This window comes from Micromonospora arida (assembly GCF_042873195.1).
Classification (GTDB): domain Bacteria; phylum Actinomycetota; class Actinomycetes; order Mycobacteriales; family Micromonosporaceae; genus Micromonospora; species Micromonospora arida.
This window is the reverse complement of the sequence record NZ_JBIALC010000002.1, coordinates 891,137-944,822: the sequence shown is the minus strand read 5'-3', so window position 1 is coordinate 944,822 and position 53,686 is coordinate 891,137. Positions and strand designations below refer to the sequence as shown.

Here is a 53,686-nt window from a genome sequence, read left to right as displayed (position 1 = left end):
GGCGGCAGCTTTGTCGCCTCCGACCGGTTTGCGACGGCGATCGCCGGGAAGTCGGTACTCGTGCGAGCAATTTTGACGAAAGTTGAGCAGGACTCCCGGCTGGACCGCGCGGGTGACCGGTTGCAGAAGGTCGTCCTTGGGACGCTGCGTCCACGCCGGTTGCGCGACCTGCTGCACGGGGTGACCCTCGGGCATCCGCTGCACCCGGCGATGGTGCAGGTGCCGGTCGGGGCGTGGATCAGCGCCGCGGTGCTGGACCTCATGCCCGGGCAGCGCCGGCCCGCCACCGTGCTGGTCGGTCTGGGCACTGTCAGCGCGCTGCCGGCGGCGGTCGCCGGTCTGAACGACTGGGCGGCACTCGCCCGGGACCAGCGCCGGGTCGGCCTGGTACACGCCGCCGCCAACACCGTCGGCATGACGCTCTACGCCGGCTCGTTGGCCGCCCGGCTGTCCGGCCGCCACGGCATGGGTCGCGCCCTCGGCTTCCTCGGGCTCTCCACCGTGAGCCTTGGCGCGTACATCGGGGGTCACCTGGCGTACAAGCAGGGGGCGCAGGTCAACCAGAGCATCTCCGAGCTGCACCGGATGACCGATGGCTGGCACTCGCTGGCCGACATGGCCACGCTGCCGCAACGCACCCTGATCACCCGAGAGGTGGACGACGACATCTCGGTGATCCTCTACCGGCACGGTGACGAGGTGACCGTGATGTTGGAGCGCTGCCCGCATCAGAGCGGGCCGCTCGGCGAGGGTGAGGTGCAGGAGATCGACGGCCACGCCTGCGTGGTCTGCCCGTGGCACGGCAGCGCCTTCCGGCTCAACGGCGGTGAGGTAGTGCAGGGGCCGTCCGGCAACGACCAGCAGATTCTGCCCACCCGAATCCAGAACGGCGTGCTCCAGACCCGCCTGCCCTGACCCGAACCGCCCTGACCCGATCCGCGCTGACCCGATCCGCGCCCCAGGGCAGTAACTCCTTCGACGCTGATGTCTGTGGGTCATCATGATGACTCACAGACATATCGCTCTCCGAGACATCGCCCCGGCCGTCCCCGCCAGGGCGGCGTGACCAGACCGCCTCGGGCGCGATCGGCGCGACGTGGAGGAATCAGTCCAGCGTTTGGTGGCCAGTCGCCTCGCAGGCGCGGCGTGGCGTGCGGGCCGCTCAGGTGCGTCGGTGTCGGCCGACCGGCGGACCGTCCGGCACGGAGTCCAGGCCGTGCCCGCCGTCGAACAGCCCACCCTCGCCACCAGCGCCGGCCCAGCCCTCGTCACCACCCCAGCCCGCAGGGCCGGCGGCCGTCATTCCGCCGCCGTGGGGTGCCGTGCCGCCGGAGAGTGCCATCCCGCTGCCCGGGAACGCCGTGCTGCCGGGGTAAGCCATTCCGCTGCCGGCGGGCATCGTCCCACTGCCGGTAGACGCGACCCCGCTAATGGCGGGCGTCACCCCACTGCTGGGCGTCACCCCACTGCCGAGAGGTGCGAACCCACTGCCGGTAGGCGTTGTCCCGTCGCCGCGAGGTGCGAAGTCGCTCCCGCTCGGTGCCGCGCCGCCGTGTGGTGTCGCCGGGCCTTCGATGGCCGCGGCCGCCCGGCTGGCAGCCCAGGCGGCACCGCTCCCGGCCGCCCCACCACCGCCATGCCGGCCCGCGCCACTGCCACCCTGGCCCGCGCCACTGCCACCCTGGCCCGAGCCACTGCCACCCTGGCCCGAGCCACTGCTTCGGCCCGAGCCACCGTTTTGGCCCGAGCCACTGCTTCGGCCCGTGCCTGCACCGCTTCGGCCCGCACTGCGGCGTGATGTGCGGGAGGACGCGGCCAGTCGGGGAGCCGCCCCGGCGGTGGCTGGACGGCGGCGCAGCCCCAGGACTGCGCCGATCTGGGCACCGACGATGCTCGCCACCGCCAGTACGGCGGAGACCGCCAGCGGGCGGTTCACCCGATCGGCGGCACCAGCTCGGGCTGCACCGACCGTCATCGCTGGTGGTTGGCCCGCTGACTCCGTACCACTGGGTGGTGCCGGGTCCACCCGCGGCGGCGCGGCCCGCTCGGGCGCCGGCCGGGGCGCGGGCGGCTTCGGCGCCGCGGGCCGGCCGACGAGCCGGCCCGTGGCGTGCTGCCGGGCCCCCTGGTCGGCGGCCTCCGTTGGCAGTCGGAGCAGTTGGCCGGGGCGGATCCGGTCCGGGTCGTCGAGCTTGTTCAGCTTGGCGAGCTGTCGGTAGTCCCCGAACTCGTCCAGGTACCGCTCGGCCACCTCCCCGAGGTAGTCGCCCCGCGCCACCCGGTACACCGGCGCAGCCGTGTCCGATGTCGTCGCGGCGCGGGTCGGCGCGGCCAGGGTGGTGACGGCCGTTGCGCTCGGACTCGCGTACACCGGGGTTCCGTAGATCGCCGCGGCGCTGGCGGCGGCCGGGCTGGCGACCAGGATCAACGCGACCGAGCCGACCAGCGCGGCGGCTGCCTTCTGCTGGCGGCCCATCCCGGGCAGCTTCGGCGCCGGCCGGCGCAGGGTCTGTGCACCCAACTCGACGAGGACGGAGAAGGCGAACGTGGCCCAGCCGAACCAGCCGGCCACTGCCAGCGCCCGCAGGAAGAGCTGACCGTCGTCCCGGCTGGTCAGCGCGGTGCCCACCTCGCTGATCGTGGGGAGGTGATCGGGCAGGGGGTTACCGGCGAAGGCGAGCAGCGCGATCGGCGCGCCGACCAGCAGCACCAGGAGCACGGCCAGCGCGCCGATGCCGGTGAGGATCCGTCCGGTCCGCCGTACGACGGACCCACCCGATACGGGCATGGCTGCCTTCCTTCCTACGGTGTTGCGGTGATGGCACGCGCGGTCGCCTCGCCGGTGACGGTGACCGCCTTCTCCTGGACGAAGGGTCCGATCATCGAGCGGTGGTAGGTGATGGAGACGGTCACCCGGATCAGGATTTCCCCGTCGACCTCGGGGAAGTTCACTGTGTGGCTGGCGGTGTTCACGGCGTCCAGGTAGTCGGCGACCGCATCGCGCGCCTCCGGCTCATTGATCCGCTTCGGCCCTCCCTCGATGGCGGTGGCCCGGTCGATGGCCTGACCGCCGGCCCGGGCCGCCTCGGCAGCCAGGTTCTGGGCGCGTTGCAGAGTGCGGAGCTGCCCGGCGGCGTCGAAGGAGAGGCCGATGATGGCCAGGACGCCGACCATCGTCACCGCGAGGAAGATGCTCACCCGGCCGTGCTCACCTGCCCCCGAGGGCCGGGCAGCCGACGTGGTGGCCGTCATTGCCGACTCCGGTAACGGTCCAGCGGGGAGGTGAACTGCCCGGTGATCAGCCGTTCACTCGTCATCCCGGGCAGGATGTCGAGGGTGATGTCCCGGAAGGACACCCGGCAGCTGATCGTCACCGTCACCGTGGCGTCCGTACCGACCGAACTGCTGAAGGCGTCGTCGAACCCGGAGTCCTTGCCGGCAATCGAGCCGCTGAACGTCGGGTCCAGGTCGTTGGCGCAGGCGAGGCCGTGCCAGTCCAGCTGTTTCCGGGCGGCCTCCAACGCCTCCTTCTTGGCGGTGTCGGAATTCCGGGAGATCGAGGCCGCCCGGGCGGCGTCGTGCGCGGCCGCGTCAAGCGCCTCCGCCGCCACCGCGCTGCGCCCGACCACGCCGGCCAGCACCATCAGCGCGATGAACGCGGGCGCCAGCACCGCCACCTCGATGGAGACCGAGCCCCGCTCGGCGGCCCGGGTCATGGCGGGGTCACCCTCTCCACCGTCCCGTGGGCAGTTTGCTGTATTGCGAAGTCCACGCCCGGCACCACGGACAGGGACCGGCCGCTCACCGTGCAGGTCACGTCGGTCGTGGTGGTCTCGCAGGTCGGCCCGGCCTTCTCCCAGCCCACCAGCCAGCCGCCGGCGGCCTTCAGGAAGCGGGAGGCGCTGTCCACCCCGGCACCGTTGCCCGCCTGGTACGTCCGCTGCGCGTTGACGCCACTCTGCGCGGCGTTCAAAGCCGTGGAGCGGGCGAGGAAGACGGCCGCGACCTGGATCGAGGCGAAGAGCAGCACCAGGATCAGCGGCATCATCACGGCCAGTTCCACCGGGTTGGCACCCCGCTCGCGGTCGCCGGCCGCGAGGTGGCGCCGGGCGGCGGTGACCGCTCGGCTCCACCTCGGGTACGCGGCTCGACGCATCCCGCTTATTTCGGGTTCGTGTGGTTCGGGATGCCGGTCATCCAGTTGTTGGCCTTGGTCAGGGCCAGGGCGGTGACGGCCATGGCGACAGCGACCAGGCCGGCGATGATCACCGCGGTGGGCACCGGGCTGTCGCCGCGCTCACTGTCACGGCGCAGCTCGGTGAGGCGCGTCGTCACGACGACGTGCAGATAGCTGAGGATGGACATGACGTTCTCCTTCAGGGGGCGGGGTCAGACACGGGCGATGAACGGATAGAGGACGAACCCGAGCAGCACGAAGACGAGCAGCGCGCCCGGGATGTCGAGCTTGCTGGTGATCCCCTCGGCGCGGGCGAGGTTGTCGGTGCGGATCTGGTCGCGCAGCGAGTCGGCCCGGCTGCGCAGCGTTTCGTGCACCTGCGCGCCCTCGCTGCCGGAGGAGCGCATGATCGCGCCGACGTCGCCCAACTCCGGAATGCCGATCTTGTCGGCGAGGTCGCGCAGTTCGTCCCAGGGCGCGTGCATCTGCATCTGGGCGATCCGCAGCGACTCCTGGAGTCGGTCGAACACCCAACCGTCGCAGACCGCCGCCGCCCGCTCCAGCGACTGCACCGGCCCGTGCGCGGCGGAGAGCTGCAACGCCACCAGGTCGAGGTAGGTGCAGACGGCCTGGCGAAACTCGTCGCGGGCGGCGTTGGCCTTGGTCAGCACGGCGCGGTGCGCCAGCAGGCCGGCCAGCAGCGCCAGGCCGAGGCTGCCCAGCACCGGCACGACCAGGGGGAACGGTATGCCGAGCACCCACAGCGCCACCCCGAGCACTGTCGGCGTGGCCAACCCGATCAGCGCGGAGAGCAGCACCGACAACGCGTACTGCTCGGAGGTCTGACCGATCAGGGCGAGCTGCATCTGCGGCGGCCGCAACCAGCGGGACATCCCGGTCAGCCAGTCGAGCCGCCGGGACGCGGCCGTGGCCACCCGGCCGGTGCCCGGCGGCTGATGCAGTCGGCGCAGCGCAGGCCCGAGCGCCGGTGTCGCCGGCACCAGCTCCCGGACGACCAGGAAGACACCCAGACCGATCCCGGCGCCACCGCAGACCGCGAGGGCAAACTGCCAGTTCACGATCATGGGAGCCGCCTGTCGTTCGCGACTGCGGGGCTCCGCTGCGCTGCGCTCACGCGATCACCTCGCTCGGGTTGGGCGCCGGCAGGAACCGGGCCGGCCGTTGCGGCTGGCTCATCGACCGCACCCAGGCCAGCAGGCCGATGAAGGCGGCACCGAGGGCGGCCATCACCAGCTGACCCACCGGTGTGCCGTACGGCCTGATGTACTCGGTGTTGATCAGCCCGTACGCCAGGGTCGCCAGCGTCATCCCGGTGAGGAAGCGGACCGCGAACCGGGGCTGGGTGCGCTTGGCCTCGATCTCCCGACGGGTCGCCACCTCCGCGGACGCCGCGCCGGCGATCGAACCGAGCACGTCACCCAGCCGTTCACCCCTGTCGGACAGGTGCAGGATCAGCGCCGCGACCACCTGGTCGCAGACCGGGTCGGCGATCTCGTCGGCGAACGCCAGCAGCGCGGAGCGGGCCATCCAGCCGGCCTGGAGACGGGCCGCGAGCAGCCGTACCTCGTCCTCGACGCCGGGTGGCACGCTGCCGATCGTGCCGATGATCGCCTGCTGGAGGCCCTGCCCGGTGCCGGAGACGTCCTTGAGTCGGCGGGTCCACTCGCCGACCGCCTCGATCCGGGCGATCGCCCGCTGTTCGGCCTTGCCCACCCCGAACAGCCACGGGGTGCCGGGCACCGCCACCGCCACCAGCAGGCCCACCACCGGCAACCCGGTCAACAGGAACGCCAATGCACCAGCTACCAGCGCGGCCACCAGCAGCGCTTGATACGCCCGGTGCTCGGCCGGAGTGCTGCCCGGCCCGCGCCACAGTCGGCTCAGCCCCGGCCCGCTGCCCGGCTGCGGTCCCGGGGGTCGACGGGTGCCGACCAGGGCCACCACGGCCAGCAGCAGCCCGGCCACACAGGCGGCACCGGAGACCACCGCGATCAACTCCAGGCTGTCGAGCATCAGATCACCGCCGGGCCAGTCGGGTCTGCCGAGGCCGCCGCCAGGCACCGGCACCGGCCTCGACCCACCGGGTCAGCAGCCGCGCGTCGTAACCCACACGCAGCAACTGGTCGCGGACCCGCTCCGGCAGGTGCCGGGGGACCGCACGACCGTCCGGGCCCGGCCCGAAGACCGTGGTGGTGGTGATCCGACCGGCTTCGCCGGCCCCGATCACCTCCTCCACATGCGAGACGAACCGGTGCTTCCGCCCGCCGATCGCGGTCTCGTCCTCGATGGTGACGTAGACGATCAGGTCGAGCGCGTTGCCGGCCATCCGGCGGGCCTGGTCGACGGTCATCTCGCGGCCGTGGGCCAGGGCCAGCTCGACGATCCGTTCACCCACACCGGCGGCGGTACGGGCGTGGATGGTGCACATCGATCCCCGGCTGGTGGTCATCGCCTGAAGCATCGGCACGATCTCCCGGGACCGCACCTCGCCCACGATGATCCGCAGGACCCCCATCCGCAGCGACAGCGGGATCAGGTCGGCGATGGTCACCTCACCGGCTGGGCGGCCGTCGAAGCCGCGCTCGCCGTGACCCTCCCGGGCCTCGAAGCTCATCACCGCCCGGTGCCGCTCCCGGCGGCGGGCCGGGAGCAGCTCCCGGCTCTCCTCCAGCAACACGTACGGCTCGTCGGGCGGGATCTCGTTCATCAGCGCCCGGATGACAGTGGTCTTTCCGGCGCCGGCCAACCCGGCGACCATGATGTTCAAACCGGCGCGCATCGCCGCGCGGAGGAAGTCGCGCAGCAGCGGATCGATCATCTCGTCCAGGTCACCTCGGGCGCCGGCAAGGTCGTCGAGGCTCACGTCCAGGGTGTTGTGCTTGCGGATCACCGCGTACGGGCGGTGGCTGACCAGGAACACCGCTGCCAGCCGGCTGCCATCGGGCAGTTGCAGGTCGAGGGTCGGCTTCACGGTGGAGAGGGACCGCTCGGTCGCACCCGCCCGACGGGCCGCCGCCTGAAGGATCTCCACCAACTCGGCGTCGCTGTCGGCGATCGGCTCGGCCCAGTCCACTCCACCGCCGTGCCGGGTGATGCGCACCTGGTCGCAGCCGAGGATGTGCACCTCCTCGATGGTGTCGTCGACCAGCAGCGTCTGTAGCCGCCCGAGCCCGACCAGCTCGGCGGTCACCTGGTCGAGCAGCAGGCGTTCATCGCCGGCGGCCATCGGCGTGCCGGCCCGGCGCACCGAGTCCGCGTACGCGGAGACCACAGTGACGGCGAGTCGGGCCCGTTCGGTGTCCTCCTCGTCGACGGTGAACTCCCGGCCGCGCTGCCAGAGGGTGAGCCGTTCGGTGAGTTCCCGGCGCAGCTCCCGGACCACCTGGAAGTCCATCCGGGCCCGGGGCGGCGACTCCGGCGGCGGGGTGGCCGCGGGCGTCGACTGCGGCTGCGGCCCGGACTGGTGATGCCGGCCGTTCGGCACGGCCAGGGGCGGCGCGGTGGAGGTCACGGCCGGTGGCTGCTGGCGCGGATCGGTGGAGACCGGCTCAAACCGCATCCGGCACCCCCTGCTGCACGGGCCACGCCAACCGGGCCCGTCGCCGCTCCAGGAGCGCCCCGATCGGGACCTCCAGCGCGGCCGCCGCGCGCATCAACGGCCGACCGGCCCGCACGGTCCCGCCCAGGGCGAGCACCCCGGCGGTACGCGGATCGTGCGGCAGCCGTGCGATGACCGGCAGTTTCAGGGCACGACTGATCTCGGCCCGCCCGTGCCCATCGCCGACCAGCAGCAACCGCAGGGTGCCCGGGGGCACCCGGTGCTCGGCGAAGTCCCGTTCGATCGCGGTGACCACCGCGCGGGTGCCGGAAAGGTCCGGCAGGTTCGCCCGGGTCACCAACAGCACCACCGAGGCGGCCCGCAGCACCGGCCACGGAGGCCCGGTCACGTGCAGCCGGCCACAGTCGACCAGGACGTCGTAGCCGGGGGTGCCGCGGTCCAGGGCGTCGAAGTAGTCGGCGAAGCGCTGCCAGAGCGGGGTGACGCTGCCGCTCTGGGCCGGGTCGACGAGGCCGGGCAGCAGCAGCCGTTCCCGGCGGGGGGCGTCCAGGTCGACCAACTGGGACCAGAACGCGGTCTCCAGGTTGCCGTCGCGCAACTCGCCGACGGCCAGCTCTCCGATGCCGCGCGGGCCGTCCAGTTGGCCGCCGAGGTATCCGGCGAGGATCGAGCCGCCGGCCGGGTCACATTCGGCGACCACCAGCCGCCGGTGCCAGGCCAGCGCGCAGGCCAGCGCCGAGGTGGTGACGCCGGGCGAACCCTTCGCGGACACCAGCGCGATGATCGCCATCCTCAGGCCGCCTCGGTCAGTACGACGGCGAGCCGCTCCTGTGCGGCGAGCGCCACCACCGCGGGCACGTCACGGGTCAGTAGCGCCAGGTACAGGACCTTGTCGTCGTTGGCCGGGCTGACCATGTCGATGACGGTGGCCGCGAACCGGGTGCCGGCGGCGGCCGTGTCTGCGTCGGCATCGTTGTCCGGAGTGCTGACCAGCAGAACCTTGTCGCCGGGGTGCAGTTCGCGGGCCGGCACCTGGGCGGTCTTCAGGCCGAGTGCGATCTGCTGCTGTCCGGGGCCGAGCAGCGGGTCGTCGGTGACCTGTCCCAGGGTGAGCAGCGTGCCCGGAAGTAGCGCGACCGCGGCCCGTTTGCCGACCACCTCGTCGAGTCGTGCGGCGGGCACCGGGCGCAACCCCTGGCCGCCGGCGACCTGCACGGTGACAAGGTCGGCTGCGCTGATCTCCCGGCCCACCTCCACCGGCCGGGCCACCGCCAGATAGCTGCCGGTGGCCCGTACCGAGGTGACCGCGAAGGCCGCGCCCAGCCCGCCCAGCGCGATCAGGAGGACGGCGAGACCGAGCAGCCCGGGACGGACCCGGCGCTGGCGGACCACTGTGGGCGGGTTGACGGGAGCGTCCACCGACGGGGTCCCGTTGCGCGTTGCGAGGCTCATCTGGTGACCACCTGGAGTTCGTTGATCCTGATCTGCACGATGCCGCTTCTCCGGGTCTGCGGGATCACCCGCCTTGTGGCGTCACTGTTGGTCCACCAGCTCACCGTCCAGTGCGTGGTCGCGGTGACGTCGTAGGTGTCTGCTTTCGGGTAGCCCTCGTCGTAGCCACAGTCCGGGGAGGTGGCACCCGCCCGCGTTCCCGTGGCCTTGTACTCGGTGCCGGCGCCGTAGCAGGGGACCTTCTCGCCGTTGCCCATGTCCCAGACGATCCGGTCGACCTTCGCTTCGATGTAGACGGTCAAACCCCGGTCGGACTCGTCGGCGTACATCGGGCCGAAGTAGTTTTTCCCCGGCGTGGCCCACATCCACACGGGCAGGCCGACCAGGCCGGGGCCGATGTTCTTGCGGGGGGCGACCTTCAGGCGCGCCGGCAACAGCTTGATCGACGCCAGGGCGCGACGGGCCAGCTCCTCGGGGTCTGGCGGCGCACCGAAGCCGGCCGGCGGATCGGCCAGCGACACCACCTCCTGGGCACCCAGGTCGCCGCCGTTGCAGGTTCGCAGGTACCACTGGTGACCCTCGGGCGCCTCGACCGGCCCCTCGGTCAGCTTGTAGTAGCACCCGTTGCCGTTGTTGAACCAGCCCAGGTCCTCGTCGTAGCAGGGGATGGTCCGCCCGTTCCACTGGCAGACGCCACCGCCACCGCCGCCGTCGTCCCCGCCGCCGCCGTTGTCCCCACCGCCCCCAGGATCACCGGGATTGCCGGGCTCGTCGTCCCAGACGCTGCAGTCGGGTTGGTCGGGTGGGCAGCCCGCACCCGGGTCGGCCCGTAGAGCGGCGGCGGCCGGCAGGGTCGCGCCGGCCATCAGCAGGAGCGTGAGGCCGAGTCCGGCGAGCGCCCGTCGGGTCGTCGCGGCCCGGCTCAGCACGGCTGGTCCCGGTGCGTCGCACCGTAGTTGATCAGCCAGCGCCCGTCGGGATAGCGGGTCGCGGTGGCGGTGGAGAGGTGTCTGCCGCCACCGCTGCCCGGGACCGAGCGCTTGTCCTTGGCGTAGACCAGCCGGTAGCCGGTCGTGTCCAGGCAGTCCTGGATCTCCACGGTGGCCGGCTTCGCGTCCAGGCTGACGGCGGTCACGGACGGGTCGGACTTGAACGTCCCGGTGCGCATGGCGCCGTGCTCCTTAGCCTCGCGAATGGACACCCGCACTCGGGTCAAAAGTGGATCACCGAGGAACCGGGACAGTTCCGGCAAGCGCGGATCACTGCGTAGGCCCGCCGTGCGCGAGGCCGCGAGATATCCGGAGTACGCGTCAAGTGCCGCCTTTTCGGCAGCGCTTCGTTCGACGTCGGAATCGGTCCGGGGTCCGTTGTCGCGGGCTTCCGTCGGCCGTTCGACCGTTTCCCGTCCGCTGGCGCAGGCGGTGACCGGCATCGCCGCCACGCCCACCAGCAGGCAGATTGCCGCTCTTCTGAGCTGCCGTCCGCGCACCGTCGAGCCTCCTCGTGGTCGCCTGGGGCGGTGACGGTTCACCGCCGCCGGGCATGCGGAAGCGCGCCCGGATCAGCACATCCGGAGCCGTTCATTGCGCTTCTGCATTCACCGTTACGGATCTTTTACAAATTCGGGGTCCTGTGTCGTCCGATGGTGAAGGTGAGGCTTGCGTCACACCCAAGGGGCGAGCATAGGCTGACGCTCGCCGATGCAACAGAGGCAATTCAAGTGAACACTCAGCGTGATGACAGGTGGTGGTGGCCGGTGTCCAAACTGCGCCCCGGGCAATGGGCGAGCGAACTGTCGTTGTTGATGGGGCGTCGCCGGGCCGGATGGGTTGACCGGAGTCGCGCCACCGGTCGCGGGAGTGGGACATCGCGGTCTCATCCCGGCATTCGACCGACGTGGGCACCCTGTCGGAGGGTTGTTCCGCCCAACGGCACGCCTGCCTCGGAAACGGTCGAAAGCACCCGCGCAGGCTCCAGTCGGCAGGTCGCTTTCTGCGCCATCCGCTACACCACGGCGAGCGCTCAATCACGATCCGTGTTCACCATCGGGGGGAAGTGTCTGGCCGCTACGGAGGCGACATGGCGCTGACCGGCCCTCCGGCGGCCGTCCCCGGTCGGGAAGACCCACCCGATCGGAGCCTGGCACCCCCGCCGCCCGGTGCTGTGACGAAACCCGCAAGCCAGACAACACCCGCTCCGCCGCGTGAACGACCGGCGGGCCTCGCCTCGGCCTTGGGACGCACCCGGGTCTCGACAGTGTTCGCGATCCTCGCGATCAGCCCGCTGATGCGGTTGGCCGCGCTGCGTTACGCCGTACCGCCGGGTCTGCCCAGCCGGACCGGCTGCGACGCCTGCGGCGCGCCGGTCAGCCTGACCCGCCCCTGGCCGGCGCTGGGGCCGGCGGCCCGGTGCGGTCACTGCCGCGCCCGGGTCGGCCCACCGCCGGCCACCGTCGAGCTGGCCGTGCTCGCGGCGGCGGTGCTGCTGGCGCTCGCTGGTCCGCCGGGCGGGGCGCTGCCGGCGCTGATCTGGTGGCTCGGCTGGACCATCCCGGCGATCCTCGTCGACCTGGCCGTGCACCGGTTGCCGGATCGGCTCACAGTGCCCGCGGCGGCCGGCACCTGGCTGCTGCTCGGCGTGGCCGCGCTCGACGCCGACCCGGAGCACTGGCTGCGCGCCGTCATCGGTGGCGCCGGGCTGGCGTTCTTCTTCGCCAGCACCGCGGTGCTGCTCGGCCGCCGCGGCTTCGGGCTTGGTGACGCCAAGCTGGCGCTCAGCGTCGGCGCGCTGCTCGGCTGGTACGGCTGGCCGGTGCTGGTGTTCGGGCTGGTACTCACCTTCGGGCTCTCCGCCCTGGTGAGTCTGGGTCTGCTGGCCACCCGCCGCGCCAACTGGAGCACCCACCTGCCGTTCGGACCGTTCCTGCTGCTCGGCACAACGGCCGCCCTCCTACTGGCGACCTGACCCGCCTTCGCCGCTTCGGCCCACCAAGATCGCGCTCGATCCAGGATCTGGTGGTGTCGGTCGCGGCGGAGGCCACTACAACCAGGATCGAGCGCGATCTTGTCGGCGGGGCGCGCGGCGAGAGGGCGTCGGTGGTCAGGGGCGCGAGCGGCTGGCCAGTTTGGGGCCCGGGCTGTTGGGGCGGTTGGCCCGGCGGCGGAGCACCTCGCTGGTCGGGCGGGCCAGCAACGGGGTGGCCACCACGGCGACCAGGGCACCGAACAGCACGCCCGCGATCACGTCGTGCGGGTAGTGCACGCCCACGAAGACCCGGGAGAAGGCACCGAGCGCGGCCAGGGGCAGCGCGATCAGGCCGAGTCGGCGGGAGAGCAGCAACGTGGTGACCGCCAGCGCGCCAGCGATGGTGGCGTGGTTGCTGGGGAACGACCAGTCGCCGGGGGGTGGGCAGGCACCCGCGATGATCTCCCGGCCGATGGTTCGGCACGGGCGGTCCTCGTCCACCACGGTCTTGAAGAACTCACTGCCCAGGTACGCCAGGAGGGCCGGCACCGGCGCGATCAGGGCGAGTGCCCGGTCGTGCGGGCTGCCGGACCAGCGGCTCAGCGCGGCCATCACCAGCAGCGCGCCGAGCAGCAGGATCACCCCCTCGGTGGCGTGTCCGACGAACCACTGCACCGGCTCTGGGCTGCTGGCGGCGGCGTCGACGACGTCGCGGTACCACTCGGCGCTGATCTCCGGAACGTCCGTGCTGCCGTTGTCGAGCATGCATCACCTCACTTCACGTTCATACCCCGTTCACCCTGGGAACACCCTAGGAACCCGCCAGAGGGCACTGCTCCTGTCGAAGGTCGGGTGGGCTGCACGACCTTCGTCCAGGATTCGCACAGCCAGCTCTGGTTGCCTTGTCGCAGGAGGACGTCGACATTCACAGGAGGCTTCGTGCAGACCGGTTCGGCCACCGAACAACCGCAGTCCACCGCCGCAGCGGCCGGCGAGACCTGGCGGATCCGGCGGACCGAGGCCGACCTGGACCGGCTCGGCGAGACCGAGTCGATCTTCGCGTTGGGCAACGGGTGGATCGGCTGGCGCGGGGTGCTCGACGAGGGTGCCCCGTGCGGGATGCCGGGCAGTTACGTCAGTGGCTTCCACGAGCGGCGCGAGCTGAGCTATCCCGAGGAGGGATACGCGTTCCCACCGGCGAGCGACACCGTCATCAGCGCACCGAACGCCGCACTGATCCGGCTCTGGGTCGACGACGAGCCGTTGGATCTCCGGACCGGGACGGTACGCAGCCACGATCGGGTGCTCGACCTGCGTACCGGCGTGCTGCGCCGGGAGACCGAGTGGATTTCACCGGCCGGGCGGGGCGTACGCATCCGCAGCACCCGGTTGGTGTCCCTGCCGCGTCGCCCGGTGGCCGCCGTCCGGTACGAGGTCGAGCCGTTGGACACCCCCGTCGAGCTGCGGGTCTGCTCGGATCTGTTGGCCAATGAGAAGGTGCCGGAGCGTTCGGACGACCCTCGGGCCGCCTCGGTGCCCACCGACCCGCTGACTGCCGAGACGTACCGTGCGACAGGCCTCGACGGGGTGCTGGTGCACCGCACCGAGCGAAGCGGCCAGCGCGTCGCGGCTGCGGTCAGTCACCTGTTGGAGGGGCCGGGCACGGTGACGACCGGTGGTGACTGCACCCCGGACCGGGTACGGCTGACCGTGACGGGTCGCCTGCACCCGGGGGAGCGGTTGCGGCTGACGAAGTTCGCCGCCTACGAGTGGGCGGCGGTCGACGCGACGCCCGCCGACGAGTTGGCCGCCCTGGTCGCCGCCGAGGCGGACGCGGCGCGCGCGGACGGCTTCGACGCCCTGCTCACCGACCAGCGCGCCGCCCTGGACGCGGCCTGGCAGGTCGCCGACGTGCAGCTCGACGGCGATCCGGAGCTTCAGCAGGCCGTTCGGTTCGCGATGTTCCACCTGATCCAGGCCGGTCGTCCGGACTCCGACCGGACCATCTCGGCCAAGGGGTTGACCGGCAACGGTTACGACGGGCATGTCCTCTGGGACACCGAGAGTTACGTCCTGCCGGTGCTCACCTACCTGGCCCCGGCGGTGGCCCGATCGGCGCTGAGGTGGCGGCACGCCCACCTGCCCGAGGCGCAGGAACGGGCCGCCGAGCTGCGGTTGACCGGCGCGACCTTCCCGTGGCGCACCATCGGCGGCCGGGAAAGCTCCGGCTACTGGCCGGCGGGCACCGCCGCGCTGCACGTCAACGCCGACATCGCCGACGCGGTGCTGCGCTACCTGGCGGCCACCGACGACCAGCGGTTCCTGGCCGAGGCGGGGCTGGAACTGCTGGTCGAGACCGCCCGGCTCTGGCACGACTTCGGCCACTGGTCGGACGAGGGCGACTTCCACCTGCACGGGGTGACCGGCCCGGACGAGTACGCCGCGCTGGTCGACGACAACGTCTTCACCAACCTGATGGCGAAGCGCAATCTGCGCGGCGCGGCGGATGCCGCCGAGGGGCATCCCGAGCTGGCCGACCGGCTCGGCGTGGACCGCGACGAGGTGGCCGGCTGGCGGGCCGCCGCCGACGCGATGGCCATCCCGTACGACCGCGAGCGTGGGGTGCACCAGCAGGCCGCCGGCTTCACCGAACAGCCCGAGTGGGACTTCGCGAACACCGGCGACGACGACTACCCGCTGCTGCTGCACTTCCCGTACCTGGAGCTGTACCGCAAGCAGGTGGTGAAGCAGGCCGATCTGGTGCTGGCCATGCAGCTCTGCCCTGGTGAGTTCACCGCCGACGAGAAGGCCCGCAACCTGGCCTACTACGAGGCCCGCACGGTCCGCGACTCGTCGCTGTCGGCGGCACCGCAGGCCGTGCTGGCCGCCGAGGTCGGGCACCTGGATCTGGCGTACGACCTGTTCGCCGAGTCGGTCCTTCAGGACCTGGCCGACCTGGGCGACAAGACCGCCGACGGGCTGCACCTGGCCTCGCTGGCCGGCGCGTGGCTGGCGCTGGTGCAGGGCTTCGGTGGGCTGCGCGACGACCGGGGGGTGCTTTCCTTCGACCCCCGGCTTCCGCGCCGGATCGACCGGCTGGCGTTCAGCCTGCGCTGGCGCGGCCACCGGCTGCGGGTCACGTTGACTCCGGCCGAGGCCCGCTACGAGCTGCCCGACGCTGCCGCGGATGCCGAGGTCGAGCTGTGGCACCACGGCGAGTCGCTGCGGGTCACCGGCGCCGAACCGGTCACCCGGCCGATGCCGCCGGTGCCCGACCCCGGCCCGGAGCCGGCCTCCCCGCCCGGCCGCCGCCCCACCCGCCGCTCAGCCGACTGAGCCGCCCCGCCCGGCTCAGGGGCCGCCACGGCTCCGGCTCAGGTCGGCGCGGGACCGCCGGCTCAGGTCGAGGCGGGACCGCCGGCTCAGGTCGGCGCGGGACCGCCGGCCATCCGCTCGCGGACGGCCTCGAGCGCCTCGAAGGCGTACGCCCAGTTGTGGCACTTGAAGCTGCGCAGACCGTCGATCGCGGTGTGACAGTCGGAGCAGCGCACCCCGGCGATGGCATCCGGGATCTCGGTGTTGACGTACTTGCGCTCGCCCAGGATGACCGTGGCGATCATGACCTTGTCGTGCAGGCCGGAGAGCGCCGACGAGACGATGTCGTACCAGGTGATCCGCCGGCGGCACTTAGGGCAGTCGGGTTCGTCGCCGCTGACCCAGAGCGGGGCGCCGATGCTGCGCGCCGGCATGCCGAGTAGTTTCTCCAGCCGCCGGACGTCCGACTCGGGGGTGGTCCAGCGGTGTCGGCCGGGCAGTGATGCGGGCGAGTCGTACACGGCGCGGAACAGGTCGTGGTCGACCTGCACGGTTTCGCGCTGAGCCGTCATCGGTGTCCCTCCTCGTTGAGTCGGTGCCCCCACCGTGGTCAGCGGTGACCATGGGCGCAGCCGGATCAACGACACGAGGGGTCAGCGGGTCGTCGCCGCGGGTGCTGGACATCGAGTTCCGCGCCTGCGGCTGACCCTGCTTTCGGCTCCGGTGGCCGGCCTCGGGTGGTACGACGGACGCAGAGGCGTGCGCCAGCGGGAGGAGCGCCGATGGCGAGCAGACCCGAACGGCTGCTGCGGGGCGGTGACTCGCCGCTGAGCGCGTCGTTCCTGGAGCTGTTCTTCGATCTGGCGTTCGTGCTCGCCCTCAGTCAGCTGGCCACGCACCTGCTGCACGACCTCACCCTGGCCGGCGCGCTGCGGACCGCCGTGCTGTTGACCGGAGTCTGGTGGATCTGGGTGCCCACCACCTGGTTCGCCGACTGGTACGACCCGGAGAGCCCGGCGGTGCGGTGGCTGTTGGTGGGTTCCGCGCTGGGCAGCCTGCTGATCGGGGTGGCGATCCCGCAGGCGCTGGACGGGCGGGGCCTGCTTTTCGCCGGCGCGTACGTCTCGGTGCACATCGCCCGGGGCGTGGTCACCGCCGTCGGGCTGCGAGGTCATCCGCGGCAGATCCGGACGCTGCGCATCCTCTGCTGGTTCAGCGTCTCCGCCGTACCGTGGCTCGCCGGTGGGTTTCTGCCGCAGTGGCGGGTGCCGCTCTGGCTGCTGGCCCTCGCCCTCGACCTCACCGGTCCGCGACTCCGTTGGCCCACGCCGGGGATGGGCCGGACCAGGCGGGAGGAGTTGCACCTGGCCGGTGAGCACTTCGCCGAGCGGTACCAGCAGATCATGATCATTGCGCTCGGCGAACTCGTTCTGGTCGCCGGCCTCTCGTACGCCGGCACCGACCTTCACTTCCCGCAGACTGTCGCGTTCCTGCTGGTCTTCGCCACCGCGGTGCTGATCGGTCTGCTCTACGTCACGCCCGCCGGCCAGCGCCTCGGCCCGGCCATCGAGCGCGCCGACCCGGCCCGGCTCGGCGTCATCACCGGATACCTGCACCTGGTGATGATCGCCGGGCTGGTGGTCACCGCCGTCGGGGCCGAGTTGAGCATCGCCCACCCCATGGAGACCGGTGACACGACCGCGGTCCTGGTCATCCTGAGCGGGCCGACGCTGTTCCTCGCCGGGCGGATCCTCTTCTCGGCGGCGATCCACCGGCGACTTTCCTGGCCCCGGGTCGCCGCCCTGTTCGTGCTGGCCGCTGCGGCGGCCGTGCTGCGGCTGCCGCTGTTGGTGGTCAGCGCGGTCGCCACCGGGGTGGCGCTCCTGGTGGTCGTCCTGGACCACGCCGGGATCGGGTCCTACCGCCACCGATCTGGTGCGTAGGCAAGAAGCCTGACTAAAGTCAGGTATATGGACTCGGCTCTCATCGCCGCGGTGCGGCGGTTCAACCGGACGGTCACCCAACGGGTGGGTGCGCTCGACGACGAGTACATGGCCCAGGGGCGCCCCCTGGGCCAGGCTCGGTTGCTCTGGGAAATCGGCCCCGCCGGTGCCGAGGTCGCCGCGCTGCGGGCCCGGCTCGGCCTGGACTCCGGATACCTCAGCCGACTCCTGCGCACCCTGGAGAACGACGGCCTCATCGCCGTGGGGCCAGTCGACCAGACCGGCGCCGACGGCCGGGTACGCGTCGCCACGCTCACCGAGGCCGGCCGGACCCAGTGGGCCGACCTCGACCAGCGGTCGGACGATCTCGCCGCCTCGATCCTCGAACCACTCACCGAACACCGCCGCGAACGACTCGTCACCGCCATGGCCGAGGTCGAACGGCTGCTCATCGGCTCGATGGTCGTCATCGAGCCGTGCCCGCCGAGCGACCCGCGAGCCCGCGCGTGCCTGCGGGCCTACGCCCGCGACATCGCGCGACGATTCGACGACGGGTTCGACCCCGCACTGAGCAACCCGGTCCACGACGAAGCGCTCGTCCCGCCCAACGGGGTGCTCCTGCTCGCCACCCTCAACAGCGAACCGATCGGCTGCGGCGCGGTCAAACTCCACCCCGACGCGCCCGCCGAGATCAAACGCGTGTGGGTGGCCGACACCGTACGTGGGCTCGGCGTCGGGCGGCGGCTGCTGGGCGAGTTGGAACGGTACGCCGCCGAGCGCGGTGCGACAGCGGTCCGGCTGGACACCAACCGCAACCTCACCGAGGCGATCGCCCTGTACCGGGCGACCGGTTACCGGGAGATCGAGGCGTACAACACCGAGCGCTACGCCCACCACTGGTTCGAGAAGCGGTTGGGGCACTGACAGCCCCAACCGTCCGGTGATCGGGCGCCGTCCACGCGGCGGCTACAGCCGCTCGAAGCTCTCCATGCCGGCGAGTTTCAGCACCTCGGTCCGGGTCGCCGGGCATTCCTTGCGGGTCTGGTCGTCGATCTCACGGCCGTTGGGCACCGGGCCCTGCTTCTCGTACCAGGAATAGAGGTTCACGGTGAGGTTCGCCATCGCGCCCGTCTCGGACCCGATCCCCTTGAGCGTCGGCACCTGGCCGTCCAGGTAGGCGCACACTTCCTTCGCCGACACCGGAGAGCCGTCGGCCGGGACGGATCCGGCCGCGCTGGTCGGTCCTGTCGTGTCTGGCACCGCGGCGGGCTCGGCCTCGGTGCACGCCGTCAGGGCGAGCACGAGGCAGAGGGCTGGTGCGAGCGGTCGGAACGTACTCATCGGATCTTGTCCTCACGGGGTTCGTGGTGGGTAGGGGTTCCAGCGGCGTTCGCGGCGACGAGCCAGAGGCCGGTGGGCAGCCGGTAGCCGACGCCGGGCTCACGGAAACGGCCGAGCAGCCGGGCGACCCCCGCCCGGGCCGAGGCCTGACCAGCCGGCGGAGCCGCCCGGTACGCGGCACCGGCCGGGCCGACCTCGATGAGCCATTCGGCCACCGCGTCGGCGTCGTCCGGAGTTTCCAGGGCGACATCGCGCGGTGTGATCGTGACGGCGGTGAAGCCGGCGGTGGTGAGGATCCGGAGGAGCCGCGCCGGGTCGGCGAACGCGAACGGGCCGGGCTCGTCACCCACTGGGAGCGGTGGTAACGGTCCGAGATGCGGTGCGGCGCCGAGCATCGCCGCGGACAGCCACGGGTTGACGCCGCCGTCGCGGAAGACGGTCGCGGCGAGGCGCCCTCCCGGGCGCAGTGATCGCCGGATCGTGCGGCAGCCGGCAACCGGGTCCGCCAACAGCATCAGGGTCATTCGTGAGAACGCCGCGTCGAACGGGGCACCAGGCACGACATCGAGAGTCTCGATGTCGGCCACGTGGAACTGGATGCCCGGGTGCCCGTCGGTGGGGAACCGGCGTCGAGCGGCGGTGACCATAGCCTCGTCGATGTCGACACCGATCGCCGCGCCGGTCTGGCCGACTGCGGCGGCGATCTCGGCCGTGGTGCCGCCGCAGCCGCAGCCCACATCGAGGATTCGTTCGGTGGGTCGTGCGGCCAGTCGATCCATGGCCGCCGCGCCCAGCGGTCGACCGGTCTCGTCCTGCCGATCGGCGTGGCGAATCCAGCCAGCTGCCGCTCCCGCCCAGAAAGCGGCGCTGCGGGCCCGCAGGCTGGCGGTGTCGGTCATCAGAACGGCATCTCGGCGCCGTCGACGCTCATCGAGCGGAAGTGGGCCGCCTTCGTGGGGTCGAAGCCGTCCTCCTGTGCCGCCAAGCCAGCAGCTCGGACCAGCCGTTCGGACTGGAACCGGCGGAATGCCGCTTCGTCCTGCCAGATGTTGATGATCCGCCAGCCGTCCTCTGTCGGCCCGGCGACATGGGCGAGCAGACCCGGCGGTCGGTCCGGTCCGAGGTGTCGTTCCACCTGCCGGTATTCCGCCTCGCTGACGCCGGGCATCTCCTGCAACACACCGAACGGCATGGCCGTCACCTCTCGATAGATAGAGTGAGACTCTATCCAATAGAGCACTACACTCGAGAGGTGGTTGTCAAGAGACGTTATGACTCTTCCCGCCGACAGGAGCAGGCCCGACAGACCCGGCGAGCGATCCTCGAAGCGGCTGGCCGGCTGTTCGTCGACCCGGGCTACGCGGCCACACCGCTGACAGCTGTCGCCGTGGAAGCCGGCGTCGCGGTCCAGACCCTGTACGCGGTTTTCGGCAGCAAGCGGCAACTGCTCTCCCAGCTGGTCGACGTCACCCTGGCCGGCGACGACGAACCGGTGGCCCTGCCGGACCGGCCCTTCGTCGCCGAGATCCGCGCACTCGCCGACCCTCGGGCCAAGCTCGCCCGCTACGCCCGTCACCTGGCCGAGGTCAACGCCCGGCAGGCCCAGGTGATGCTCGCGCTGGCCGGCGCGGCCACGGCCGATCCGGACGCTGCCGAGATCTGGCGCAAGAACGTCGACGACCGCCGCCGCGGCATGGCCATGTTCGCCGCCGAACTCGTCGGCACGGGAGGCGTACGCTCCGACCTGAGCGTCGATCAGGTGGCCGACATCCTCTGGTTGGCCCAGGACGTCCGCAACTTCGACTGGCTCGTCCGGCAACGCGGATGGGCGACTGAGCAGTACCGGCGGTGGTATGTGGACACCGTCAGCGGCGCGATCATCGTCAGCGCCGAATAGCGGAGAGCTTTGATCTTGTGGCCCGGTGCCTCGCCGGGCAGGCTGATACGTCGTCGCCGAACAGCATCCGGCAGCCTGAACGAGGAGATCGTCGTGCGCAAGCTCGTGTATTACATCGCCGCCACCCTGGACGGCTTCATCGCCGGTCCCGACGGCGCCGACCCCACCGGCCCCGACGGCTTCTGGCCGATCCCGGAGGACTACCTGCACCACCTGGTCAGCGAATATCCGGAGACCCTCCCCGGTCCGGCCCGGCAGGCGTTCGGCATCACCGACGAGGGCAGCCGGTTCGACACCGTGCTGGAAGGGCGCCACTCGTACGAGGTGGGCCTGAAGGCCGGCGTGACCGACGCGTACCCGCACCTGCGCCACCTGGTGTTCTCCCGGACGCTGGGCAGCAGCCCGGACCCGGCCGTCGAGGTCGTCGGCCAAGACCCGATTGCCACGGTACGAGAGCTGAAGCGGCACGACGGCAAGGACGTCTGGGTGATCGGCGGCGGTGCGCTGGCCGGTGCCCTCTACTCCGAGATCGACCAGCTGATCATCAAGCTTGCGCCGTTGACCATTGGCGCCGGCATCCCGCTCTTCGGCCGCGACGCCGTCTTCGCACCACGCACCTGGCGCCTGACCGACCACACCGTTCTGGACAGTGGCGCCCTCTTCCTCACCTACACGCGCATCCAGACCGGAAACGAGTCCGCCTGAGCACGTCCCAGAACACGGTCATGATCCGTCCCAGCACCGGGCCGCCGCCTGGTAGCGCTAGCGGTCGGCTGCCCTCCAATCACCCCTTCACCGCGCCTGCGGTGAGCCCTTCGGTCAGGAAGCGCTGCCCGAGGGCGTACATGATCACCACGGGGATGCTGACGAGCAGCGACGCGGCGGCGAGTTGTCCTTGCGGCACGACGTCTCCGGCGATCATCGACTGCATCCCCACCGGGAGCGTCTTGTACTCGTCCTTCGTGATGAACACGAAGGCGAAGAGGAACTCGTTCCAGGCGTTGGTCAGGGTGAAGAGCGCGACCGCCAGCAGCCCTGGCTTGGCGAGTGGCAGCACCACCTTCCCGAACGCCTGGATGCGGCTGCAACCGTCGACCAGCGCGGCCTCCTCCAACTCGATGGGGATGGACGAGAAGTACCCCACCAGCAGCCAGGTGGCGAACGGCAGCGTGAAGGTCGGGTACGTCACCACCAGGGACCACAGCGAGTCGGTGAGCCGGGCGCCGATGAGCATCTGGTACAGCGGGATGAACAGCAGCGCACCCGGCATCACGTAGGTGAGCAGCACCGTGACGGTGAAGCCCTGTGCCCCGCGGAACCGCAGCCGGGCCAGCGCGTACCCCGCCAGGGCGGCGCAGACCAGTGCCACAGCGGTCGACGCCGCGGACACCAGCAGGGTGTTGAGATACCAGCGGCCGAACGGCTGGTTGTCGAACAGGGCGCCGAACTGCTCAAGCGTCCACGGCGTCGGCCACAGGTCGTCGGTACGCATGACGACCTGGCCCTCGGACTTGAAGGCCGTGACGGCGATCCAGTACAGCGGGCCCAGCACGAAGAAGAGCAGGCCGGCCAGCGCGGCCCAGGAACCCAGGCCCGACACCACCGACGACGAACGGCGACCACCCCGGGACTGGAGGGTCGAGACCACCCGGCCGACCCCCGCCGCGATCAGCAGGATCACACCGAGGACCACCGCCGCCTTCCAGAAGATCTGCGGTGATGCCCAGGCCAGCAGACCGGTGACCAGCGCGGCGACGACCCACGGCAGCGCCTTTCGCGCCGTCGCCGCCCACCGTTGTGTCCCGATCCACCGCGCCGCCCGGCGTCGCCGGGGCAGTTTGATGTTGGTGTCCTGGCGCAACAACCGGACCAGGACGAACACCAGCCCGCCGATGATCGGCAGCATGACGAGCGTGACCGCCGCGCCCGCGCCGTACTGGAGCTGCAGGATGGCCTTCGAGTAGGCGATGAGCACATACGGCGCGGTCACGTCGCCCGGGCCGCCCTGCGTCAGCAACCAGACGAGGTCGAAGTTGTTGAACGTCCAGATCGACGACAGGGTCACCGTCACGGTGATGACGTGGCGCAGTCCGGGCAGCGTCACGCTTCTGAACCGCTGCCACGACGAGGCGCCGTCGATGGTCGCCGCCTCGTAGAGGTCCGCCGGGATGGCCTTCAACCCCGCGAGGAAACACACGGTGAAGAACGGCACTCCCTTCCAGACGTTCACGAGGATCACCGACGGCATGGCCAGCGACGGGTCGGACAGCCAGCCCGCGGGCCAGCTGTCCACCAGGTGCGCGCTGGCCAGCAGCGGCCCGATCCCGGTGGCGGTGAGCAGCGTGTTGACGCTGCCGAAGATCGGGTCGAGCAGCGCACGCCAGCTGAACGCCGTCACCACCGTCGGCACCACCCACGGCACCAGGAGCAACCCGGCCAGCACGGCCCGCCCACGGCGGCGATGGTGCAGCAGCAGGGCCGCGGCCAACCCCAGCACGACCTTGAAAACCTCGGCGTACGCGGTGAAGACGAACGAGTTCACCACGCCGGTGTGGAACTGGTCGTCGCCGATGAGCGCGAGGTAGTTGTCCAGGCCGACGAATACGCTGTCCTGCCCGTGCCGTTCCGTGGTGCTGGTGATGATCGACCGGCCGATCGGCACGAGAACGAGCCCGCCGACCAGCACGGCCATCGGCGCCAGGAACAGGGCCGCGAGTCGCCAGTCGCGACCCAGCCGCCGTTGGACCGCGGTGAGGGAGCCAGGTCCCGACGGCGGGGACTTCCTCGCCGTCGGGACCCGCGCAGGACGGACCGAGCTCACTGCGGCAGCCCCTGCTGGTTGAAGATCTGCACCATCTTCGCGTGGGCGGCCGTCACGGCCTGCGCCGGCGCCGTACCCTGCACGACCTGCTGCATCATGTCGGTGAGGACGTAGGCCGAACCCACCGCCTGCTGGCCCGCGCTGGCCTTCTGCGGGAAGGCCAGGCCGTTCTTCGTGTTCAGCGGCAGCTTCAGTTCAGTGATCTTGCGCAGCATGGGGAACGCCGGGTCGCCGCTGGTGAAGAACGGGTCGGCGTCCCAGACCTTCTCCCAGGCGGGCATCACCAGGCCGGGTGCTTCCTTCGCCACCCCGAGCAGCGCGGGCGCGCTGACCAGGTACTGGGCCAGGAGCTTGGCGAGCGCCGGGTTCTTGGCGCCCTTGAAGACGACGAAGCCCTGCGACTGGCCGAGCAGCAGCGGATTGTCGGTCGCCGGCCCGATGCAGTCGGAGAACACGTGGGTGTTCGCGTGCACCGGGTTCTTCTTGGTCCTGGAGTCCGCGTAGACGCTGAACTGGTTGCGGGTGTAGCCGAGGATCCCGGCGAGCCAGTTCTCGTTGTTGCTGGTGTCGGTCCAGCTCGCGATCCCCGGCGGCAGCATCGGCTTGTACTTCGGGTTGGTGTAGATGTCGCCGAGGAAGGTCACCGCCTGCACCGTCTCCGGTGAGTTGAAGGTGACCTTCCGGCCGTCGTTGGCGGCGATCGACCCGCCGTAGGCGTTGATCAGCGCCTCGATCATGCCGTTGCCGTCACCGGACCGGTTCACCGTCATGCCCCAGCCGAACCGGCGTTTGCCCGGATCGGAGATTTCCAGGCACAGGTCCCGCAGCTCCTCCCAGCTGTAGATGTCCTTGGGTGTGATGCCCTTGTCCTGCATCCAGTCCTTGCGCAGGAACGACCCGATCCCGATGAAGTGGTAGGGGATCGCGAACCACTTGCCGTCGAAGACGCAGAAGTTCTTGGCCTCGGCGCAGGGTTCGCCGTACTTGGCGGTCAGCGCCTTGACGACGTCCGTCACGTCCTCCAGGTCGCCCAGCGCCTGGAACTGCGCGACGAACCGGGAGTCGGTCATGAACGCCAGGTCACGCGCCACCCCACCCTTGACCTCGGCGTCGATCTTGGCCACCACGTCACCGGCGTCGGCCTGGACCAGACTGTTCTCGATCTTCGTCCCGGTGGTGTCGGCGAACTTCTTGATCGAGCTGTCGAGGGCTTCGTTCGCCGCCGTCGAGTACAGCTTCTGCGACAGCATGCCCATCGAGGAGCCCTTCATCGCCGCCGCAGCGTCGATCAGTTCCTGCGGAACCTCCGGCTGCACCTTGCTGGGCGATTCGGAGCTGTCCCCACACGCGGCCAGACCGGCCGCACCGAGCACCCCCACTCCCATCCCCAGAAAGCCGCGCCGTGACCACCCCGACTTGTCCTCCATGGACACTCGCCTCCTTCGTCTCCCCGCGCACGGCTGCACGCCGAAGGCCTACCTGGCGGACACCGCGACGGTTGTGTTCCAGTTGGTTTCTGCCGGCGACCACCGAGGGGTCGCCCGTCGAGTTCAGTGCGTCGGTGGGTCGCCACGGTGGTGAGCGGGCCCGCCCGTCACCGTGGGACGTCCACGTCCGCGCGCTTCGTCGGAGCCACCCGAGACATGCCGGGTGCCGCTCGTCGGATGGCGCGACGGGGTCGAGGCGATCGGCGACCGGGCCGAGGTTCTAGCGCTGACGTTCCAGTTCGGTCGGTTCACAGGACCACCGCCGTTCGAGATTTCGAACTAGGTTCGATATACCGTATCGAGTGGTCGCGACGCTAGAACAGTGCCGAGAACGATGTCAATGTTTCGATGTTGTTTCGAACCGAAAGCGGGAGGCTGCCTATCGAGGCTGCGCTCGGTAGCCCATGCGAGCCGACAACGCGGCCGCCCCCTCGCGAACCAGCCCGGTCCACTCCACCTGCACCTGCGGCGTCCAACGGATGATCGGCGCGGACAAGCTCATCCCAGCGATGATGGCGCCGGTATGGTCCCGGATCCCCGCGGCGACGCAGCGCATCGCAGTGTCCGACTCGCCGATGTCGACCGCGACGCCCTCCACCCGGACCCGGTCCAGATGTTCACGAAGAGAATCCGGATCGGTGATGCTGTCCGGCGTCATGCCCGGCAGGGGGTCCTTCAGCAGGACGGCATCCAGGTCCGCCTCATCGAGGGCCGACAGCAGCACCTTGCCAACGGCCGTGCAGTGGGCGGGCAGCCGCAGCCCGACCCCGGAAACCATCCGAACCGGGTGGGTGCTGTCGAACTTGACGAGGTAGATGACATCGGCGCCGTCGAGCACCGCCACATGAACCGCCTCGTCGCACGCAGCGGCCACGTCCCGCGCGACGCCCTGCGCCTCGCGTACCAGATCAAGCCGGCCCGCGAACGCCGCGCCCAACTGGAACAGCGGCATGCCGAGCCGATACTGCACCGGCTGACCCGGTATAGAGATCAGGTACGCGCGAGCCTCAAGCGTCACGAGCAACTCGTGGACGGTCGTGCGGGGCAGATCGAGTCGCTCCATCACCTGCCGGGCCGACAGTTGGGGGCAGTCCAGAAACAGTTCCAGGACGTCGAGCGCGCGGATGACCGCCGGTACCACACGGGGCATGTCGATAGTCCCTTCGCAGCGCCGAACCCGTGTCAACGATCTCCACACGGGCCAGCACCTGAAGAGGATATCTACGTCGGCTCCCGGCGCCAGGTGCCGAACTCGTCGTCGATCGGAACTGTCTGGACGGCGCGGCGACCGACAGCCGCTGCTGTCTGTCCGGATCGCCGCCCGCCCGAAACATCTCGGGCGGGCGGCGAGCGGCTCAGCTCTGGCTGACCAGGCCGGCGTCGACCACGTACTCTCCGCCATGCACGGTCTGGAATTCGGCGCTGGCGACGAGCAGGGTCGGCTCGAACTGGTACGAGGTCACGATGTCCGAGTCCGTGGCGTCGTCACCCACGTCTGCGACAGTCCGGCCGTACGTGGCGGCTGCCTCCAGCCGGACCTCGTACAGCGCCTCGCTGCGGGCGGTGATCGACCAGGTTCCGTCCGGGTTGACGGTGGCCGAGCCACCGCGCGCTGCCCATCCCGGTCAAGGTCGTGCCACAGGCGAGATCGTCCGTCGGTGCCGCCAGTTTGGCAGCTCGCTGGCCGCGCGATGGGGACCCTGACGCCTCGCTTACAAGCTCTGTGCACCTCGTCTGCGCTCGTCCGGGAAGGGCTACACGCTCGGAGTATGGGCTGGCCCCACCCAGTTACCTGTCCCGAGCCGCTTATCTGTGGCTCGAAGACAGGTGCGGCGTTGACGCGCCCTCTCACCTACCCAAACGGCTGACGGACGGACCGCGGCGGCATGAGAGCCTTCCGGCCGAATATCGGGTGCCGCAAGACGGCATGGTTGCGAGAGTTGACGGCATGCGCGGCAGATATCTCGGAGACATTCTGAAGCAAATGGATCACGTCGATGACGTTGACGTCGTCGGACGCGCCGCATCCTCGCCGGCGCTGCAAACAGCCTTGGAGTGGTCTCGGCCGCGGAACTGGTGGGGCATCGGCATTGATCCACTCTTGTTGTTCAACCTCGCCCGCGATGCGGGCATCCCGCTGGCCTGGGTCCCGCGTGGAGAGATCATCCGTGAACTCGTGGCCGCGCCGAGCAAGTCCGCGATGAACAGCACCCTCGTCCGCCGGTCTGCGCTGGTACTCGAAGACTGCTCCACTGTTGTCGCGGAGTGCACCGACGAGCGGCTGCAAGACCAACTGCCACTGGCAGAAGCCGCTATCGCGGCATACTGCGGGGGCCACCCGGAGGCTGCCATGGCACTCGCGGTCAGCCTGAGCGAACCACTCGCACTTTGGGCGTCGACCAAGCGCTTCCGCAGCTTTGACTCCCGGGAAGAGCGCGATGCCTGGGAAAGGCGTCTAGAGAAGGTGAGGAAGTACCGCCTTGCCGAGTTCGAGCTTGGAGCAGAACCGCCGGATAAGCGGTTCGGCTTTAAGGATCTGCTCGTAATGGCACCAATACCGAGGTTTTTCACGCCTTGGTTCCCGGACCAGGGGGCTCCGCAGCCGGAAGCCCTCTCGCGGCATGTGGTAGCCCATCAGCCGACCGTCCAGCATTTCTCGGCGGAGAATTGCCTCGTCGCGATCATGCTTATGGCATCGCTGCTCCGTCAACAGCAGGACTTCTGCGAAGCCCTCGAGCCCAGTGACGTGGACGAGGGCTAGGACTTCTCGTTCGATCCCGTAACGAGGTTCCCTGACGCGTTACACGAGCGCTTCTCCCGAGACCGATCTGTCACGGAGGTCCTGAGATCCGACATCGCCGGCAGTTCGGCCTGTCCTGTCACGGCACACGCTTGACACTCGCGTCCCACCAGATGCTTGACATGATCGGGGCACTTCCGCTTAGTACCGGGCTCCCTGCGATCACCCGGGTCCGGCACGATGAGGCGGTGGGAATGAGTGTGCAGGTCCGGGAGTACAGCGGTGTCGTTGTAGAGCAACTTACGGACGCCGCGGCCATCGCGTCTCTCTGTTCCTTGGCTGCATCGGAGCCGTCCCGTTACCCGCTGCTTTCCGGAGTCGATCCCTACGACGACACCTGGTTCAACAGCCGCCAGACGGCCAGGCTGGCAACCGAACTTCAATCGATCACCGAGCGATCCAAGGATGACCGAGTGCGAGCAGCCGCCCAGGCGATACTTCAGCTCGCATCGCTCCTAGAGGACGCGCCTCGACGCCCCCACCACCGACAGCTCCTGTTCAACGGAGACTGACCGCGAAATTTTGCTGGCCAGCCTAGATCATTTGATAAGCGTGAGCTGGGACGGATCTGTCAAGCACGTGGTGGGACTAGACACGCCGGCAGTCCGGCCATCTAGCCCTACGAATGGGCGCGTGCTGAAGGGCTAGCAACGGCGTGATCGTCTATCCATGTCGCTGGTTCCGTGGCCCACGACGTCTCCCTTGCCGCAACTGTTGGTGATGATGCTGCCCTGCTTGAAGCCCCAGCGATCCTGCATGATGTCGGCTACGCGCCCCACCTCGCGAAGGCTGGATTTCATCCGCTCGATGGTGGTGTCTACCTGAAGGCATAGACGCACCAGGTCGACTCGTCCATCTCGTCGCGCATCACTCGTGCGCTGTGAGGGGGCCCCGTCTCCGAGGTCTGGAAGGACGACTGGCCGACTTTCGGGATGAAGAAGAGCCGGTCAGAGACGCGCTCTGGATGTGTGATCTCACCACAACGCCTGACGGAGAGCCGGATTTCGTGCGGCCAAGATCGGATCTAGGTTGTGCCCTGGTGTACCCGATGATCTTCGCCCGGCGTTCTTGCAGCTCAGGAGGGGTAGTTGGTGGGCCGCCAGGGACTCGAACCCTGAACCTATGGATTAAAAGTCCACAGCTCTGCCATTGAGCTAGCGGCCCGCGCGCTCAGGTTACCCGACCGTCTGCGCCCCGGCTGATGTCCGCCCCCCGGTCAAGAGGAGTGATGCTGATCTACGCCGCGATGGTGTGGGCGTTGGACGACCGCCGTTGATGGTGCAGGGCTGCGCGGCTCGCGTCCGCAGCCGCCTTGACACCTGAGGCGAACTTCCGCACCGCTTGGTCACCGGTATAGCTTCATCACCGTTATATTGAGGCCATGTCCACACCCACGCCGCTGCGGGAACCCACCTTCTTGATCCTCACCGCCCTGGCGCGGGAAGACATGCACGGCTACGGCATCGTCAGCGACGTCGCGGCCCTCTCCGGCGGGCGGTTGGCGCTGCGGCCCGGCACCCTCTACGGCGCACTCGACCGCCTCACCGACGAGGGGCTGGTCGAGCGGGCCCACGAGGAGGTCGTCGAGGGACGGCTGCGCCGCTATTACCGGCTCACCGAAGCCGGCCGGTCCGTGCTCACCGCCGAGACCGAAAGACTGCGCGGCAACGTCGAGGCCGCCACGCAGCGGTTACGTGCTCGACCTGCGGGCCCCCGCGCCGCCGGCGGCACCTCACGCGGCCCTCTGACGGCCACCCGCCCCATCCTTCGACCGACCGGAGGCCCGGCATGAACCAGCCCAACCCCGCGCAGGATCAGGCCGGGTCGCCGCTGGAGTCCCGCTACCGGCGGCTGCTGTGGGCCTACCCGGGTGACTACCAGGCTGAGCGGGGCGACGAGATCGTCGGGACGTACCTCGACACCGTCGATCCTGGGCGGCGCTGGCCATCCCCACACGACGCCGCCGACCTGCTCGGCGCCGGGCTCCGGGAGAGACTGCGCGGGTACGGTGCCCTCGGGCTGGTTGCGGCTCTCCCGCTGGCCGCGACCGCCGCGTTGAACACCCTGGTCGCGGTCTCCGCCTTCCTGCTCCTGCAGGTCGAGTTCGAAGATCCCCGCTTCGCCGGGCTGGACCCGGTCGGCCCGTTCCAGACCCTCGGCGCCGTCATCTGGCTGGGCTGGCTGCTCGTCGCCCTCGCCGCCACCGCGCTGCCCGGGGCCTGGGCCCGCTCTGTCGCGGCCGGTGGTCTCCTGCTGACCATCGCCGTGCCGCCCGTGGCCGCCGCCACCGGGCAGCCTGGGCCGCCGCTGTTCGTGCTGGTTCCCGCCGTCGCGCTCGGCCTGGCCACGCTTGCGCTGCCCTCCCATCCCGGCTGGGTCGCGCGTAGCCTGCCGCCGCTCACGGCCGGCTGTGTGACGGCCGCATCCGTGGCATTCAGCGCCGCCGAGAACGGCGGGAACATGTTCACGTCGTACGGCTCGACCCCCGAGCTGCTGGCGATGGCCGGGGGGTTGATGTTCGCACTGGTCCTGCTCGTCGGCCTCGGTCGTGCCCTGCGAGCCGACGACGCCGGTCTCTGGGCGACAGTGCTGCTCGCCACCCCGGCCGGCCTGTTCGGCGCCAACCAGCTCAGCCAAGGGATCTGGGGCAGCCAAGGAGGTGGATCGACCTCGGCGGCCTACGCCACCACCACCGGGTCGATCCTTCTGGTCGGCGCGGCGCTGCTGGCAGCGGCAATCGCCGGCCAGGCCGCACGACACCAGACCGTACGTCGGCGAGTGCTCGACGACGCCTGCCCGACCTGCGGACACCGCTCGACCGCTACGGCACGGGCCTGACTTCGGGCAGGACCTCCGGGTGGCGGGGTCCGAGGTGCGGGGTCGGTGATCTGGGGTGGTCCGCACGGTGGCGCATGGGTCGCGGCCGCTGGGGAACCAGGACCGGCATGGGATCGAGCCGATTGCCGGCCGTGGCGGCCTCCGGGGAGGAGGTCGGGCGTGATGGCGTACGCCAGCCGGGTGGCGAGGTGCACGCCTGGCTGCCCGGCCAGAACCAGACGGTCTGCGGCCTGGCACTGAGCCGGACCCGACTGCGTCGCTTCCCGCATGTGCGCTTCGACTACTCGGGTACCGACGTGCTCACCGAGGCGGACGCCGTGGGCTGGATCTGCCCACGCTGCCTGGCCGCCACCGCCGGCAAACAGGGCAAGGAGAAGCACGGCTGGGTACGGGAGTCTCCTCGCCCTTGATCGACTCGGGATCCCGGTAGTCGGGCTGTCCTGGGCGCGCGGATGCCGCGACTTTCAGGAAGTCGAGTGGATCAAGCGGCAGGGCAGAGCGGGCCACCGCACTGATGGGCGGTTGAGCTGCTGCTGGGCGGGTACGGGGTCGGGCATGCGGATCGTGGTGGTGGGGGCGAGCGGCAACGTCGGTACGGCGCTGCTGCGGCGGCTGCGCCGGGAGCGGGGCGTGGAGCTGGCCGGGGTCGTTCGACGTCTGCCCGGCCCGGATGCCGGCGAGCCGTACGACCAGGTGGAGTGGCACTCCTGCGACATCGGCGCGCCGAGCGCGGTCGGGCAGCTCGCCGAGGTGTTCGCGGGTGCCGACGCGGTGGTGCACCTGGCCTGGCAGATCCAGCCCAGCCACGACCAGCGGGTGCTGCGCCGGACCAACGTCGAGGGCAGCCGGGCGGTGATCAACGCGGTGGTCCAGGCCCGTGTTCCGGCCCTGGTGTACGCCTCGTCGGTCGGCACCTACGCGCCCGGCCCCAAGGATCACCCGATCAGTGAGCGGTGGCCGGCCACCGGTGTGCCCGGTTCGTCGTACAGCGAGCACAAGGCCGAGGTGGAGGCGTTGCTGGACGGGGTCGAACGGGATCAGCCGACGCTGCGGGTGGTGCGGATGCGACCCGGGTTGATCTTCCAGCGGGCCGCCGGTGCGGAGATCACGCGTTACTTCCTCGGCCCGTTGGCGCCGGTGCGGCTGCTGCGCTTCGGTCGGATCCCGCTGGTGCCGACGAACCGCCGGTTGCGGATGCAGGCGGTGCACGCCGATGACGTGGCCGACGCGTACGCCAGGGCGGTGCTGGGTGATGCGCGCGGCGCCTTCAACGTCGCCGCGGACCCGGTGCTCACTCCGGAGCTGGTGGCCCGGCACTTCCACGGTTGGACGGTGCCGGTCGCCGCGCCGGTGCTGCGGGCGGCGGCGGCGCTGACCTGGCGGGCGCGGCTGCAACCGGTCGACGTGGGCTGGGTGGAGCTGGGTCTGAACGCCCCGCTGATGTCCAGCGAGCGCGCGGAGACCGAGCTGGGCTGGCAGCCCAAGATCAGTGCGCTGACGGCGCTCAAGGAACTCTTCGCCGGGATGGCCGACGGCGACCACACGTCAAGCCCGCCAATGTCCGGCGCACGGGACCTGCCCGGCCGCCCCGCCGCCCTCCTCCGCGCCCGCCCCCCAGGCGAAGGAAACCCCTACTGACCCCACCCCAGCTTGTTGATCAAGAGGTTTCGGTCAACAAGCGCCGCCCCGATGACCGAAACCTCTTGATCACCGGCGCAAGCGGCGCGCGGGCGGCGCGCGGCGGCGCGCGGGCGGCGCGGGCGGCGCGCGGGCGGCGCGGGCGGCGCGCGGCGGCGCGCGGGCGGCGCCGGGGCGCGCGGACGCCGGGGCTGGGCGGCCGGGTTAGGAGAGCTTGGAGCCCGTCAGGGTGGGGTTGCGGGCGCCCAGGAAGAAGATGCCGGGGAAGCCGCGGGTCTCGAACTTGGCGCTGGGGTTGCGGCGCAGGGTCGAGTTTTCGATCTTCATCGTGCCGGTGCGGTTGTTGCTCACGAAGAAGACCGCGCCGCCGCCCTCGTTGGCCTTGTTGTTCTCGATGATCGTGCCGGCAATCCGTACGGTGAACTCGTTGCCGTCGCAGTAGATCGCGCCGCCGCTGCCGCCGCCGGGCGTACCGGACTTGGCCGGGTTGGCACCGCTGCCGATCGCCTCGTTGTTCCTGAGCAGGCTGTTCAGCACCACCCACGACACGCCGATGCTGCTCAGCGCCCCTCCGTTGGAGCAGGAACCGCCGTCGAAGGTGCTGCCCACCACGTACACCGGCTTGTTCTCGTACTGGCTCAGCACCCGGACGGCCGCGCCACCCAGGTCGGGGCCGGTGCGGTCGCAGCGGTTGCGGACGAAGCGCGAGTTGACCACCTTCAGCCGCCCGCCGCGTACGAAGATCGCCCCACCGCCGCCGCCCTCGGCCTTCTCGCCGGTGGAGTTGCCGTCGGCGAAGGTGAGGTTCTGCACGGTGAGCTGCGGGTGATCCTGGTTCTGGCAGTGCGAGGTGGTGAAGCCCTGGGCCTCGTCGCAGGTGTTCATGTAGAGGATGCGGCGCTGCCCCTGGCCGCTCAGCGTGACAGTGCCGCCGCCGTCCAGCACGATCTTCGGCCCGTTGGCGTTGCGGACCTTCGCGGTGGCGGTCATCTTGATCGTCACAGGGGCTGGTCCACAGTTGAACGTGATGACACCGCCGGCCGCGACGGCCTTCACGACCGCTGCGGAGGTGCAGCTCGCCGGGGTGCCGGTGCCGATGGTCCGGGTCGGCTTCGAGGTGTCCACCGCCCGCGCCTCGGCCGGCACGGTGGCCTTGCCGTTCGGGTTGCCGGCGGCGAGCACCTTGTTGGCGGGCTTCGGGCTGGCGCTGGCCCCCGGGCCGCCGAGGCCGTCGCGAGCCCCCGGCGCTTCGCTCTGACCGCCGGTGGGCAGCGCCGTCGGGGAGGCGGTCGAGCCGGCCTCGAACGAGGGGGCCGGGTCGTTGGGCGCGCAGGCGGGCAGGGTCGCGGTGGCGACACCGAGGACGAGGAGAGCGGCAAGCGACGTCATGCGCACCCCGTGATGCTAGGAGCCGCTACGGCATCGCGACGAATCCGCCGGGCCGGTTTAATGCACCGCTAAGACGCCGTCATCAGGTGTGGGAGAGGGCGAAGGCGGTCAGGAAGCCGGCGACCGTGATCAGACCGACCAGTAGGTGCGCGTTCTCGAACGCCTCCGGGACCATGGTGTCAGTGATCATGGCGAGGATCGCCCCGGCGGCCAACGCGGTGATGGCGGCCAGCAGCTCCGGCGGCGCGCCACCCAGCAGCGTGTTGCCGACCAGCGCGGCGATGCCACTGATCAGCGCGATCCCGGTCCAGAGCAGGAACACGTACCGTCGGCTGCGGCCGGCCTGGCGCATGCCGGCGGCGCTGGACAGCCCTTCCGGAACGTTGCTGAGGAACACCGCCGCCACCGTGACCAGGCTGACCGTGCCGCCGCCGAGCAGGCTGGCGCCGATCACGACCGATTCCGGTACGCCGTCGAGCAGCGCGCCGACGGCGAGCGCCGAGCCGGAACCGGGCTGCTCGCTCTCGGAGGGTTGCTGATCGCCGGACCGCTTCCGGTGCCGGGCGCCGTGCCGGGCGAGAGCCAGATTGGCCACTGTGTAGACCACCGCACCGACGGCAGCGCCGAGAGCGGTGGGCAGCAACCCGCCCTGCGCGTGCGCCTCGGCGATCAGCTCGAACGACACGGCGGAGAGCAGCACCCCAGCGCCGAACGCCATGATCGACGCGATGACGCGCTGCGGCACCCGGGCGAACCAGCCGACCGCCGCCCCGACCAGCAGAGCCGACCCGGCCAGCAACCCCCATCCACCCGCCTGTAACCACTCCGGCATTCGCGGGACCGTACCCACGGTCGCCGAGGCGACAAACCCGATTGCGAGGAGGGCTCAGAAGTCGGCGAAGAGGTACGGCACCCGGCGGGGGAAGAGGCCGCGCAGCTCCGTGGCGGCGTCCACCGGCACCTCACCCAGACCGCGTAGCGGCAGCTCGGCCGGGTCCAGCACCCCGTACGCGAGGGCGGAGAGCCCGGCGGCGGTGAGCGTGGCCGTCGGCGCGCGGCCGGTGGTGTCGTCGACCAGTTCCAGCGCCCCGGTCGTGCCGTCGAGCAGGTGGGTGCCGGCCAACCAGCGGTCCCCGGTCAGCTCGATCCGCACCCGGCCCGGGCCGGCGGGCAGCCCGCTCAACGCGTCCAGCGACAGCAGCCGGGCCATCGGTGCGGACGAACCCGGCACGGCCGTACGGGCCTCGACGTGCACGTCCAGGTCGGTCAGCCACAGCTCGGGCAACTCGTCCGGCGGAACCTGAACGGTGATCCGCTCGATCTGGTCGACGTGCCGGGCGAAGAACTGCAACAGCAACGTCCGGGCGAGCGGGTCGACGCACAGCATCTCGTTGCCGTGCAGCGTGCCGCCGTGCCCGTCGATCCGGTACGTCACCGCGCCGGTGACGTTCCCGCCCACCCGGGCGGTGACCAGCCAGTACTCGTCCCGGTCGCGCATCCCGACCGCCCGGTAGTCCGGGAAGATCGAGAAGCCGTGCCGTTCCTGGAGGTTGCGCTCGGTGAACGCCCGCCACACCGGATAGCCGGCCGCGATGCGCTCCCAGCTCACCTCGCCGGGCAGGTCCACACGGAGCAGCGAGCCCAGGTTGGCCGGGGTGAAGGTGACCCGGCGCGGCTTGGGCAGCCCGATGTAGCCGAACCGGGCGTAGAAGCTGGGCCGGAACGGATAGAGCGCGCTGAGCGGGTGGCCCTCGTCGCGCATCTCGTCGAGGAGCTGGTGCAGCAACGTCCGGACGTGCCCCTGCCGGCGGGCCAGCGGATGGGTCGCCACCCCGGCGACACCGGCCATCGGCAGCACCACCCCACGCAGGTTCTGTCGCATCGGGATGGCCGAGACGGCGGCCAACGTGGTGCCGTCCTCCTCGGCGATCAGCGTCCGGTTGCCCTGGTTGTAGGGCAGGTAGTCGCGGAACTCCGCAGTCCGGGCAGCGCTGAGCGGCGAGGACTCGAAGGCGTACGCGGCCAGCGGGAAGCTGGTGGTGAGACGGTCGTCGTCGGTCACCCGGCGGATGGTCATTCGCCCATCTCAACCTGCCGCGCGGGTCGCAGCAACCGGATTGGCCCGATCCGCGGCGGTGCGGCGGTCAGCCGACCGGCAGGTGCCGCAGGTGGCGACGGCGGCGCAGGCGGACGCTGGCCACCGCGGCCACGCCCAGGGCCAGCAGGGCGGTGACGACGAGCCCGTGCAGCAGGCCACGGGAAAGGTAGCCCTGGTCGGTGTTGTCGACCGTCCAGGTGGCGATCTCCCGACTCGACCAGAACGGCGTCAACCTCGCCCCGGACCCGGCCGGGTCGATCAGCATCTGCACGGTCACCACTGTGAGCAGCAGCAGCGTGCCCTCCAACTCGCGGGGCAGCAGCGCACCGATCAGCATCCCGAACGGCGCCGCCACCGCGACGGAACAGAGCAGCGCAGCCGCCAGGCCGCCGTACCGCAGGTCCGCGCCGTCGATCATCGGGAGCAGGAAGAAGGGTACGGAGATGACCAGTCCCACCGTCCACAGGCCGAGCATCCGACCGAGATAGAGATGGTGTGGGCGGTAGCCGGCCAGCCGCAGCCTCGGCTCCAACTCGCGGGCCGCGGTCGTGGCGAACAGCGCGGCGGTGCTCACCGCCCAGCCCACGCCGAGCAGCAGCGAGCGAACCGACTGCCCGAGGTAGGCGTCCCGCCGGATCAGGTAGAAGGTCAACGGCATCAACAACAACAGCAGGAGTACGCCCCGACGCCGCAGCAGCTCCCGCAGGGTCATCTCGGCGACGGTGACGAGCCGGTTCACGGGCGGCCTCCCTGGATGCCGGGCGCGTGCCACCCGGTCTCGTGTGCCGGGGTCAGGTCGAGCACGATGTCCACCCGGTCGAGTTGGTTGAGCAGGTGGGTCACCACGACGATGGCCGTGCCGGCGTCGCGCAACCTGCTGAGCTGGTCCCAGAAGTTGACGTACGTGCCCTGGTCGAAGCCCTGGTACGGCTCGTCGAGCAGCAGCACGTCGGGGGCGCTGAGCGTGGACATGGTCAGGTTGAGCTTCTGTCGGGTGCCGCCGGACAGGTGGCGGGCCTGCACGTCGCCGCCCGCTTCCCAGCCGAGCTGACGGGCCGCCGCCCGACCGGCGCGGCGGGCCGGGCCCCGGGCCACACCCTGACCGGCGCCGATCAGCACGAAGTGTTCGTCGGCGAGCAGGAAGTCGGCGGTGCCGCCGGACTGCGGGCAGTAGCCGAGCCGACCGGAGACGGTCACCTCACCGGCGTCCGGTGACATGAGTCCGGCGCAGATCCGGAGGAAGGTGCTCTTGCCGCAGCCGTTCGCGCCGACGACGGCGGCGATCTGTCCGGCCCGGACGGTCAGCGTGGCGCCGCGTAGCACGGTTCGTCGCCCGTACCTCTTGGTGATGCCCGCAGCGTGCAGCCGGACCGGCCCGGGGCGCGGTCCGGGCGCGGTGCCGATGCTCTCCACGACAGCGCCCGCGTACTGCTGGGGTGGGCCGAAGACGACCCAGGGGTCGCCGCCGCCCTCGCGTAGGTGTGTGGCGGCCTCGGCGACCACGTGCCGTGCGGCGTCCGCCGCGACCCGGCGCTGGTGCAGCTCGGCTGTGAGCGTGCGCAGCCAATCGTCGGCGTTCACCGGGTGACCCCCTTCGTGACGATGTCGTTCACCGGCTGGACGAAGGTGAGCCAGGCGCTGCCGCCGGCGCGGAGCGCGGCGTGCCCGTCGTCGGTGAGCCGGTAGTACTTGCGGGCCGGCCCGGCGCTGCCCTCCCGCCACTGCGCGGTCACCAGGCCGGTCTTCTGTAGGCGCAGCAGCACGGGATAGAGCGTGCCGCCCTGGATCGGCCCGACGCCCGCCGCGTCGAGCGCCTGGGCGAGCTGGTAGCCGTAGGACTCGCCTTTGGACAGCAGGGCCAGGACGCAGATGTCGAGCACCCCCCGCAGCCACTGCCCGCGCCGGTCGGAATCCACGCGTCGGACAGTAGCGGCGCAAGCTAGATGGCACAACCACCTACTGGGGCAGCGGAACCCGAACCAGTCGGTTCGGGTGAGCCGCCGAGTGAGCCGTACGGGTCAGCGGGCGACGACGTCGGAGACCACGACTGTGACGTTGTCCGGTGCGCCGGCGTGGTGAGCCAGCTTCACCAACTGCTCACCGCACTGCTGACGTTCGGCGTACATGCCCAGGGCCGCGGCGATGGCCTCGTCCTCGACGTAGTCGGAGAGCCCGTCGCTGCACAGCAGCAGCCGGTCACCGGGGACCACTGTGAGCACCCCGACCGCGGGTGGGGTGTCGGCACCCTGCACGGCCCGGGTCACCAGGGACCGCTGCGGGTGGTGGCGGGCCTGCTCGGGAGAGAGGGTGCCCTGATCGACGAGCGCCTGCACGAACGTGTCGTCCCGGGTGAGCTGGGTCAGCTCCCCCTCGCGCAGCAGGTAGCAGCGGGAGTCGCCCACCTGGGCCAGCACCAGTGTCTCCCCGGCCAGCAGCGCCGCGGTGAGCGTCGTACCCATGCCGTCCCGGCTCGGGTCGACGGTGATGGCGGCGTGGATGCGCTGGTTGGCGGTGCTGACCACGGCACGCAGCGCGTCGGCGGCGCCGTCGGGGTCGGTGGGCGGAGCCAGCTCGTCCAGGATCCGGATCACGATCTCGCTCGCCACCTCGCCCGCAGGCAGCCCACCCATGCCGTCGGCGACGGCGATCAGGCGGTCACCGGCGAGGGCGGAGTCCTCGTTGTTGGTGCGCACCAAGCCGATGTCGTTGAGGATGACCGAGCGGAGGATCAGCGTCATGGGGACAAGCTTGCCAAGAACAACCCGCATTCGTCTCTACGCCTCCTACCTAGGTCGAGAAATGATTGCGATTTTCGTCGACGGGACGACGGTCCGTGACCGTTCGGCGGGGTCTCAGCGGCGCGGATAGCGCAGTAGCAGGCTCGCGGCGACCTCCTCGTCACCCACCGCCGCGTAGGTGTGTGGCACGTCCGACACCCAGCGGAGGTGACCGCCGGCCGGAGCGGTCAGCGGTGCGTCGGCCGGCCCGGCGCGCAGCACCCCGGCGAAGACTGTGACGTGCTCGGTGACCCCCGGCGCGTGGGCGGGGGAGAGCTGGACGACGCCGGGCGCGACCCGCATCCGGTACAGCTCGTAGGTCGCGTCGGTCTCGGTGAAGACCTCCAGCAGGGTGGCGGTGACCGCTGTGCCGTGCACGGTGGGCTCGGCCGTCGGTTCGGCCAGCAGGGCGGTGAACGGTACGCCGAGCTGCGCGGTGACCGCCCAGAGCGTCTCCAGGGTCGGGTTGCGGGTGCCGTGCTCCAGGCCGGAGAGGGTGGCCTTTCCGACACCGGCGAGCCGGGCGAGTGTGGACAGCGAGAGCCCTCGTTCCTCGCGTAGCGCGCGGACCCGGCGGCCGACGACGGCGGGGTCCACGTCGAGGCCCGGGCGGGCTGGTGGTGGGTGCGGCACCCGGCTATCGTGCTACACGCTTCCGTTCCGTAAACGGAACAGTCGGGAGGGTGGGATGGCCGGACGCGTGCAACCGGTGCTGGCGGGGGTGGTGACCGCGCTGGTCGGCTTCGCCAGCTCGTTCACCGTCGTGCTGGCCGGGCTCCGAGCGGCGGGCGCGTCGGACGCGCAGGCCGCCTCCGGCCTGCTCGCTCTCTGCGTGGCGAGTGGGTTCGTCGCCGTCTGGCTGGGCTGGCGGTACCGGATCCCGATGAGCGCGGCCTGGTCCACTCCGGGCGCGGCGCTGCTGGTGGCGACCGGGTCCCCGCCGGGCGGTTGGCCGGTGGCGGTGGGCGCCTTCCTCGTCTCCGGTGTGCTGATCGTCGCGGCCGGGTTGTTCCCGCCGCTCGGCCGTGCGGTGGCCGCCATCCCCAAGCCGGTGGCCGGCGCGATGCTCGCCGGAGTGCTGCTGCCGCTCTGCACCGCCCCGGTCCGCGCGCTTGTCGAGCTGCCGGTGGTGGCCGGATCGGTGGTGGTCGGTTGGCTGCTGCTGCACCGGTTCGCCCGACGGTGGGCGGTGCCCGGTGCGCTGGTGGTGGCCGTGGCGGCGATCGCACTGACCGCACCGCCGACCGGCCTGACCGGTGCCGCGCTGATCCCGTCGGTCACGCTGACCGCGCCGGCCTGGAACGCGTCCGCACTGGTCGGGTTGGCCCTGCCGTTGTTCCTGGTCACCATGGCCGCGCAGAACGTACCCGGCATGGCGGTGCTGGTCGGCTACGGCTACCGGCCGCCGTTCGGCGCCGCGCTGCGGACCACCGGCCTGGCCAGTCTGCTCGCCGCCCCGGCCGGCGGGCACGCGGTGAACCTCGCGGCGATCACCGCCGCGCTGGCCGCCGGCCCCGACGCGCACCCCGACCCGGAGCGCCGATGGATCGCCTCGGTCACCGCGGGCGCTGGGCTGGCCGTGCTCGGCCTGGGCGCCGGCGTGGCCACCACGCTGGTGGCGGTCGCCCCACCGATCCTCATCGAGGCGGTCGCCGGGCTGGCGCTACTGGGCGCCCTCGCCACCGCGCTCGCCTCGGCGGTGACCGACCCGGCGACCCGCGAGGCCGCCGTGGTCACCTTCGTGGTGACCGCGTCCGGGGTGACGCTGATCGGCGTGGGCGGCGCGTTCTGGGGCCTGGTCGCGGGCTGCCTGATGCTGCTGCTCTTCCACCGCCGCCAACCCGCCGCACCGGATCAGCCCGCCGCGCCGGATCAGCCTGCCGCACCGGACCAACCCGCCTCCGCCGCGCAGGGAAGATCGACTCGGGTTTCATGAAGTCGGGTCGTCCCGAGGCTCTGGACGCCCCGATTTCCGTGAACCCGAGTCGATCAGGGCGGTTGGGTCACTCCTCGGGCGGCAGGTCGGCCACCCCGACGGCCAGGAGGACCCGGCCGTCGGCCACCGACCCGATCCGGTCGGCCGGTACGTAGACCGCGCCGGTGCGGGTCAGGTCGGTGGAGACCTTCAGATAGCCGCTGTGCAGCAGTCGCGCCGCCAGGTCGGCCGGGACGTCCGGCTCCTCGACCGCGGTCGCCTCGATCAGCTCGTCCAGGCTGCTGCCCGGGTCGGCTGTCGGTGTCTGGACGGTCACCGCGTTCGGGTCGCCCCGCTGGACGAGGTCCACGGTGCCGACCTCGGTGCCAGCTGAGTCGATCACCGGCATCCCGGTGGTGATCCGCGAGATGGTTGCCTGCTGCTCGTCCTGCTGGTCCATCCCGCTGCGGTTCCCAGGGCGACGCGCCGCTAAACGCCGCGGCTCATCCACCCCACCCGTCCGCTGCCGGCCCGCCTGCCCGTCCTTCCCACCCGCCGCTGGCGGCAGCCGCGGCCTCGGTGTGGTCGCACACCTCGTCCCAGAGCAGCGGCTCGGAGGTGGCCGTTCCGGACGCTATGGGCTCGGAGGTGGCCGGTCCGGAGGCGGTGGGCTCGGAGGCGATGGGATCGGAGGTGGCCGGTCCGGAGGCGGTGGGCCGGGGGAGGCGATGGGCTCGGAGGCTGCGGGCCGGGGAGACAATGGGCTCGGAGGCGATGGGCTCGGGAGCGTGATGACTGTGAATCATATTTATGCCTCACAGTCATCACTGCCGAAAGAAATACCGCCTCCACGGCCCGCGCAAGGTGGCAGCGGCGGGCGGCCACGCCAGTTGCACGCAGCAGGCGGCGCCCGGCACGCAGCGCCCGGCGCCCTCGCCCGTCACGGTGTTCCGCGCACTCAGGTGTTCGGGAGGGTCCAGCCGCCGGGCGGGCGGGGGGACAGCTCCCGCCAGGTGTCCGGGCCGTCGAGCAGAGCCCGGACGGTGTCCTCGGCCTCGTCCGCACTGCCGTACTCGTAGAAACGGGAAATGCCCTCGGCGCCGCCGGCCCGCTGCTCGACGTGCCACCGGTCGGCGTCCACCCGCAGGAAGACGTCCCGCCGGGCGAGCCGCCCCCACTTCCCGTTCCACCAGTGCTTTCGCTGCTCCATGGCGGGACTCTATCGAACACACGTACGAGAAGGTGCGACCCCTGCGGGAATCCCGCAGGGGCCGATGTGCATCCGTTCGGGTCAGCGCTGCGTCGGCGGCTCCGGGCGGCGGCCCAGCACGTCGTCGAGCGCACCGCGCTGCTGGCCGGGGGTGGTGTGGCCGGCGGAGACCAGGGCGTCCCGGATCTCGGTGAGCAGCTTGACCTCCTCGCTCGGCGCCGAGGGCGGCGGCTCCTCGCCCCGCTTGCGCCGCTCGGCCAGCCGGTTCATCGGGTAGACGACCAGGAAGTAGAGCGCCGCCGCGGTGAGCAGGAAGGTGATCACCGCGTTGACGAAGGCGATCCAGTCGAACGGGATGCCACGGAACTCGGGCGCCGTGCCGGCCAGACCCTTGTCGCTGCCCGTGATGACCAGCACGATGACCCGGATCAGTGGTTCGAGGAACGACTTGGTGAGCTGGGTGACCACGCCCGTGAACGCGGCGCCGATGACGACACCGACCGCCAGGTCGACGACGTTGCCGCGCATGATGAAGTCTTTGAAGCCCTTGAGCATTCGTACTCCCGAGGTGTCCGCTTTTCTGTCGGGCACAACCTATGCCCGTTCGGCGGGTTCCAGAAAAGCGCCGGCTTCGAGCGCCGCCCGGCCGGGATCGCCGGCCCGGATCGCCTCGACCAGCCGGGTGTGGTCGACGTAGCGCTCGGGGGTGAGCGCCCCGCCCATGGCCTGGGCGACAGTGCTGCGCAGGGCGGTGCCCACCGAGGCGTACAGCTCGGCGAGCATGGCGTTGTGTGCGGCGGCGACCACCGCGGTGTGCAGTGCCGCGTCGGCCTCGACGAACGCGTCGACCTGGCCGCCGTGCCAGGCGGCCTCGCGCTGCGCGAGCGCGCCGTCGAGCGCCGCCAGGTCCTCCGGGGTACGCCTCAATGCGGCGAGCCGGGCGGCCTCCACCTCGAAGGCGCGGCGTACCTCGATGACCTCGGTCATCCGGTCGTCGCCGAGTCGGCGGGCGACCACCGGTGCCAGTTCGTCGGTCGACACCACGTAGGTGCCGGAGCCCTGCCGGCACTCCAACACCCCGGCGTGTACCAGGGCGCGGACCGCCTCGCGGACCGTGTTGCGCCCGACGCCCAGCGCGGCGACCAGTTGTGGCTCGGTGGGGATGCGCCCGCCGACGGGCCATTCGCCGCCGAGGATCCGGGCGCGGAGTTGCTCGGTGGTCTGCCGGACCCGGTGGCCGCGGGGCGGCACTGCGGGCTGGCCGAGGGGCGGTGCCGGCGGCGCGGAGGGGAATTCAACCGACGGTGGCACTGGTTACATCACCGGTCCCAAATTCATCCCATGATTGTAGGTTAAGGGTCATGACCCCGCCACCAACCGCCGCTCCGGCGCTGCCCGCCCCCGTCGCCGTCGACCCTCGCCCGACGCGGGACCCCGGCACCGGCCGGCGGACGCACCCGGCGACCGGCGGCGCGCTGGTGCTGGTCGGGATGCTGCTGGTCGCGCTCAACCTGCGCGCCGTGGTGACGAGCCTCGGCGCGCTGCTCGACGAGGTCCGCGACGGACTGGGCCTCTCCGGTGTCACCGCCGGTCTGGTGACCACCCTGCCGACCATCGCGTTCGCCGGCCTCGGCGCGCTCACCCCGTGGCTGGTCCGCCGGGTGGCACCGGCCCGGGTGCTGGTGGTTGCCATGTTCGCCCTCGCCGTCGGCCAGGTGCTCCGGGTCGTCACCGACTCGGCCTTGATCTTCGTGCTCACCAGCGCGCTGGCGCTGTCCGGCATCGCGGTCGCCAACATCCTGCTGCCGATGCTCGTCAAGCAGCACTTCCCGCACCGCACCGGCCTGGTCACCGGGGCGTACACGATGGCGTTGACAGTGGGCACGACGGTGGCCGCCGCCTCCGCGGTGCCGATCTCGCACGCCTTCGGGTCGTGGCGGGCCGGGCTCGGCGTCTGGGCCGCGATGGCCGCGGTGGCCGTACTCCCGTGGGTGCCGCTGGCACTGCGGGCCCGCGCCGCGGCGCGGCGGGCGACCCCGACGGCGGTCGCCGCCACGCCGACGCGGGTCCGGCCGGCGCGGACCCGGCTCGGCTGGGCGATGGCCGTCTACTTCGGGGCGCAGTCGCTCAGCGGGTACGCGATCATGGGCTGGCTGGCCCAGCTGTTCCGCGACGCCGGTTACCAGCCGGAGTCGGCCGGGCTGCTGCTCGCCGGGGTGACCGCGCTCGGCGTGCCGATCGCGCTGCTGATGCCCACCCTGGCCGGTCGGCTGGGCACCCTGCGGCCGCTGGTGCTCGGGCTGACCACCGCGTCGGCGCTGGCCTACCTGGGGTTGGCGCTCGCACCGCACGGTGCCGCGCTGCTCTGGGTCGCCCTGCTGGCGATCGGTCAGGGCGCGTTCCCGATGATCCTGACCGCCATCGGCCTACGCGCCCGCACCGCCGAGGGCACCGTCGCGCTCTCCGCGTTCGCGCAGAGCACCGGGTACGTGATCGCCGCCCTCGGCCCGCTGATGGTCGGGATCCTCTACGAGGCCACCGGCGGCTGGACCGCGCCGATCGGGTTCCTGCTGGGTGCCCTTGCCGTGCAGACGACGGCGGGCATGGCGATCGCTCGTCCCCGTTACGTCGAGGACGAGTGACGCACGCGGACGGTCAGGAGGAAGCCGGCGTCGGTTCGCCGGCGACTGCCTCATCCACCGTCGGGTAGGTGTGCAGCACCTCGACCAGCCCGCTCACCTCAAGGATGCGCAGCACGCCGCGCTGTGGGGCGGCCAGCCGGACCACGCCGCCAGCCTCGTCGCAGCTGTTCTTGGCGCGGACGAAGACCGACAGGCCGGTCGAGTCGCAGAACGAGACGTCCGCCAGGTCGAACACCAGCCGGTTGCGGCCCTTGTCGAGCAGGTCGGTGATCTGGTCCTGTAGCTGCGGTGCGGTGGCCATGTCCAGCTCGCCCGCGACCGCCACGACGACCACGTCGCCGCGTTGTTCCGTGTGCACCGTCAACGACATTCGCCAGACCTCCTGTTATCGGGGGAACGGTATCCCACGACCACGGTCGCAGGTAGAACGGGAGCCAGGATCCGGTGGCCATCGTCATTCCGTTGCTACGGGGCAAGTAGTTGATCAGGACCCGGTGATAGAGTCCGCCCGGTCCAGGTCAAGGGGGTTCGAAATGGCGTTGAGCACCGAAGAAAGTGGTCGGCTCGCCGCGCTGCTCAGCGGGCAGGACGAACGGGTCACGACTCGGTGGACCGAGATCGTCACCAGTTCGTTGCGGGGCCGGCTGAGCCAGGCAGAGCTGAGGCGACAGGTCCAGGATCTGCACCACGCCATCGTCACCACCGGCGAGCAGGGCACCATCGACCTGTCCGCCGACAGCGCCGCCGAACTGCGCGCCGCGCTCTCCGAGCTGTCCCGTGGCCGAGCCCGGCAGGGCTTCTCCGCCACCGAGACCACGATCAGCGTCTTCGCGCTGAAGGACGTGCTGGCCGAGCTGATCCAGGAGGCCGGCGGCCCGGACGCGCTGCAGGACTACGTCGCCTTCTCGAAGTTGATCGACGAGATGGGCCTGTTCACGTTCGAGAGCTTCGTCCGCACCCGGGAGAGCCTGATCGCCGACCAGGCCGAGCAGCTGCTCGAGCTCTCCACGCCGGTGGTCAAGCTCTGGGAGGGCGTCGTCGCCGTGCCGCTGGTCGGCACCCTGGACTCGGCCCGGGCCCAGGTGGTCATGGAGCGCCTGCTGCAGACCCTGGTCGACACCGGCTCGCCGTACGCGATCATCGACATCACCGGCGTACCGGCGGTGGACACCCAGGTCGCCCAGCACATCCTGAAGACCGTGGTGGCCGCCCGGCTGATGGGCGCCGACTGCATCATCTCCGGCATCCGTCCGCAGATCGCGCAGACCATCGTGGCGCTCGGCATCGAGTTCGGCGACATCGCCACCAAGGCGAGCCTCGCCGACGCGCTGCGCCACGTGCTGCGGCTCAACGGGGTGGAGACCGCCCGCCGCCAGCCGCGCCGGGGCTTCTGATGGAACGTGTACCGATCCTCAAGATCGGCGACATCCTGCTCGTCTCCATCCAGCTCGACATGTCCGACCAGACGGCGGTCCAGCTCCAGGAGGACCTCGCCGAGCGGATCGTGGACACCGGCTGCCACGGCGTCATCATCGACATCACCGCGCTGGACATCGTCGACTCCTTCGTCGGGCGGATGCTCTCCACCATCGCGTCGATCTCCAAGGTGCTGGACGCGGAAACGGTGGTGGTCGGGATGCGTCCGGCCGTCGCCATCACCCTTGTCGAACTCGGGCTGTCGCTGAACGGGATCCGTACCGCGCTGAACGTGGAGCGCGGCATGGAGTTGATCGCGGCGGCCCACGCCGACGAGCTCGACCACCAGCTCGACGACGATCCGGACGCCGAGACGGCCACGCCATGACCGCGGGCATCGACCTGGGCCAGCCACAGGCGCAGTCGGTCCGGAGCGATGAGGACGTGGTGCGCGTCCGGCAGTTGGTCCGCGCCGTGGCGGTGGCCAGCAAGCTGTCCCTCGTCGACCAGACCAAGGTGGTCACCGCGGCGAGCGAGTTGGCCCGCAACACCCTGGTGTACGGCGGCGGTGGTTCGGTCGAGGTGACGGTCGTGGACAACGGCCGACGCAAGGGCGTGCAGATCGTGTTCGCCGACTCCGGGCCGGGCATCGCCGACCTCGACCTGGCCATGACCGACGGCTACACCAGCGGCGGCGGCCTCGGCCTCGGCCTCAGTGGGTCACGACGCCTGGTCGACGAGTTCCAGATCGAGACGTCAGCGGGCACCGGCACGCGGATCACGGTCACCAAGTGGTCCAGGTGAGCACCGACGCGGTCACCGACAGCGGCATCTGGTTCCGGGTCGAGGCCAGCAGCGCGGCGAGCGCCGTCCGGCGGGCCGCCGAACGCCTCGGCGCACAGGTGGAGATGGGTCAGGCGCGCATCGCCGACCTGGCCATCGTCGCCGCCGAGCTGACCAGCAACCTGGTCAAGCACGCCGACGAGGGTGTCCTGCTGCTCCGGCCGGTACGCCGGGCCGGGCAGGCCGGTGTGGAGCTGGTGGCGATCGACTCCGGGCCCGGCATGGTCGACCTGACCGTCTCGTCCCGGGATGGGCACTCCACCACCGGCACGCTCGGCATCGGTCTGGGTGCCATAGTCCGGCAGGCCAGTTGGTTCGACGGATACTCGCTGCCCGGTCGGGGCACCGTCCTCGCCGTGCAGGTCTGGCCGGCGGAGCCGGCGCGGCCGTCCTGGGCGGGTGCGCTCACCCGACCGCTGACCGGCGAGACGGTCAGCGGTGACGGGTACGCCGTCCGGGTCGCCGACGGGCGGCACCAGGTGTTGGTGAGCGACGGGTTGGGGCACGGCCCGCTGGCCGGGGCCGCCACCGACGCGGCGCTGGCCGCGTTCCGCAATGCCCCGGCCGGCCCACCGGCGACGGTGGTCGGTCACCTGCACCGGAGCATGTCGCACACCCGTGGTGCCGCACTCGCGGTCGCCGAGTTGGTGCCGACGGCCGGCGTGCTGCACTACGCCGGCCTGGGCAACATCTCCGGCGTGGTCGTCGAGGGTGACGGCCACCGTCGAGGGCTGGTGTCGCTGCCCGGCATCGCCGGGCACCAACGGCCAACCATCCGGGAGTACGACTACCCGTTCGGTCCCGGCGCCCGGCTGGTGATGCACAGCGACGGGGTGTCCGACCGGTGGCGGATGAACGACTATCCGGGCCTGGCGGAACGATCCCCGCTGGTCATGGCGGCGACCCTGCTCCGCGACGCCGGTGTGCGACGTGACGACGCCTGCGTACTGGTCGCGAGGTCGTGGGCATGATCGGGGAGCCGGCCGCGCTGCCGCTGCTCCAGATGGCACTGCGGGTCGAGCAGGACATCTTCGTGATCCGTCAGCGCGGGCGCGAGGTGGCCGCTGTGGTCGGCCTCGAACACCAGGACCAGGTGAGGATCGCGACCGCGCTCAGCGAGGTCGCCCGGGACCTGTTGCGGACGACCGGGGGAGCGGACGTCTCCTTCCACGTCGACGCGGGTGCCGACGGCCGGTTCCACCTGCGCGCCGACCTGGCCCCGGTGTCCCCGCTGCCCGACGATCGCTACCAACCGCAGTCCGGCGCGGTGTCCCGACTGGTCGACACACTGAGCGTGTCGACCGTCGAGGGGGTTACGGTCGTACGGATGTCCCGACGAGTCCCGGCCAACGCGCCGGCGCCGACCCCGGAGCGGCTCGCCGAGTTCCGCACCGAACTCGGCCGCACCGCGCCGGCCAGTGCGCTGGACGAGTTGACAGTGCAGAACGGGCAGCTCATCGGCGCACTCGACGAGGTGCGCAGTCAGCGCGACGAGCTGGCCGTGCTGAACGAGGAGCTGGCCGAGACCAACCGCGGCGTGCTGGCGCTCTACAACCAGCTCACCGAGGAGTTGGAGGAGACCAACCGCGGCGTCGTCGCCCTCTACGCCGAGTTGGACGAGAAGTCGGCCCAGCTCCGTGCGGCGAGCGAGTCGAAGAGCCGGTTCCTGGCCAACGTGAGCCACGAGCTGCGCGCCCCGGTCACCGCGATCATCGGTCTGGGGCGGCTGCTCACCGACTCCGCCTCCGACCCGCTCACCGAGGAGCAGGGCCGCCAGGTCGATCTGATCCGCTCCTCGGCGACGGACCTGCTCAACCTGGTCAACGAACTCCTCGACCTGGCCAAGGCGGAGTCCGGCCGGATCGAGCCGGAGCTGGCCGAGGTCGACCTGCGGCCGGTCTTCGGTCAACTGCGCGGCACCCTGCGTGCGGTGGCCACCCGCCCGGAGGTGGAGCTGGTCGTGGAGGAGCCCACCGGGCCGGCCCTGCTGCGCACCGACGAGGTGCTGCTCGGCCAGGTGCTGCGCAACCTGCTGCACAACGGGTTGAAGTTCACCGAGCGCGGCGAGGTGCGGCTGCGGGCCAGCCAGAACGGCGACCGTTGGCAGTTCGAGGTCAGCGACACCGGGCCGGGCATCGCTCCCGAGCTGCACGACCGGATCTTCGAGGAGTTCTACCAGATTCCCGGTGCCACCCGGGTCGGCGGCACCGGCCTCGGTCTGCCGTACGCCCGGCGGTTGGTGACGCTGCTCGGCGGGACACTGGGGCTGACCAGCGCGCCGGGTGAAGGCAGCACATTCACCGTCTCCCTGCCCACCGGCGGGGCGTGACGGCGTGGACGCCATACCGACAACCATCCTGGTGGTCGACGACAGTCGTACCAAGCGTTACCTGCTGGTCAGCTGGCTGACCCGGGCCGGGTTCACAGTGCTGGAGGCCGAGAACGGCGCCGAGGCGTTGGCTCGGGTCGAGGTGGACCGGATCGATCTGGTGGTCCTCGACGTCCGGCTGCCCGACATGAGCGGCTACGAGGTCTGCGAACAGATCAAGATGCGGCACCCGGCGATGCCGGTGATCCACGTGTCGGCGCACGCAGTGGACGTGGCCGACCGCGCGCAGGGGCTGACCCGGGGCGCTGACGCCTACCTGACCGAGCCGATCGAGCCCGAGGAGCTGATCGCCACCACCCGGGCGGTGCTGCGCTACTACCAGGCCCGGCAGCGTGCCGAACTGCTCGCCGAGCGGCTGCTCGGGTTGGCCGACACGACAGTCGCGGTGCACGCCGCGCCGACCTTCGCGCGCCTGCTGGAAGCCGCCGCAGAGGGCGCCGCCCAGATCTTCAGGAGCCCGGCGGCGGTGATCGCCGAAACCTTCGACGGTGACTGCCTCGCGGGCGTCTGCGCCGGTCCCGGCACGGCGGCCGCCGTGCGGCCGTGGGTCGTCGACGACACCGGGGTGCCCACCGGCGCCACGGTGCGGGTGCAGGCCCCGGAGAGCTGGGCGCTCGTCGACTGGCCGGCGGACGACACTGTGACGGTCGCCGCCGCCCGGCTGCGCGAGGACCGGGCCCCGCTGTACGTGGTGGTTCCGACCGCCACCCAGACCGCGCAGACCCCGGTGCTCAAGCAACTGGCCCAGGCGGTGGCGGCGGCCGTGGAGGGGCAGCGCTCCTTCGACGAGGAGCACCGGATCGCGGTCACCCTCCAACGCAGCCTGCTCCCGCGAGGGCTGCCCACCGTGGCCGGCCTGGACCTCGCGGTGCGCTACGAGCCGGCCAGCGCGCAGACCGAGGTGGGCGGGGACTTCTACGAGCTGGTGATGCTCGACGGGCACCTGCTGCTCGCGATCGGGGACGTCGCCGGCCACTCGCTGCACGCGGCGACCGTGATGGCCGAGCTGCGGCACGCGGTGCGGGCGTACGCGGTCGAGGGCCACCAGCCCGGCGAGATCCTGCACCGGGTCAACGAGCTGATGCGGACCCTGCTGCCGAACGAGGTGGCGACGCTCTGCGTGCTGCTCATGCACCCGCCGACCGGACACGTCCGGTTGGCCAGTGCCGGGCACCTTCCGCCACTGATGATCATGGACGGCAAGGTCGAGTTCGTGCAGCACTCCGCGCCGCTGCTCGGCGTCCGCGCCCCGCGCCCGGCCGACCTGGAGTTCGTGGTGCCGGCCGGGGCCACGCTGGTCTTCTACACCGACGGGCTGATCGAGCGACGGGACGCCACCATCGATGAGGGACTGACCGCGCTGGCCGGGGTCGCCGCGACGGTCGACGGTGACCTGGACCAGTTCTGCGCCCGACTGCTGGTGGAGCTGGCCCCACCGGAGATCCAGGACGACGTCGCCGTGGTCGTCCTGCGGCGTCGCTGATCTGTCAGCTCTCCTCAGCTCACCGAGCGGGCGTACGCGGCGGGGGACACCCCGGCCACGGCGGTGAAGTCACGGACCAGGTGGGCCTGGTCGCTGTAGCCGAGGTCGGCGGCGAGGTCAGCCCAGCTCAGCGGGCCACCGGCGGCCTGTTCGACCGCCTCCTGGAGCCGGTAGCGGCGGATCACCCACTTCGGCCCGACCCCCACGTACTCAAGGAACAGCCGCTGCAACCGGCGGACCGGAACGTCGTGCCGCGCGGCGAAGTCGTCGACGCGCAGCACCGTCCGGTCGGTACGGATCGTCTCGGCCAGTCGGACGGCCTCCTCGGCCATCGGGTCTGGCTCCGGTTGCCAGGCGGTGAGGAGGGTGTCCAGCGCACGGCAGCGCTCGTCGTCGCTGGCCGCAGAGGTGGGTGCTCCCGGGAACGTGCCCGCGCCCACCGGGACGTCCGGGTGGATCAGCCGGCCGGCGGGCAGCGGCACCCTACGGCCGGTCAGCTCACTGACCGCGCGCCGCCAGAACGGGTGGAAGCCGCCGGGGCGGAACTGCACCCCGGACACCCGGCCGGTGCCGTTGAGCGTGATCCGGAACAGGTCGCGGCCCACCCCGGCCACCTCGCCGGACTCGGGCCCGTCGTCGTCCCGCCGGAACACCACGTTCACCGCCGGGTGCGGCACGACCCGCTGCTCGAACGGCGCGCTCAACACCCAGTCGATCAACCAGTAGTGCTCTACCCACTGGCGCAGCGACTCCGCCGGCAGGTGGCGACGGAAGCGCATCTCGCGCAGCAGGCGCCCGGGGTCGAGAATTCCCCGGCTGTCGCCACGCGGTCGCTGTCGCATTTGTTCAAGACCACCCTCATACGCTGGCCGTATGTCCACTCAGACTAGCGAGCTGCTGGCGGCCGCCGCGCCGCGAACCGTCGATGTCGTACGGGGTATCTCCGACGACCAACTGGACCTGCCCACGCCGTGCCAGGACTACCTGGTCCGTGATCTGCTCAATCACCTCTTCCAGGTGGTGGTCAACTTTCAGGACCTGGCCGAGAAGCGACAGGTGGAGTGGGCCGAGAAGCCCGACCACCTGGGCGACGGCTGGCGGGACCGCTTCGAGGCGGAGACCGGCCGGTTGGTCGCCGCCTGGTCGGATCCGTCCACTCTGGAGGGCGTGTCGCCGGGCATGGGCATGCCGCAGTCCGTCATCGGCGGCATGGCCCTGCTGGACCTGACCGTGCACGGTTGGGATCTCGCGGTCGCCACCGGCCAGCCGTACCACCCGGCCCCGGAGGCGGTGGCCGAGCTGCACGCGCTGGTGGAGCAGTTGGGTCCCACCGCCCGCAAGATGGGCGTCTTCGCCGACCCGCTACCCACCCCCACCCCCACCCCCGACCTGGCCCCCGACCTGGCCCACCTCCTGACCCAGACCGGCCGCACCCCCACCTGGCCCCAAACCCCCTAACCCCACCCCACCCCCTGCCCCCCACCCCCTGCCCCCCCACCCCCTGCCCCCGCCCGACCTCGGTGATCAAGAAGTTTGCGTCAAGTTTCGGCGCGCTGGTGACGCAAACTTCTTGATCAACCAGCCGGGTGGGGTGGGGGGCAGGGGGTGCGGGTGGGGCGGGGTTGTTGACTTGGGTATTCGCTGGGTGAATAGTGGGCGGGGTGTCCACGCCGCATGTTCTGCTCGGGTTGCTCGCTGGGGGCAGCCGGCACGGGTATGAGCTGAAGCGTGCGCACGACGAGCGGCTGCCGCGGGCTCGACCGCTGGCCTTCGGGCAGGTCTATGCCACTCTCGGCCGCCTCGAACGGGACGGGCTGGTGGCTGCCGCCGGGCAGGACCGGGTGGGTGGGCCAGATCGCACCGCGTACGCGCTGACCGACCAGGGGCGGGTCACGCTGGACCAGTGGTTGTCCACTGTGGAAGCACCCATGCCGTACGTGGCCAGCACGCTCTTCGCCAAGGTCGTGGTGGCGCTGCTGGTCGCCGACGTCGACCGGGCCCGGTCGTACCTGATCGCCCAGCGGGCCGCGCACACCGCACGGCTGCGTGAGCTGACCACGGTCAAGGGCGACCCGGCCGCCACCCTCAGCGACGTGGTCGCGGCCGATTTCGCGATCGCCCACCTCGACGCGGATCTGCGGTGGCTGCACGCCACCCTGGGCCGGGTCGCCGACTGGCACCGGGAGGTGCATCCGTGACGCAACTCCAGGCTCGCGGCGTGGTTCGGGCGTACGGCCCGACGCCCGCGCTGCGCGGCGTGACGCTCGACCTGGCCGAGGGCGAGATCGTCGCCGTCACCGGGCCGAGTGGCTGCGGCAAGTCGACCCTGCTGCACTGCCTGGCCGGGATCCTCCGGCCGGACGCCGGCGAGGTCACCTGGCGCGGGCACCGCATCGACACCTGGTCGGAGGCGGCCCGGTCCCGGCTGCGGCGTACCGAGTTCGGGGTGCTGTTCCAGTTCGGTCAGCTGGTGGCCGAGCTGACCGCCGCCGAGAACGTCGCCCTGCCCCTGCTCCTCGCCGGCACGGGGCGGCGAGAGGCACGGACGGCGGCGCTCACCTGGCTGGAACGGTTCGGGGTGGCCGAGGTGGCCGACGTCCGGCCGGGTGAGATGTCCGGGGGCCAGCAGCAACGCTGCGCCACGGCGCGGGCGCTGGTGACCGAGCCTCGGGTGCTCTTCGCCGACGAGCCGACCGGCGCACTGGACACGCTCACCGGCGAGCAGGTCCTCACCCAGTTGGTCCGGCTCGCCCGCGAGCAGCGCACCGCGGTCGTGCTGGTCACCCATGAGCCGCGGATCGCCGCGTACGCAGATCGGGAGATCGTGCTGCGTGACGGTCTGGTGGACCACACCGGCCTGGGGCTCGACGTGCCGCTGGCCGGCGGCGCCCGGTGAGACCGACGACGCTGCTCCGCCTCGCGCTCGCCGGCACCCGCACCGACACCGCCCGGGTGGTGCTCACCGCGCTCAGCGCCCTGCTGGCGACCCTGGCCGGGCTCGCGGCGCTCACCGTGTTGGCCATCCCCACCCCAGCGGCGACGGATGAGAACCAGAACAGGTGGTCGGAGCAGTATCACAACGCGCTCTTGGCGCAGCCCGGGTTGCGCGGCGGCACGGCGTTCGCGCTGCTGATGCTGATGGTCCCGGTGCTGGCGCTGGCCGGTCAGTGCGCCCGGCTCGGCGCGCCGGCCCGGGACCGCCGGTTGGCCGCGCTCCGGCTGGCCGGTGCCACGCCCGGGCAGGTCACCCGGCTGGTGGTGCTGGAGACCG

Annotated in this window: 59 protein-coding genes, 1 tRNA gene and 1 pseudogene (1 of these 61 only partly in view); 25 read left to right on the top strand and 36 right to left on the bottom strand. The window is 71.1% G+C overall.

Going from position 1 to position 53,686, the window contains the following annotated elements:
- The first annotated feature begins 60 nt into the window (after window positions 1–60).
- Complete coding sequence (locus tag ACFYP0_RS11115) at window positions 61–915, top strand: Rieske 2Fe-2S domain-containing protein (protein WP_124859837.1); 855 nt, start codon at window positions 61–63, stop codon at window positions 913–915.
- A gap of 913 nt (window positions 916–1,828) precedes the next feature.
- On the opposite strand, the pseudogene ACFYP0_RS11110 reads toward ACFYP0_RS11115, so the two are convergent.
- From ACFYP0_RS11110 to ACFYP0_RS11055, 12 genes and pseudogenes are all read right to left on the bottom strand, one after another.
- Window positions 1,829–2,788 (bottom strand): annotated as a pseudogene (locus tag ACFYP0_RS11110) (LysM peptidoglycan-binding domain-containing protein); the annotation flags it as partial.
- A gap of 14 nt (window positions 2,789–2,802) precedes the next feature.
- Window positions 2,803–3,252, bottom strand: a complete 450-nt coding sequence (locus ACFYP0_RS11105; protein WP_355495892.1) for a pilus assembly protein TadG-related protein — start codon at window positions 3,250–3,252, stop codon at window positions 2,803–2,805.
- Complete coding sequence (locus tag ACFYP0_RS11100) at window positions 3,249–3,716, bottom strand: TadE/TadG family type IV pilus assembly protein (RefSeq protein WP_355495894.1); 468 nt, start codon at window positions 3,714–3,716, stop codon at window positions 3,249–3,251. Before ACFYP0_RS11100 ends, ACFYP0_RS11105 begins: the two co-directional genes overlap by 4 nt.
- A complete protein-coding gene (locus tag ACFYP0_RS11095; protein WP_355495897.1) occupies window positions 3,713–4,156 on the bottom strand; it encodes a TadE family protein in 444 nt (147 codons plus the stop codon). The genes ACFYP0_RS11100 and ACFYP0_RS11095 overlap by 4 nt, the downstream gene beginning before the upstream one ends.
- A gap of 5 nt (window positions 4,157–4,161) precedes the next feature.
- Window positions 4,162–4,365 (bottom strand): hypothetical protein, encoded by a 204-nt coding sequence (locus ACFYP0_RS11090; RefSeq protein ID WP_355495899.1) that lies wholly within the window; start codon window positions 4,363–4,365, stop codon window positions 4,162–4,164.
- Between the two features lie 24 nt (window positions 4,366–4,389).
- Window positions 4,390–5,262 carry a type II secretion system F family protein gene (locus ACFYP0_RS11085; protein ID WP_124859829.1) on the bottom strand — a complete coding sequence of 291 codons (873 nt, stop codon included), beginning with the start codon at window positions 5,260–5,262 and terminating at the stop codon, window positions 4,390–4,392.
- A 46-nt stretch (window positions 5,263–5,308) separates the two neighbouring features.
- On the bottom strand, window positions 5,309–6,211 hold the full coding sequence (locus ACFYP0_RS11080; protein ID WP_355495901.1) for a type II secretion system F family protein: 903 nt from the start codon (window positions 6,209–6,211) through the stop codon (window positions 5,309–5,311).
- 4 nt (window positions 6,212–6,215) lie between these two features.
- On the bottom strand, window positions 6,216–7,757 hold the full coding sequence (locus ACFYP0_RS11075; protein ID WP_355495904.1) for an ATPase, T2SS/T4P/T4SS family: 1,542 nt from the start codon (window positions 7,755–7,757) through the stop codon (window positions 6,216–6,218).
- The gene (locus ACFYP0_RS11070) at window positions 7,747–8,547 is read right to left on the bottom strand and encodes a ParA family protein (RefSeq protein WP_112586267.1); all 801 of its coding nucleotides are present in this window, start codon (window positions 8,545–8,547) and stop codon (window positions 7,747–7,749) included. Before ACFYP0_RS11070 ends, ACFYP0_RS11075 begins: the two co-directional genes overlap by 11 nt.
- A 2-nt stretch (window positions 8,548–8,549) precedes the next feature.
- Window positions 8,550–9,209, bottom strand: coding sequence for an SAF domain-containing protein (locus ACFYP0_RS11065; RefSeq protein ID WP_355495907.1), 660 nt, complete (start codon window positions 9,207–9,209; stop codon window positions 8,550–8,552).
- Window positions 9,206–10,138: a hypothetical protein gene (locus ACFYP0_RS11060; protein WP_386995464.1), complete on the bottom strand. Its 933-nt coding sequence runs from the start codon at window positions 10,136–10,138 to the stop codon at window positions 9,206–9,208. Before ACFYP0_RS11060 ends, ACFYP0_RS11065 begins: the two co-directional genes overlap by 4 nt.
- A complete protein-coding gene (locus tag ACFYP0_RS11055; protein ID WP_355495910.1) occupies window positions 10,132–10,698 on the bottom strand; it encodes a hypothetical protein in 567 nt (188 codons plus the stop codon). Before ACFYP0_RS11055 ends, ACFYP0_RS11060 begins: the two co-directional genes overlap by 7 nt.
- A gap of 797 nt (window positions 10,699–11,495) precedes the next feature.
- Between ACFYP0_RS11055 and ACFYP0_RS11050 the strand changes: the two genes are divergently transcribed.
- Window positions 11,496–12,173, top strand: a complete 678-nt coding sequence (locus ACFYP0_RS11050; RefSeq protein WP_355496158.1) for a prepilin peptidase — start codon at window positions 11,496–11,498, stop codon at window positions 12,171–12,173.
- A gap of 135 nt (window positions 12,174–12,308) precedes the next feature.
- On the opposite strand, the gene ACFYP0_RS11045 is transcribed toward ACFYP0_RS11050, so the two are convergent.
- Window positions 12,309–12,938: a phosphatase PAP2 family protein gene (locus ACFYP0_RS11045; RefSeq protein ID WP_355495913.1), complete on the bottom strand. Its 630-nt coding sequence runs from the start codon at window positions 12,936–12,938 to the stop codon at window positions 12,309–12,311.
- Window positions 12,939–13,112: 174 nt separating this feature from the next.
- On the opposite strand from ACFYP0_RS11045, the gene ACFYP0_RS11040 reads away from it, so the two are divergent.
- Window positions 13,113–15,509 (top strand): glycoside hydrolase family 65 protein, encoded by a 2,397-nt coding sequence (locus ACFYP0_RS11040; RefSeq protein ID WP_355495916.1) that lies wholly within the window; start codon window positions 13,113–13,115, stop codon window positions 15,507–15,509.
- 86 nt (window positions 15,510–15,595) lie between these two features.
- Here ACFYP0_RS11040 and ACFYP0_RS11035 read toward each other — a convergent pair whose 3' ends face one another.
- The gene (locus tag ACFYP0_RS11035; RefSeq protein WP_386995460.1) at window positions 15,596–16,060 is read right to left on the bottom strand and encodes a hypothetical protein; all 465 of its coding nucleotides are present in this window, start codon (window positions 16,058–16,060) and stop codon (window positions 15,596–15,598) included.
- 210 nt (window positions 16,061–16,270) lie between these two features.
- On the opposite strand from ACFYP0_RS11035, the gene ACFYP0_RS11030 reads away from it, so the two are divergent.
- Window positions 16,271–17,431, top strand: a complete 1,161-nt coding sequence (locus ACFYP0_RS11030; RefSeq protein WP_124861154.1) for a low temperature requirement protein A — start codon at window positions 16,271–16,273, stop codon at window positions 17,429–17,431.
- A gap of 27 nt (window positions 17,432–17,458) precedes the next feature.
- Complete coding sequence (locus ACFYP0_RS11025) at window positions 17,459–18,355, top strand: helix-turn-helix domain-containing GNAT family N-acetyltransferase (protein ID WP_124861152.1); 897 nt, start codon at window positions 17,459–17,461, stop codon at window positions 18,353–18,355.
- 42 nt (window positions 18,356–18,397) lie between these two features.
- Here ACFYP0_RS11025 and ACFYP0_RS11020 read toward each other — a convergent pair whose 3' ends face one another.
- The 3 genes from ACFYP0_RS11020 to ACFYP0_RS11010 are packed head-to-tail and all read right to left on the bottom strand — an operon-like array spanning window position 18,398 to window position 19,964.
- Entirely contained in the window at window positions 18,398–18,772 is a 375-nt protein-coding gene (locus ACFYP0_RS11020) for a hypothetical protein (RefSeq protein ID WP_355495923.1), read from the bottom strand.
- Complete coding sequence (locus ACFYP0_RS11015; RefSeq protein ID WP_355495925.1) at window positions 18,769–19,671, bottom strand: class I SAM-dependent methyltransferase; 903 nt, start codon at window positions 19,669–19,671, stop codon at window positions 18,769–18,771. The genes ACFYP0_RS11020 and ACFYP0_RS11015 overlap by 4 nt, the downstream gene beginning before the upstream one ends.
- Complete coding sequence (locus ACFYP0_RS11010) at window positions 19,671–19,964, bottom strand: hypothetical protein (protein ID WP_112624669.1); 294 nt, start codon at window positions 19,962–19,964, stop codon at window positions 19,671–19,673. Before ACFYP0_RS11010 ends, ACFYP0_RS11015 begins: the two co-directional genes overlap by 1 nt.
- Window positions 19,965–20,024: 60 nt before the next feature.
- On the opposite strand from ACFYP0_RS11010, the gene ACFYP0_RS11005 reads away from it, so the two are divergent.
- On the top strand, window positions 20,025–20,669 hold the full coding sequence (locus tag ACFYP0_RS11005; protein ID WP_355495928.1) for a TetR/AcrR family transcriptional regulator: 645 nt from the start codon (window positions 20,025–20,027) through the stop codon (window positions 20,667–20,669).
- 93 nt (window positions 20,670–20,762) lie between these two features.
- A complete protein-coding gene (locus tag ACFYP0_RS11000; RefSeq protein ID WP_386995454.1) occupies window positions 20,763–21,374 on the top strand; it encodes a dihydrofolate reductase family protein in 612 nt (203 codons plus the stop codon).
- A gap of 79 nt (window positions 21,375–21,453) precedes the next feature.
- On the opposite strand, the gene ACFYP0_RS10995 is transcribed toward ACFYP0_RS11000, so the two are convergent.
- The 4 genes from ACFYP0_RS10995 to ACFYP0_RS10980 all read right to left on the bottom strand — a co-directional run bounded on the left by ACFYP0_RS10995 (window position 21,454) and on the right by ACFYP0_RS10980 (window position 26,470).
- The gene (locus ACFYP0_RS10995; protein WP_386995452.1) at window positions 21,454–23,490 is read right to left on the bottom strand and encodes an ABC transporter permease; all 2,037 of its coding nucleotides are present in this window, start codon (window positions 23,488–23,490) and stop codon (window positions 21,454–21,456) included.
- Window positions 23,487–24,917: an extracellular solute-binding protein gene (locus ACFYP0_RS10990; RefSeq protein WP_124861142.1), complete on the bottom strand. Its 1,431-nt coding sequence runs from the start codon at window positions 24,915–24,917 to the stop codon at window positions 23,487–23,489. The genes ACFYP0_RS10995 and ACFYP0_RS10990 overlap by 4 nt, the downstream gene beginning before the upstream one ends.
- A gap of 439 nt (window positions 24,918–25,356) precedes the next feature.
- Window positions 25,357–26,127, bottom strand: a complete 771-nt coding sequence (locus tag ACFYP0_RS10985) for an IclR family transcriptional regulator (protein WP_355496161.1) — start codon at window positions 26,125–26,127, stop codon at window positions 25,357–25,359.
- 205 nt (window positions 26,128–26,332) lie between these two features.
- Window positions 26,333–26,470, bottom strand: a complete 138-nt coding sequence (locus tag ACFYP0_RS10980) for a hypothetical protein (protein ID WP_355495936.1) — start codon at window positions 26,468–26,470, stop codon at window positions 26,333–26,335.
- A gap of 455 nt (window positions 26,471–26,925) precedes the next feature.
- Between ACFYP0_RS10980 and ACFYP0_RS10975 the strand changes: the two genes are divergently transcribed.
- On the top strand, window positions 26,926–27,738 hold the full coding sequence (locus ACFYP0_RS10975) for a hypothetical protein (protein WP_355495939.1): 813 nt from the start codon (window positions 26,926–26,928) through the stop codon (window positions 27,736–27,738).
- A gap of 152 nt (window positions 27,739–27,890) precedes the next feature.
- Complete coding sequence (locus ACFYP0_RS10970; RefSeq protein ID WP_355495942.1) at window positions 27,891–28,289, top strand: hypothetical protein; 399 nt, start codon at window positions 27,891–27,893, stop codon at window positions 28,287–28,289.
- Window positions 28,290–28,866: 577 nt separating this feature from the next.
- Here the strand turns inward: ACFYP0_RS10970 and ACFYP0_RS10965 are convergent.
- Window positions 28,867–28,941, bottom strand: a tRNA-Lys gene (locus ACFYP0_RS10965).
- A 217-nt stretch (window positions 28,942–29,158) separates the two neighbouring features.
- Between ACFYP0_RS10965 and ACFYP0_RS10960 the strand changes: the two genes are divergently transcribed.
- The 4 genes from ACFYP0_RS10960 to ACFYP0_RS10945 all read left to right on the top strand — a co-directional run bounded on the left by ACFYP0_RS10960 (window position 29,159) and on the right by ACFYP0_RS10945 (window position 32,253).
- Complete coding sequence (locus ACFYP0_RS10960) at window positions 29,159–29,569, top strand: PadR family transcriptional regulator (RefSeq protein ID WP_355495944.1); 411 nt, start codon at window positions 29,159–29,161, stop codon at window positions 29,567–29,569.
- On the top strand, window positions 29,566–30,615 hold the full coding sequence (locus ACFYP0_RS10955) for a GlsB/YeaQ/YmgE family stress response membrane protein (RefSeq protein ID WP_355495946.1): 1,050 nt from the start codon (window positions 29,566–29,568) through the stop codon (window positions 30,613–30,615). Before ACFYP0_RS10960 ends, ACFYP0_RS10955 begins: the two co-directional genes overlap by 4 nt.
- Before the next feature lie 107 nt (window positions 30,616–30,722).
- Window positions 30,723–31,025, top strand: coding sequence for a hypothetical protein (locus ACFYP0_RS10950; RefSeq protein WP_355495951.1), 303 nt, complete (start codon window positions 30,723–30,725; stop codon window positions 31,023–31,025).
- A 145-nt stretch (window positions 31,026–31,170) separates the two neighbouring features.
- The gene (locus tag ACFYP0_RS10945; RefSeq protein ID WP_355495954.1) at window positions 31,171–32,253 is read left to right on the top strand and encodes an NAD-dependent epimerase/dehydratase family protein; all 1,083 of its coding nucleotides are present in this window, start codon (window positions 31,171–31,173) and stop codon (window positions 32,251–32,253) included.
- A 204-nt stretch (window positions 32,254–32,457) separates the two neighbouring features.
- Here ACFYP0_RS10945 and ACFYP0_RS10940 read toward each other — a convergent pair whose 3' ends face one another.
- The 8 genes from ACFYP0_RS10940 to ACFYP0_RS10905 form a co-directional block, all read right to left on the bottom strand.
- Window positions 32,458–33,642, bottom strand: coding sequence for a hypothetical protein (locus ACFYP0_RS10940; RefSeq protein ID WP_355496164.1), 1,185 nt, complete (start codon window positions 33,640–33,642; stop codon window positions 32,458–32,460).
- Window positions 33,643–33,724: 82 nt separating this feature from the next.
- On the bottom strand, window positions 33,725–34,474 hold the full coding sequence (locus ACFYP0_RS10935; RefSeq protein ID WP_355495957.1) for a ZIP family metal transporter: 750 nt from the start codon (window positions 34,472–34,474) through the stop codon (window positions 33,725–33,727).
- A gap of 54 nt (window positions 34,475–34,528) precedes the next feature.
- Window positions 34,529–35,719: a GNAT family N-acetyltransferase gene (locus tag ACFYP0_RS10930; protein WP_386995447.1), complete on the bottom strand. Its 1,191-nt coding sequence runs from the start codon at window positions 35,717–35,719 to the stop codon at window positions 34,529–34,531.
- A 67-nt stretch (window positions 35,720–35,786) separates the two neighbouring features.
- Complete coding sequence (locus ACFYP0_RS10925; RefSeq protein ID WP_112637984.1) at window positions 35,787–36,479, bottom strand: hypothetical protein; 693 nt, start codon at window positions 36,477–36,479, stop codon at window positions 35,787–35,789.
- Window positions 36,476–37,321, bottom strand: coding sequence for an ATP-binding cassette domain-containing protein (locus ACFYP0_RS10920; RefSeq protein ID WP_355495964.1), 846 nt, complete (start codon window positions 37,319–37,321; stop codon window positions 36,476–36,478). The genes ACFYP0_RS10925 and ACFYP0_RS10920 overlap by 4 nt, the downstream gene beginning before the upstream one ends.
- Window positions 37,318–37,656, bottom strand: a complete 339-nt coding sequence (locus ACFYP0_RS10915) for a PadR family transcriptional regulator (protein ID WP_112677569.1) — start codon at window positions 37,654–37,656, stop codon at window positions 37,318–37,320. Before ACFYP0_RS10915 ends, ACFYP0_RS10920 begins: the two co-directional genes overlap by 4 nt.
- A gap of 102 nt (window positions 37,657–37,758) precedes the next feature.
- The gene (locus ACFYP0_RS10910) at window positions 37,759–38,478 is read right to left on the bottom strand and encodes a PP2C family protein-serine/threonine phosphatase (RefSeq protein ID WP_355495966.1); all 720 of its coding nucleotides are present in this window, start codon (window positions 38,476–38,478) and stop codon (window positions 37,759–37,761) included.
- 114 nt (window positions 38,479–38,592) lie between these two features.
- Entirely contained in the window at window positions 38,593–39,150 is a 558-nt protein-coding gene (locus tag ACFYP0_RS10905; protein ID WP_244218837.1) for an XRE family transcriptional regulator, read from the bottom strand.
- Between the two features lie 55 nt (window positions 39,151–39,205).
- Between ACFYP0_RS10905 and ACFYP0_RS10900 the strand changes: the two genes are divergently transcribed.
- Window positions 39,206–40,453, top strand: a complete 1,248-nt coding sequence (locus tag ACFYP0_RS10900) for a benzoate/H(+) symporter BenE family transporter (protein WP_355495969.1) — start codon at window positions 39,206–39,208, stop codon at window positions 40,451–40,453.
- Between the two features lie 67 nt (window positions 40,454–40,520).
- Here the strand turns inward: ACFYP0_RS10900 and ACFYP0_RS10895 are convergent, their stop codons facing one another.
- The 4 genes from ACFYP0_RS10895 to ACFYP0_RS10880 all read right to left on the bottom strand — a co-directional run bounded on the left by ACFYP0_RS10895 (window position 40,521) and on the right by ACFYP0_RS10880 (window position 42,953).
- A complete protein-coding gene (locus tag ACFYP0_RS10895; protein ID WP_091395802.1) occupies window positions 40,521–40,892 on the bottom strand; it encodes a hypothetical protein in 372 nt (123 codons plus the stop codon).
- Window positions 40,893–41,390: 498 nt separating this feature from the next.
- Window positions 41,391–41,642 (bottom strand): hypothetical protein, encoded by a 252-nt coding sequence (locus ACFYP0_RS10890; RefSeq protein WP_030332357.1) that lies wholly within the window; start codon window positions 41,640–41,642, stop codon window positions 41,391–41,393.
- An 81-nt stretch (window positions 41,643–41,723) separates the two neighbouring features.
- Window positions 41,724–42,197, bottom strand: a complete 474-nt coding sequence (mscL, locus tag ACFYP0_RS10885) for a large conductance mechanosensitive channel protein MscL (protein ID WP_112624633.1) — start codon at window positions 42,195–42,197, stop codon at window positions 41,724–41,726.
- Window positions 42,198–42,236: 39 nt separating this feature from the next.
- Window positions 42,237–42,953 carry a FadR/GntR family transcriptional regulator gene (locus ACFYP0_RS10880; protein ID WP_386995443.1) on the bottom strand — a complete coding sequence of 239 codons (717 nt, stop codon included), beginning with the start codon at window positions 42,951–42,953 and terminating at the stop codon, window positions 42,237–42,239.
- Between the two features lie 50 nt (window positions 42,954–43,003).
- Here ACFYP0_RS10880 and ACFYP0_RS10875 point away from each other — a divergent pair, with 50 nt between their 5' ends.
- Entirely contained in the window at window positions 43,004–44,284 is a 1,281-nt protein-coding gene (locus ACFYP0_RS10875) for an MFS transporter (RefSeq protein WP_386995441.1), read from the top strand.
- A 13-nt stretch (window positions 44,285–44,297) separates the two neighbouring features.
- Here the strand turns inward: ACFYP0_RS10875 and ACFYP0_RS10870 are convergent, their stop codons facing one another.
- Window positions 44,298–44,654, bottom strand: coding sequence for an STAS domain-containing protein (locus ACFYP0_RS10870; RefSeq protein WP_030332365.1), 357 nt, complete (start codon window positions 44,652–44,654; stop codon window positions 44,298–44,300).
- Between the two features lie 163 nt (window positions 44,655–44,817).
- On the opposite strand from ACFYP0_RS10870, the gene ACFYP0_RS10865 reads away from it, so the two are divergent.
- The 6 genes from ACFYP0_RS10865 to ACFYP0_RS10840 are packed head-to-tail and all read left to right on the top strand — an operon-like array spanning window position 44,818 to window position 50,415.
- The gene (locus ACFYP0_RS10865; RefSeq protein ID WP_386995437.1) at window positions 44,818–45,678 is read left to right on the top strand and encodes an STAS domain-containing protein; all 861 of its coding nucleotides are present in this window, start codon (window positions 44,818–44,820) and stop codon (window positions 45,676–45,678) included.
- Window positions 45,678–46,088: an STAS domain-containing protein gene (locus tag ACFYP0_RS10860; protein ID WP_334508955.1), complete on the top strand. Its 411-nt coding sequence runs from the start codon at window positions 45,678–45,680 to the stop codon at window positions 46,086–46,088. The genes ACFYP0_RS10865 and ACFYP0_RS10860 overlap by 1 nt, the downstream gene beginning before the upstream one ends.
- The gene (locus ACFYP0_RS10855; RefSeq protein WP_386995435.1) at window positions 46,085–46,504 is read left to right on the top strand and encodes an anti-sigma regulatory factor; all 420 of its coding nucleotides are present in this window, start codon (window positions 46,085–46,087) and stop codon (window positions 46,502–46,504) included. The genes ACFYP0_RS10860 and ACFYP0_RS10855 overlap by 4 nt, the downstream gene beginning before the upstream one ends.
- The gene (locus tag ACFYP0_RS10850; RefSeq protein WP_386995434.1) at window positions 46,501–47,514 is read left to right on the top strand and encodes a SpoIIE family protein phosphatase; all 1,014 of its coding nucleotides are present in this window, start codon (window positions 46,501–46,503) and stop codon (window positions 47,512–47,514) included. Before ACFYP0_RS10855 ends, ACFYP0_RS10850 begins: the two co-directional genes overlap by 4 nt.
- Window positions 47,511–48,872, top strand: a complete 1,362-nt coding sequence (locus ACFYP0_RS10845; RefSeq protein WP_355495980.1) for a sensor histidine kinase — start codon at window positions 47,511–47,513, stop codon at window positions 48,870–48,872. Before ACFYP0_RS10850 ends, ACFYP0_RS10845 begins: the two co-directional genes overlap by 4 nt.
- 4 nt (window positions 48,873–48,876) lie before the next feature.
- Window positions 48,877–50,415, top strand: coding sequence for a SpoIIE family protein phosphatase (locus ACFYP0_RS10840; protein ID WP_386995431.1), 1,539 nt, complete (start codon window positions 48,877–48,879; stop codon window positions 50,413–50,415).
- Window positions 50,416–50,429: 14 nt separating this feature from the next.
- On the opposite strand, the gene ACFYP0_RS10835 is transcribed toward ACFYP0_RS10840, so the two are convergent.
- Window positions 50,430–51,257, bottom strand: coding sequence for a DUF6597 domain-containing transcriptional factor (locus ACFYP0_RS10835; RefSeq protein WP_386995429.1), 828 nt, complete (start codon window positions 51,255–51,257; stop codon window positions 50,430–50,432).
- Window positions 51,258–51,288: 31 nt separating this feature from the next.
- Between ACFYP0_RS10835 and ACFYP0_RS10830 the strand changes: the two genes are divergently transcribed.
- The 4 genes from ACFYP0_RS10830 to ACFYP0_RS10815 all read left to right on the top strand — a co-directional run.
- Window positions 51,289–51,873, top strand: coding sequence for a TIGR03086 family metal-binding protein (locus tag ACFYP0_RS10830; protein ID WP_386995426.1), 585 nt, complete (start codon window positions 51,289–51,291; stop codon window positions 51,871–51,873).
- 203 nt (window positions 51,874–52,076) lie between these two features.
- Entirely contained in the window at window positions 52,077–52,613 is a 537-nt protein-coding gene (locus tag ACFYP0_RS10825; protein WP_091397436.1) for a PadR family transcriptional regulator, read from the top strand.
- Window positions 52,610–53,311, top strand: coding sequence for an ABC transporter ATP-binding protein (locus ACFYP0_RS10820; RefSeq protein ID WP_355004789.1), 702 nt, complete (start codon window positions 52,610–52,612; stop codon window positions 53,309–53,311). The genes ACFYP0_RS10825 and ACFYP0_RS10820 overlap by 4 nt, the downstream gene beginning before the upstream one ends.
- A protein-coding gene (locus tag ACFYP0_RS10815) for an ABC transporter permease (RefSeq protein ID WP_356975794.1) crosses the window boundary here: on the top strand, window positions 53,308–53,686 show its 5' portion. 1,154 nt of this gene lie beyond the right edge of the window; the window shows 379 of its 1,533 coding nt (coding positions 1–379); its start codon is at window positions 53,308–53,310; the stop codon falls past the right edge of the window. The genes ACFYP0_RS10820 and ACFYP0_RS10815 overlap by 4 nt, the downstream gene beginning before the upstream one ends.

Bases quoted from the DNA above. Each gene is read 5' to 3' on its own strand.
- ACFYP0_RS10890 (WP_030332357.1), bottom strand. From the start codon at position 41,642: ATGGAGCAGCGAAAGCACTGGTGGAACGGGAAGTGGGGGCGGCTCGCC.
- ACFYP0_RS11015 (WP_355495925.1), bottom strand. From the start codon at position 19,671: ATGACCGACACCGCCAGCCTGCGGGCCCGCAGCGCCGCTTTCTGGGCG.
- ACFYP0_RS11020 (WP_355495923.1), bottom strand. From the start codon at position 18,772: ATGAGTACGTTCCGACCGCTCGCACCAGCCCTCTGCCTCGTGCTCGCC.
- ACFYP0_RS10830 (WP_386995426.1), top strand. From the start codon at position 51,289: ATGTCCACTCAGACTAGCGAGCTGCTGGCGGCCGCCGCGCCGCGAACC.
- ACFYP0_RS10930 (WP_386995447.1), bottom strand. From the start codon at position 35,719: ATGACCATCCGCCGGGTGACCGACGACGACCGTCTCACCACCAGCTTC.
- ACFYP0_RS11105 (WP_355495892.1), bottom strand. From the start codon at position 3,252: ATGACGGCCACCACGTCGGCTGCCCGGCCCTCGGGGGCAGGTGAGCAC.
- ACFYP0_RS10900 (WP_355495969.1), top strand. From the start codon at position 39,206: ATGGCCGGACGCGTGCAACCGGTGCTGGCGGGGGTGGTGACCGCGCTG.
- ACFYP0_RS11085 (WP_124859829.1), bottom strand. From the start codon at position 5,262: ATGATCGTGAACTGGCAGTTTGCCCTCGCGGTCTGCGGTGGCGCCGGG.
- ACFYP0_RS11045 (WP_355495913.1), bottom strand. From the start codon at position 12,938: ATGCTCGACAACGGCAGCACGGACGTTCCGGAGATCAGCGCCGAGTGG.
- ACFYP0_RS10875 (WP_386995441.1), top strand. From the start codon at position 43,004: ATGACCCCGCCACCAACCGCCGCTCCGGCGCTGCCCGCCCCCGTCGCC.
- ACFYP0_RS11050 (WP_355496158.1), top strand. From the start codon at position 11,496: ATGCGGTTGGCCGCGCTGCGTTACGCCGTACCGCCGGGTCTGCCCAGC.
- mscL (WP_112624633.1), bottom strand. From the start codon at position 42,197: ATGCTCAAGGGCTTCAAAGACTTCATCATGCGCGGCAACGTCGTCGAC.
- ACFYP0_RS10865 (WP_386995437.1), top strand. From the start codon at position 44,818: ATGGCGTTGAGCACCGAAGAAAGTGGTCGGCTCGCCGCGCTGCTCAGC.
- ACFYP0_RS10835 (WP_386995429.1), bottom strand. From the start codon at position 51,257: ATGCGACAGCGACCGCGTGGCGACAGCCGGGGAATTCTCGACCCCGGG.
- ACFYP0_RS10845 (WP_355495980.1), top strand. From the start codon at position 47,511: ATGATCGGGGAGCCGGCCGCGCTGCCGCTGCTCCAGATGGCACTGCGG.
- ACFYP0_RS10945 (WP_355495954.1), top strand. From the start codon at position 31,171: ATGCGGATCGTGGTGGTGGGGGCGAGCGGCAACGTCGGTACGGCGCTG.
- ACFYP0_RS10860 (WP_334508955.1), top strand. From the start codon at position 45,678: ATGGAACGTGTACCGATCCTCAAGATCGGCGACATCCTGCTCGTCTCC.
- ACFYP0_RS11065 (WP_355495907.1), bottom strand. From the start codon at position 9,209: ATGAGCCTCGCAACGCGCAACGGGACCCCGTCGGTGGACGCTCCCGTC.
- ACFYP0_RS10940 (WP_355496164.1), bottom strand. From the start codon at position 33,642: ATGACGTCGCTTGCCGCTCTCCTCGTCCTCGGTGTCGCCACCGCGACC.
- ACFYP0_RS11090 (WP_355495899.1), bottom strand. From the start codon at position 4,365: ATGTCCATCCTCAGCTATCTGCACGTCGTCGTGACGACGCGCCTCACC.
- ACFYP0_RS11030 (WP_124861154.1), top strand. From the start codon at position 16,271: ATGGCGAGCAGACCCGAACGGCTGCTGCGGGGCGGTGACTCGCCGCTG.
- ACFYP0_RS10975 (WP_355495939.1), top strand. From the start codon at position 26,926: ATGCGCGGCAGATATCTCGGAGACATTCTGAAGCAAATGGATCACGTC.
- ACFYP0_RS11100 (WP_355495894.1), bottom strand. From the start codon at position 3,716: ATGACCCGGGCCGCCGAGCGGGGCTCGGTCTCCATCGAGGTGGCGGTG.
- ACFYP0_RS11025 (WP_124861152.1), top strand. From the start codon at position 17,459: ATGGACTCGGCTCTCATCGCCGCGGTGCGGCGGTTCAACCGGACGGTC.
- ACFYP0_RS11010 (WP_112624669.1), bottom strand. From the start codon at position 19,964: ATGCCGTTCGGTGTGTTGCAGGAGATGCCCGGCGTCAGCGAGGCGGAA.
- ACFYP0_RS11080 (WP_355495901.1), bottom strand. From the start codon at position 6,211: ATGCTCGACAGCCTGGAGTTGATCGCGGTGGTCTCCGGTGCCGCCTGT.
- ACFYP0_RS10870 (WP_030332365.1), bottom strand. From the start codon at position 44,654: ATGTCGTTGACGGTGCACACGGAACAACGCGGCGACGTGGTCGTCGTG.
- ACFYP0_RS10895 (WP_091395802.1), bottom strand. From the start codon at position 40,892: ATGGACCAGCAGGACGAGCAGCAGGCAACCATCTCGCGGATCACCACC.
- ACFYP0_RS10950 (WP_355495951.1), top strand. From the start codon at position 30,723: ATGGGATCGAGCCGATTGCCGGCCGTGGCGGCCTCCGGGGAGGAGGTC.
- ACFYP0_RS11035 (WP_386995460.1), bottom strand. From the start codon at position 16,060: ATGACGGCTCAGCGCGAAACCGTGCAGGTCGACCACGACCTGTTCCGC.
- ACFYP0_RS10935 (WP_355495957.1), bottom strand. From the start codon at position 34,474: ATGCCGGAGTGGTTACAGGCGGGTGGATGGGGGTTGCTGGCCGGGTCG.
- ACFYP0_RS11070 (WP_112586267.1), bottom strand. From the start codon at position 8,547: ATGGCGATCATCGCGCTGGTGTCCGCGAAGGGTTCGCCCGGCGTCACC.
- ACFYP0_RS10910 (WP_355495966.1), bottom strand. From the start codon at position 38,478: ATGACGCTGATCCTCCGCTCGGTCATCCTCAACGACATCGGCTTGGTG.
- ACFYP0_RS10955 (WP_355495946.1), top strand. From the start codon at position 29,566: ATGAACCAGCCCAACCCCGCGCAGGATCAGGCCGGGTCGCCGCTGGAG.
- ACFYP0_RS10970 (WP_355495942.1), top strand. From the start codon at position 27,891: ATGCTTGACATGATCGGGGCACTTCCGCTTAGTACCGGGCTCCCTGCG.
- ACFYP0_RS11095 (WP_355495897.1), bottom strand. From the start codon at position 4,156: ATGCGTCGAGCCGCGTACCCGAGGTGGAGCCGAGCGGTCACCGCCGCC.
- ACFYP0_RS10990 (WP_124861142.1), bottom strand. From the start codon at position 24,917: ATGGAGGACAAGTCGGGGTGGTCACGGCGCGGCTTTCTGGGGATGGGA.
- ACFYP0_RS10855 (WP_386995435.1), top strand. From the start codon at position 46,085: ATGACCGCGGGCATCGACCTGGGCCAGCCACAGGCGCAGTCGGTCCGG.
- ACFYP0_RS10985 (WP_355496161.1), bottom strand. From the start codon at position 26,127: ATGCCCCGTGTGGTACCGGCGGTCATCCGCGCGCTCGACGTCCTGGAA.
- ACFYP0_RS10960 (WP_355495944.1), top strand. From the start codon at position 29,159: ATGTCCACACCCACGCCGCTGCGGGAACCCACCTTCTTGATCCTCACC.
- ACFYP0_RS11075 (WP_355495904.1), bottom strand. From the start codon at position 7,757: ATGCGGTTTGAGCCGGTCTCCACCGATCCGCGCCAGCAGCCACCGGCC.